This window comes from Sphingomonas pruni NBRC 15498, assembly GCF_001598455.1.
In the GTDB taxonomy this organism is placed as follows: Bacteria; Pseudomonadota; Alphaproteobacteria; order Sphingomonadales; family Sphingomonadaceae; genus Sphingomonas; species Sphingomonas pruni.
Genome location: NZ_BCYZ01000034.1, coordinates 1 through 46,307, shown reverse-complemented (window position 1 = coordinate 46,307; position 46,307 = coordinate 1). Strand labels below are relative to the sequence as shown.

Here is a 46,307-nt window from a genome sequence, read left to right as displayed (position 1 = left end):
GAAGCTGCAAAGACTCTAACCTGCTCGCAGCCGCCGCGCCCGCCGCCGCTTGAGCCACATCGTCAGATACATCCAGACGCCCGACCCGGCGAAGAACAGCAAGGCCAGCCCGCCCGCCAGATTGAGCGCGATCCCGACGGGACCGAGCGATTCACCCGAATGCAGCTTCTTGAACCAATGGTTCCAGCCACCCAGCGCGGTGCGCTTTTCCTCCTTGGGCATCTTGGCGCGATCGGCCTTGCCTGCGACCGCCGTCGCAGACTTTGCCGGTGGGCTGTCGAGGATGGCCGTGGCCTGGGTCACTGCCCCAGTGAAGGCTATGACGAACAGGATGAGCGCGAACCATGGGGCAAGCAGCTTGTGCCAGCGACGCATCTTTTGGATTCCCAGAGTGAAAGGTGACCGCGGCCGGATCGGGCGGCAGGCGGGTTTGACACCGGGGATGTGACAAGCGGGTGATGCCAAAATTCTAAGTTTGCAATGTTGGCGCTTTCGACCCCGTCGCGGGCTGCAGAGTCACGGAACCGTCATCGCGCACACCTAGCGGCCCCACATGACCACGGCGCCCCCGGGCACCACCGGTCCAACGGGTGACAACAGAGGAAGCATTGATGATCGCCAGATATCTGGTGCCGTCCGCGCTTGCGGCGGGCCTTGCCCTGTCGTGCGTCCAGGCGAGCCCGCTGCCGCCGCAAATGGCTGCGGCGCCTGCCGCCGCGACGCAGGACGCCACGCCGCCGCTGCTCGATCCGGCAGAGTTCGCGCCCGACCGCACCTTCGCGCCCCCGCCTCCGCACAATTCGCCGCTCGAAGCGCTCGAGCTGCAGCAGGTAAAGGCGTTACGTGCCGCCGCTTCGCCCGAGCGCCTCGCCCAGGCTGAGCGCGACGGCGAAACCGAGAATCCCACCGCGTTCGATCAGGCGGCGGGGCGCGACCTCGCTCGGCTTCCGGCCACCTATGCGCTGCTCACCCGGATCCAGCGCGAAACCAACCGCGTCGTCCACGTGGGCAAGGACTATTTCAAGCGGCTGCGGCCCTATGGCATCGACCCGCAGATGGCGCATTGCGGCAAGGGGAAGGTCGCCGACCGCAGCTATCCCAGCGGCCATGGCGGCATGGCCTGGTCGGTGGGCTGGGCGCTCACCCGGCTGATGCCCGACCGCGCCCCGGCGATCATCGCGCGGGCGCAGGATTATTCGCTCAGCCGCGAAATCTGCGGCGTCCACTTCCAGTCCGATCTGGAGGCCAGCCACGGCGTCGCGGTGATGATCGCCGACCGCCTGCTCGCCGATCCGCGCTTGGCCGACCAGGTCGCCGCCGCGCGCCGCGAACTCGCCCAACCGTAACCGATATTCTGCCGAACTGGGGACAATCCATGAACCGAACCGCTTTCCGTGCCACGCTGCTCGCCGCCGCCGCGACCAGTGCTTTCCTGCTTCCCGCCGCCGCGATCGCCGGGCCCGATGCCACGCCCGCGGCAAGCAAGGAGGCCGATGCCGGCGCGGCCAAGGATGCGTCGGTGCCCGTGACCGACGACCAGTCGACCAGCGCCAACCAGAAGGGGCAAGCCAACGACAAGCAGTCGCTGACCTCGTCCGACATCATCGTCACCGGATCGCGCACCGCCGAAAGCGCGCCGATCACCGCCTCGCTGACCACCACCCAGCCGCAATCGGCGGTCAGCCGCGATTATATCGACAATGCGACCGCAACCTCGGACTTCAACGAGTTGATCGCACTGACTCCCGGCGTGTCGATCTCGGGCGCCGGCAACGGCTATGGCTTTTCCGAGACCAAGGCGACGATCCGCGGGTTCAAGGACGGCGAATATAACGTCACCTATGACTCGATCCCGTTCGCCGACACCAACGATCCGACGCATCATTCGACCTCGTTCTTTCCGTCGAACACGATCGAGACGGTGGTGGTCGACCGCGGCCCCGGCAATGCCAGCCAGCTCGGCCAGGCGACCTATGGCGGCAATATCAATCTCTATTCGCGCGGCGTGAAGGACGAGATGGGGGGGCAGGTCGAGGGCATTCTGGGCAACTGGAACACCTTTGTCGGCCGGTTCGAGCTGCAATCGGGCAAGATCGACAGCCTGAACGGCACGCGCATCGTGCTGACCGGACAGTATCTGCGCTCCGACGGCGCGCTGACCTATTCGCCGGTCGGGTCGAAGAATCTGTACGGCAAGGCGGTGATCCCGATCGGCAGCGCCAACACGCTGACGATCATGAGCACCTGGAATCGGAATTATTATTATCAGTCAGACGTGAACAAGGGGGCGACCTGCGGCAGCGCGAGCACGCCGAACGGCAGCACCGTCGCGCTTGGCCCCGACGGCAAGCAGCTCACCCAGCTGACCGGTGCCAATTGCTCGGCGAGCTCCAACGTCGGCGTCTATGGCCGCAATTACGGCCTGTCGAACGACCCGACGCAAATGGATTATTGGAAATACAACCGCACCGACAAGACCACCGATTTCTCCTACCTGCGGCTCCAGAGCGACCTCGGCTCGGGATTCTCGATGGACAATCGTGCCTATATGTACGGGTACACCAACAATACCTGGTCGGGGAATAACGGCACCGTCATAACGGGGTTCACCGGCAGCGGCACGAGCGGCGATCCGTACAAGGCGGTCAAGGGCCCCGCGACCGACATCCTGGGTTATAGCAAGCTCAACAAATATCGTGTCTGGGGCTATATCGGCCAGCTCGACTACGACTTCTCGATGGGCAAGATCCGTGTCGGCGGGTGGTACGAGCATGCTGTGACCGACCGCCACACGGTCGATTTCGACCTCACCACCGGCGCGTACAGCTATAACGAGAAGGCCAATTTGGGCACGGCGGCGACGAGCGCGTATCCCTCAACCAACCTCGCCAATCTCGCCTATGTCCAGCATTCCAAGTGGAACCAGTTCCAGCTGTTCGGCGAATTCGAATTCCGCCCGATCGACAGCCTGTCGATCACCCCGGGCGTCAAATATGTGCATTTCGAACGTGGCATCGACGCCGCGGTGAACCAGAAGTCGCGCTTCCCGCTCGATACCAGCGCGACCTGGACCAAGACGCTGCCGTTCCTGACGGTCAACTGGCAGGCGATGAGCAACTGGTCGTTTTACGGTCAATATGCGCAAGGCATGTACGTGCCCGATCTGTCGAGCTTCTATTCGACCTCGGGCCAGCTTTCGACCGCGCTCGACGCGCTCAAGCCGCAGACCTCGACAAACTATCAGGTCGGAACCGTGTGGCACGGCAACAAGCTGTCGCTCGATGCCGACGCCTATATCATCAACATCAACAACAAGATCGGCAGCTGTACCGGCACCTTACCCGCCTGCGATTCGACGTTGCTGATCAATATCGGCCAAGTCCGCTACAAGGGTGTGGAGGGCCAGGTCAGCTACATGCCGGTCACCGGGCTGACCCTGTTCGCCAATGGATCGTACAATTACGCGCACAGCGTGAAGACCGGGGCGCAGATCGCGAAGGCGCCGTTCACCACCGCCGCGGCGGGATTCATCTATCGCAACGGCGGCTTCCGCCTGTCGTTCAACCAGAAATATACCGGCCCGCAATATGCCACCGAGTTCGATGGCAATCCGGACCTCCGCCTGTACCGCATCAAGCCCTACAGCATCGGCGACTTTGCGATCAGCCAGGAAATCAAGAACCTGCGCCTGGGCGTGACCGTCAACAACGTGTTCAACAGCCGCGCCGTGACCGCGATATCGAACGACAAGACAGGCGCTCCAACGACCAATGGGTTCCAGAACGGTTACGGCCTGAAAGACCAGTTCAGCTATCTGCCGCCGCGTTCGTTCCAGGTTTCGGCGCGGCTGAAATTCTGATCGGCGACGGGGCCTCGCTCCGCCCCCACGACGTCGCACGAACGCCGGGCACGCGCGGCCTTCGCGGCCGCGGCGTGCCCGGTCGTTGGCGCGGATCACGCCTTCTTGGCGCAACGGCAATCCTTGCCGCAGGTGCAGTCGGTGCAGGGGCAGGTGTCCGAGCAACGCTTGCTGGTGTCGGTCTGGTCGGTCATCGTCATTCTCCTCTTTTGGTGAGGAGCGCCGGATAGACTGCGGCAGGCGGCGGCGATTGAACGTAGCGGCTAAAGCGTCGTCACGCTCTATAGTCGCTCCAGCGTCGTCGCCGGCAGGCCGAAGGTGCGTTTGAACGTGCGGCTGAAATGCGCCGAATCGGAAAAGCCCGCCGCATGCGCCGCCTCGGTCAGCGATTTTCCCTGGGCATAGACCTCGATCGCGCGGACCAAGCGCAGCCACAATTGGTAGGTCTTGAACGCCAGCCCGGTCTGTTCGACGAACAAGTGCCGCAGCCGGCTGGGCGACAAATAGACGCCGGCGGCCGCGGCGGCGGCGTCCAGCGATCCGTCCATCCTCACGGTCGCCTCCTCGATCACCCGCCGCACGCGTGGATCGGGCAGCGGCGCCGGGCCGGCAGGGGCCAGAAGCTCCACCGCAGCCCGTCCAGCCGCCAGCAGGTCCTCGGCCGTCAGCCCGGCCTCGAACGTGGCGGCAAGCGGGGCAACCACCGGCGTGAGCGCCTCGGCATCGATGGAGGTCAGCGGCCCGTCGGTGAACAGCATCCGGTCGAGCGCGCGCCCGGCACGGCTCTCGGGCTCGACGAAGATGAAGGCCAGCAGGCCATCCGCCTCGAACCGGTGGGGCGCGTCTGCCGCCACCGCGATCGCCGGCGCGCACAGGGTCGTCGTCGCGTCCGCCAGCATCAGCGCGCCCGACAGCGACACGGTGATCTGGATGGCGTGATGCGCGTGGACGTGGCTGTCGCCGAACCCCGCCGGCGCCTCCAGCACCCACACGCTGACGCCCTGCGCTATCCCCAGCTTTGCCCGCCCCGCGACCATGCGCGCCACCCTAGCGGGGCTGGGGCCAAACGAAAACGGGCCGCCGCACCGTGCCTCCGGACTTTTCCGGACTGTGCCGGGCTGGTAAGGCAACGCATATCAAGGTTCGGTCAGTTGCCTGGGTACTCGTGGCTGTGGGGGCACGCGAGAGAGGCAGGCCGGTCAAGATCGGTCGGCGCGGGGTCGCATCCGTCGCTCACTGGGCGTCGCCAATTCGGGCGCGCCGACCGACACTTATTGGGTCCCGGTGGACCGTGACGGCCTGGGTCGTCGCGGAATGCCCGGCAGAGGGTGGGTTTCGATGGTCGATCGCCGCGCGTTCGTCGCGGGTTCATGCGTACTTGCCGCCGCCGGCCGTGCCGCGATCGGTCATGCCGCCACCTTTCCCGCTGCCCTTTCCGCCACTGCGGCCGATCCCGCGACCGACGCCGATTGGGCGGTTGCCGACGCGATCGTCGCGCGGATCCGGCCGCCGGTCTTCCCCGCTGCGATCTTCTCGATCCTCGATCACGGCGCCAGCGAAGGCGCGCCGGCGCACCTCGCGGTCCAGGCGGCGATCGACGCCTGCGCCGCGGCGGGTGGCGGCCGCGTGCTCGTGCCCGCCGGATTGTGGCGGATCAACGCCGCGATCCATCTCCGCTCGAACGTCGATCTCCATCTCGAGCGCGATGCCGTGCTCCGCTTCGGCAGACCGGGGGAGATCGCCCTGCCGATCGTCCTCACCCGCTGGGAAGGGACGGAGGTCTATAATTTCTCGCCGCTGATCTATGCGCGCGATTGCACCAATGTCGCGATCACCGGACCGGGCGTGTGCGACGGCCAGGGAGGACAGGGCTTCTTTCAATGGCGCCCGCACCAGGATCGCGACAAGGCGGCGCTGCGCGACATGGGAGAGGCGGGCACCCCCGTCGCCGATCGCCGCTTCGGCCCCGGCCATTTCCTGCGCCCGCCCTTCGTCCAGTTCTTCCGCTGTACCAACGTACTGATCGATGGTCCGAAATTCGTCGACTCGCCATTCTGGACGATCCATCCGGTCTATTCGACCAACGTCATCGTGCGGAACGTCACGGTGATCAGCCATCACCTCAATTCGGACGGCTGCGACCCGGATTCGTGCCAGGACGTGCTGATCGAACATTGCCGCTTCGACGTTTCCGACGATTGCATCGCGATCAAATCGGGCCGCGATCAGGACGGCTGGCGGGTCGGCCTGCCGACCCGCAACGTCGTCATCCGCGATTGCCAGATGTCGACCCATATCGCCGGCGCGATCGCGATCGGCAGCGAGATGTCGGGCGGCGCCTCCAATATCTTCGCCGAGCGGCTCGACGTCCACCACGCCAAGCAGGCTTTGTATTTCAAGGCCAATCTCGACCGCGGCGGCACGATCGCCCAGGTCCGGGTGCGCGACGTGAAGGTGCGCGACAGCGAGACGCTGATCGATTTCACCACCGCCTATCACCACAGCCGCGGCGGCAATTCGCCCCCCACCTACAGGCAATTCACCGTCGAGCGCGTCGATTGCCGCAATACCGGCCGCGCGCTGCGCATCGTCGGGGTGGAGGCGGCGCCGGTCCAGGACGTGCTGATCCGCAACGTGACGGTCGGCAAGGCGCGTCAGCGGAACGTGATCGCACACACCCGGGATCTGCGGCTGGACGGCGTGCGGGTGAATGGGCAGGTGCTCGTGGCGTAGGTTGCGAATCCAATACGCCCGTTGTTCTTGACCACGATAGAATATCAACCAGCAACCTGGTCCAAAGGTACGAATTTTTCGGGGTAGCTGCTATTCTATCCGCGGCTTAGGCCGACGAGATATGACCATGGCGGTGAAAGAGGGCTTTGGCGCCCTGACCGAGAAGGAAAAGCAGACCCTGCGCCTGATCGTCCGCGGTCACGACGCCAAATCGGTCGCGCGCAGCCTTGGCCTGTCGGTCCACACGATCAACGAACGCCTGCGCGACGCGCGCCGCAAGATGGCGGTGTCCAGCAGCCGCGAAGCCGCGCGCTTGTTGTTCGAATCCGAGGGTGGCGAGCCAGGCGCACCGATCCCCGATTTGTTGGGGGACGCAAGAATCGGGGGAGCCGCGAGCCGCGCTGGCGTGGATCAGGGAAGGGCGCCGGTCAGCGGCGCAGGGCGGATTGCCCGCCATCCCTGGATCGTCATCGGAGTGTTGCTCATGACCTTTGCTCTCGGACTATTGGCATTCGTCGCCTTGCCTCAGGCCGCGTCCGCGCCGCCGTCGACGCCCGTCGCCGCCGACGCCAAACCCAATGCGGAAGTCGTGGATGCGGCGCGGCAATGGCTGGTGCTGGTCGATCAGGGCCGCTGGGACGACAGTTACCGCGCGACCGGCAGCGCGTTCCGCAAGCTGAACACCGTGCAAGTCTGGACCGACATATCCGAAAAGGTGCGCACGCCGCTCGGCGCGTTGATTTCGCGGACGTTGCTCAGCGAGCAGAACTTGCCAGCGCCGCCTTATGGCTATGAAGTCGTGAAGTTCCGAGCCCGCTATGCCAACAAGGCCGACGCGGTGGAGACGGTAACGCTCGAGCGTGAAGACGGCGCGTGGCGCGTGGTGGGTGCGACGATCGAATGAGAGCGGAGGCGGCGCGTGACATTCGCGCCGCCGACCCACGCGCTTCAGACGAGCTGCAAGTCGACCGGCTTGGCCGCGGGAAACACCGTACCGACCCGGTCGCCGGCCAGGCCGAATTGCCGCGCCGCGAGGCCGCCGATCATCGACCGGTAATCGGTCAGCACGGGCAGGTCGCGGCCCTGGTTGAGTGTCGCTTGCGACAGCGCGACCTGGGCCCCGGCCATGCGCCCGCCATTCACGCCGCCGCCCATCACCCAATAGATGCTGCCATGGCCGTGATCGGTGCCCTTGTCGCCATTCTCGTGGAACGTGCGGCCGAATTCGGAGACGACCACCACCGTCGTGTTGCGCCAGGCATCGGGGCCGATCTCATCGGCGAAGCCGGCCAGGCCGCGCCCCAATTCGCCAATATGCGTCGCCAGATAGCCTTGCGCGCCGCCCTGATTGACGTGCGTATCCCACCCGCCGACATCGACGAAGGCGAGATTGAACTGGTCGCGCATCAGCCGCCCGATCCGCCGCGCCGACAGTTCGAAGCCCTTGGGGCTGACCGCGCCGCGGCTCGCTTCCTTCATTTCCTCGTCGACGGTCTTGAACACGGTGTCGCGCACCTGGAATCCTTCCGCGACCGAGCTGCCCAGGTCGTTCGCGCCGCTATGCTGCCCCTTGTACATTGCGGTGATCAGCGCGGCGTCCTTGGGCGGCACGGCGGGCTTCGATCCGACCGCCGCCAGGGCGATATTCGGGATCACCGGCCCGCCGCGAAAGCAGAGCGGCAGCTGGTCGGTGAACGAGATCGGCTTGTCCTGTTCCAGCGCCGCGGCGAGCCGCGCCATGAAGCCGGAATTGTAATTGCGATGCCCGCCGATCGGCTGGCCGAGCTCGATCGTGTCCTGGGTCTCGAAATGGCTGCGGCTCATATCGTCGGTGCCGACGAACGGCACGAACGCGATCTGCTTCTTCTGCCACAGCGGATAGATCGAGTCCTTGAGCGCCGGGTGCAGGCTCCAGTCGGCGTCGAGCGCGATCGGCGCATTGGGATCGGCCGGGTTGGGTTTGCCGAGCGCGATCGTCGGGCGAGAGGCGTGATAGAAATCGTTCCCCGTCGGCGCGATGATGTTGGCGGCGTCATAGGCCCCGCGCAGGAACACGACGAGCATCCGGCTGCCCGCTTGCGGCGCGGCAAACGCGCGCCCGGCGACGATCAGCGGCGCCAATGCGGCGGTACCGGCGATAAGGTCACGGCGATCGAGCAACATAGACGTTCTCCGTTCGCGTCAGCGATGCATGAATTCGGGCGATGACAGGAACAGCGCGTTCCATTCCTGCGGCGAGCTTGCCTGGGTCAACGCCGTCTTGGTCTGCCCACCCAGTGCCGGCGCGACGGCGCCGTAATAGGCGGCGGTCTGCAGCTTGGGCAGCGCCGGTATCGGAATGGCCGGCGGCGCGGTGGCGGCGGGCGGCGTGGCCGATGTCATCCCGGGCGCCATCATCGCCGGCGCCATTGGGCCGCCCATCCCCACGGCGGCCACGGCGGCGGGAGGAGCGGGGGGCTTGAACAGTCCGGCCGCGCCGCCCCCGATCTGCCGCGCGATCTCGAACCGAACCGACATCTGGCCGGGCCCGGTCCAGGCGGCCGAGGCCATCGGATAGCCGTCGGGCGTTTCGCGCGCATACAGGCCTTCGCCCATGCGGTTGAGCCAGCCGATGATCGGCTGCGCGTTCACGATCACCTTGTCGCCGTACATCAGGCGCACCGACGAAACCGCATAATGGACAGGGTCCTTGAACGCGGTACCGAGCGATTGCCGGAACTCGGGCGCGCGGATCATCGTGCGTAACACTTGGGCGATGTCGCCGTCGCTCTTTTGCCAGGTCGCGGTCATGCGATCGACGACGGGGGCGGGCGGCGTGTCGCCCATGAAATAGGTCGCGAGTTGCTCGGAGACATGGTGCGCGGTGGCCGGCGACCGCGCGATCAGATCGAGCGCTTCCTCGACTTCGCCAAAGCCGCTGCCTTTGATCGTATGACCAAGGAATTGCTTGTCGCCGAAATCGTGGCGGTTGGGATTGAACTCGAACAGCCCGGCGCGGACATAGAGCCCCTGGCGCTGCGGGCTGAGCTTGGGCGCATTGGGGCTGAGGTCGACCCCGACCCCCGTCAGGATTCGCGCCAGTTCCTGCACGTCCTTTTGCGTGTAGCCCGACCCGACGCCCATCGAGTGGAGTTCCATGATCTCGCGCGCGTAATTCTCGTTGATATGGTTCGCCGCGTTCTGATCGTTGTCGAGGTATCGCAACATCGCCGGATGCCTGAGCGTTGCTTCCAGCAAGTCGCGGAACTTGCCCAGCGAATGGTCGCGGATCGTGTCCTCGTAATCGCCGACCATCGCGCGGATATCGCGCTTCTGCGCCTGGACGTTGAAATGGTTGAACCAGAACCAGGTCAATTGTTCGCGCAATTGGTCGGGCGCGTAGAGGTCGCGCAGCAATGATCGCGTCGCCGCTTCATTGGCCAGCGCGTTCATGCCCTGCTGATACGCCTTGCGCGCGGCGTCGCGCTGGGCGGGATCGGGCAGCTTGTTGGCATAGCGGATCGCCGCATCCTGCTCGACGACCAAGGCCGCCAGCGGCTCGCGGCTGATCCGCATCGCCGCGATCCGGGCGGCCGCCTCTGGCGGCAGTGTGTCGTCGGGATGCTTGAGCTGGGCGTCGAGCCAATGGCCGCTACCGGCCTTGTCGCTCCCGGTATCCGCCGCGGACGCGCCCCAGGTCAGGCGGTTCACCCAGGCCGCCGACTCTTGCGCCGCCGGGGCAGCCAAAGCGGGCGTGGCGAGCACGCCGAACAACAGAACGGAGACGGAGCGAGCGCGCAAATCGGCCATCCTTCGGGAGACCTCTACGCCCCAGTTCCTGAACCGATCCTGTCGGGAAAGGAATAATCGCCGATTTATGATCGACTTGGCGCGGGCTTGGCCGGACGATCTTGCCCTATTTGCCAAACGCCGCCCGCACCGCATCGGCGATGCGATGGCCGCCCAGCGCGACGCGGCGTTCGCCGGTGGTGCGGCGCGCGTCGCTATAGCCCAGCGGGACCGGCAAAGCGGCGGCCGCCGCCACCGCGCCTTCATACGTTCCGCCCTTGTAAGCGACCGATCGCGCCAGCCCGAAACTCTCGTCCGCCCAGGACCGGAACGCCTCGGCATCGGCCTTGCCGGTCAATTCGCTCAGCGCCGATCGCGGCCAGGCGCGGTCGAGCCGCACGCGCACCGCCTCGACATTGGCGTCGTCATCCTCGTCCCCGCCGACGGTGTCGTCCCAATAAGCGTGCAAATTGGTCGCCGCCGCCCCCTCCGACGGCCGGACGAAGTCGGCTTCGCCCGCGCGGTCGCTCAACGGAAAGCGGGCGGAGATCAGGTGCCCGCCATGGAGCGGCTGCTGGATGTCGCCGGCCAGGTGGAACAGCCAGCACAAGGACACCGCGCGATCCGCCGCCGGCGCATAGCCGTCGCGCACGGTCGCCAGGTTGAGCCGATAGGCCTCGACCGCTTCCCCGGTGCTCATCGCCAGCAATGCCGGCGGGACCTTGGCGGGATCGGACTGGGACGGGACCAGCCGCAGCCAGTAATGCCAGCCGGGATGATCATAGGGCCCCTTGCGCGCATCGTCCGGCCAGCGCGCCATCAGCTCGAATAGCCGCCGCGTCCGCGCTTCGCCCGAAAACCCCGCCAGCGCACGATCGAACCGCGCCTTGTCCGGATGGTCCGCCATGATCGCCTCTATCTTCGCGATCAGCCCCGGATCGGTCCTGGCCAGATCGTCATAGGCGATGGCGCCGGTCACCATATGCCCCTGGTTCGACCAGGCGGAAGCGGTGGTGGCAGGGGCCAAAGCCGCGGCGAAGCACAAGGCGAAGGCGAGACGTTGGTTGATCCGCATGGTCGGCGATCCTCCCCGATATATTCTGCCCGCGACGTTGGCGCCGCGAGGGTTGTCTTACGTTAACGTAAGTTCGGGGAGGGGAGTCAAGTTGGTCGTCGGTCGCGATGAGAAAAGTTGCCGTCGTCCTGACCGCCACCGATACCGTCAGATCGACAATTTAGCGTCTCCCTCGATCACCCGCTGCTCGAGCTTCGGCGGAGTGCCCGGCTGCCACAGCCGCGCCTGGTGCGACACGCGGTACCGCAGCGGGCCGCCGTCGGGCGTCGTGGCGCGCGCGATCGGGCGGACGATGCAGACGAACTCGGTGTCGATCGTGTCGGGTCCGGCGCTGACCACGGCATAGCCGTGTCCGGCCATGTCGACGAATTCCAGATGCGGCGCGACGTCGGGATTGGTCAGCGCGCGCGCTTTCGCGATGTCGCCGCTCGCCGCATATTCCAATGCGCTGCGCACGCCGCGCTTGATCGTCAGGTTGATCGTATGCTCCGGCGCCCCGCCCGCCGGCTTGCGCACGTACAGCGGCAGGGTGGGGGATTCCTTGAAATATTCGGCCGCCTCGCCCAGGCCCGGCGCCGAAATCGATCCGGTGATGAAGCTGATCCCGACCGGCGCGAACCCCGCGGGCGGCAAGGCCGGTGCGGCATAGCCCGCCCAGAAGCTGTGGCGGTCGCCCGAGACGGTGACGAACCCCGACACCTTGTGGTCGCGCACCATGTCGTAGATTTCCGCGCGCTCGGCATAGGCGCTGCTGAAGTCGGGGTTGGCGAACGTGCCATACCCCTTGCCCGGCCAGGGCGCCTTGATCAGGCCGGCGGGCAGGTTCTGCGGGTCGGTCCGCATGTCGAGCGTGCCGTTGGTCGCGCCCCAGATCTTCCAGGTCGCGGTCGATCGCGTCAGCCGCTCCTTGAGCCACGCCTTCTGCTCGCGGCCGAGCACGGTATAGGCGGGCTCGTCCTTGCGGAAATTGGGGATGGTCTTGTCGCCGATCGCGATCGTCGCGGGGGGCTTGCCGCCGGCATAGTCCTTCCCGCCGTCGACGATCTCCATCCATTCCTGCGGCAGGACCGGATAGTCGCCCGAATCGAGCGCCGCCGCTTCGGGCCGGTCGGTCGGGTCGGCCGCCTTGTAGCTGTGAAAGTCGGTCAGGATCAGCTCGACGTGCCGGCCGTAACGCAGCGCGCGATAGGCGGTCATGCTGCCGACCGCGATGCGGTTATTGGCCTCGGTGCCGAAGCCGTGATCGTCGAACGTCTCGATCGGCGCCTTCGCCACCGCGGGCGGTCCGAACTGGTCGAGCCCGGCGCCCGACGCCTTGCGGACGCGCGACGGGATATATTCCCACCATGCCTGGTTGGCGGCGACGCGCAGCGGCTGCGCGGGTTCGACCTTGCCGCCATATTTGATGAAGCTCTGCCAGCCCTGCCACGAGAATTCGTGATTGTCGCCGATGCACACGAACGGGAAATAGGCCCGCGCGTCCTGGATGTCGGGATCGTCGATATGCGCGCGATAGACGTGGCGATAGCCGGCCAGGTTGGTCGGCACGTGGAAGTTGCTGACCTTGCGCGCATCGGGAATGCGGCCGAGGTCATAGACGGTGCGCGAATAGCGATGCGGCACCTCGTCGGGATATTCGACGACCTCGTAGATGAAGTCGCCCAGATGCAGCACGAAACCCAGCTTGCGGTCGGCGGGCGCGCGCTCATCCTCCCAGATCATTCGGCGATAGGCGTTCTGCGCGCCCTCGTTGACGCTGTTGCACGACACGAAGGCGAAGCGGACCGGGCGCGGATCGGTCGCGCGCGGGGCGGTGATCGTGCGCCCCACCCGGCTGCCCGCGCCGCTGTCGTCGGTGAAACGGTACCAATAGGTCGTCGCCGGCGACAGGCCGCCGACCAGCGCGCGGCCGGTCCAGTCGGCCGCCGCCAGCACCGGCACCCGCGCCGTCGCGACGACGCGGCGGAAGTCCGCATCCAGCGCGACTTCGACGGTCAGTGCGTGGCGATCGCCCCGGTCGAACGGCCGCCGGGTCCACAGCACCACGCTATGTTCGTCGGGATCGCCCGACGCGACGCCCTGGGGATAGAGCGCGCGATCCTCGCGCCACGCGACGCGCGACGGCGCGGCGGCCGATCGCGTCGCCCAGACGCCGACGATTCCGATACTTGCGGCGCTTGCCAGAAATTGTCGACGATCCATCTCACCCTCCGGGCTGGCATCAGCAGATAGTGTCGCGGCGGCGGTCGGCGGCCAGGCTCTCCTGTCGCGGCCGGTGGAAATCGGGCGTGCCCGCGTCCCCACAATGGCACCGGGACGCGGTCAATTCGCAGTGCTGTAATGATTTAATACACTGAGGCGCGCCGCGGTCAATCGGGCGGCCGAATGCGGCCACCGGCCCGCGTCCGCCATGATCTGGCCGCACGAAGGATTATATGGCGGGCATCGCGCCTCGATAGCGGGGGCCGCCATCGACAGGGGACCGCACCGTGCCTCGACCATTGGAGACGATCGGAAACGAGGCGGACGTGCGCCTGGCCGGCGAGCTTGCGGCGCAGGGCTTCGTGCGGCCGGCGCCGGGCGCGATCGACTGGTTGCCGGCGGCGGCGTCGGATCCGGAGTGGCAGGACTTCGCCCAATCGTGGAACCGGCTCGGGCTCGATCGCTACATGGCCGATGGCGGTCGCTATCGCCGGCGGCGCCACGCCGCTTTGGCGATGACCCCCGACGCGATCGTGCGAAAGCCGCACCAGCCGCATTATCAGAGCCGCGACTATAATCGGCTGAACGGCGACGTTCAGCGCTGGTTCGATCCGATCGAAGACGCCATCGTCGACAGCGCGATGATGCGACGGCTGCTCCGCGGCGCGACCGATTGCTTCGAGCGCGCCGGCGAGGGCGATGCGCCCCGCCTTTGGCATGTCGAGCTCCACCAGTTCCGGATCGAGGCCAATGCGCACGAGCCGGGGCGCCCGACCCCGGAGGGAATGCATCGCGACGGCGTCGACTGGGTGTTGGTGATGCTGATCGATCGGGTGAATGCCGACCAGGGCGTCACCGAAATCCGCATCGCCGGCCGGCCACAGATCGACCGCTTCACCCTGGCGGCACCGGGAGACGCCGTGCTGCTGGACGATCACCGCGTGCTGCACGGCGTGACGCCGATCCGGCCGATCGATCCGGACAGACCGGCATATCGCGATGTGTTTGTGGCGACGTGGAAGGAGGAGGGTGGGGGTTGAGGGTATGTTTCGGAGCGGGGTTTATGCCCGTCACTGTAATTGCGAGATTTAATCGCGCTGCAAAGCGAGGATTAGCGGGAGCAGAGTGAGAAGACGAAGGGATCTCCGCGGTTTAACCGGCTTGAATGCCGCATAGAATGCACGGTCAATAGACAGCAGCAAATCTTGAACGGCACCCGCGGTGTCTGAAACATGGCTTACGTCCGCGGCTTTGCGCCTTCGTCCTTTGCGCCCAAACTCCCCACCAGTCGCTGACTTCCGAATTTCCGCCACCAACTCGGCCTGGTTAAATTCTAACCCTGCTTCACGCAGTACAAGGGCGCGGCGTGACAGGCGTTCGACCGCTGACGTTAGATTTATTTCGGCCGCCGGCGCTTGGGATGGTGTGCAGGCCATCCAATAATGGAGCGTCGCCGTTTCGACTGTTGAACCGGCCTCGGCGACATCGCTAATACGTTCCCGGACTTCCTTTCGGAACTCCCGCCTCTCGGTCTGCCGAGCGACAATGTACCAACCGAGAATTGTGACAGCCGCCGTTCCAATGAACGAAAACCGAGCAATCCAGTCAGGCGTGTCCGCTGCGCTTGGGGTCAGTGCAGATATCCCTTTATCTCGCTAACCAGCGAGGGATCAGACGAATGAAGGTTTATCCGCCGCAGCAGATCTCCTGCGACGAAGCCGAGCCGCACCAAGCCGCCAAATGCCTCCTCGAGAAACGAGGAACCATATGGTCTAGTGCCATCAAGCTCGACAGTCACGGCCTGCTCGCCGGACAGAGCCGGCACAAGGAACTCAGTCCTGAAGCGCTCTCCCGAATTAGGGCCGTCGGAAACATACCGGCCCGCCGGGGCGCGTGAAAAATCTCTAGCTATGTTGATCACGTTCACGTCCATCCGCTATCGCTGCCTCGGTCGGCACTCGCCACCAAACGAGCGTTCCCATGAATCGTTCACGAAAACTCCGACTTATATCTTCGCGATCATTAGTGGTACCAACATAACCTCTGTTGCTGTGGATTCCAACGGTTCCGTTTTTCGAATTTTGCGTCGCTGACCAGATTTGAGGTAAGCCCTTGCCGCGGTGGCCGGCGCCAGTTCGGGATTTTCCGAGCTCCAATGCAGATTTAATTGCAACCACATCGGCTGCATCGCCCTCAAAAAGGCCAGCGATTGATCTAAGTAGTTTGCTGGACCAATTCAGTGGCAGCGACCTTGGAATCCCGATGCCGAGGTCGCAGACGATGACTGAGAGCATCCCGTCCTTTTCGTGGGTGAACATCCACCAACGGCGTTCGCCAAATTTCGCACAGCCGTCTTCTCGAGGCTCAGCGTAGGCATGGTGCAAACTGTTGACGATGGCCTCCGCCAGTCCCTTTTGCATGCCCTCCATCACTGCAGGCGCGATACGCCCCTCATGCTTGTCGAGAACGTCACCAGGCCGTTCGTCAATCCGGGTGCCTGTAGCATAACGCCAGTGTCTCACGCTCTCGTCGAATGATTCCGTGGCATGCTCGACCGGTGGTGCCTGCTTGATGAGTTCGAAAAGACCAATTTGATCAAAGGTCTGGCCAACAATTTTCCCTCTTTCTGTTTTTCGAGATGGCAGTCGGCATCGGATTGTGCGCCGCCCGCCCGTCATTCGTATCGCGCGATCCAACTCCGCCATAAGAGCAAGCATCCCCGTGGCATGTAGATGCGCAGTGTGGGAAAAATCGACGATCAGATCCTGCTTCTTGAGGATCAGTCGCCGTCTGATGTGGCCACAGAGTGCTAACGTTGGGCCGCGGTGAGCATCATCGTGTATCGCAACGCTCTGGGGTGCCAAAACAACGACAAAATTCGCTTCGTCTCTTGCGCGTGAGAGGTGCCAGCGGCGTTCCCCGTCACGTCGGATATGCTTCTTTTCGCGCTGGCGAACCCGACGCCGACTACGCTTACGAATTACCCCAACCGGAACTGTTCGACCATTAAGTCTTCGTAGGCGCGCCATAGTCCTCTGCTGTGAGAATCTGGCCGCATTCGCAAGCCCTTCAAGCCAAATTGGTGCGAAATGCTCAGTCTCGATAGATGAGACTAGTTTGCTAAACGATTTTCGCTAGGCGAGCGATGTGCAACTTCCATCAGAAATGGTCACGCTGCTTGACCGGAAGCATGTGGTGGCTTCGAGGTCTCCCGATGACCCTGAACTACGTCGTGGCCGTAATCCGGCTCTGACTGGCCAGCCATTTCACGCTCCGACAAAAACCGAAATTGGACTGCCGAGTTTCGGTCAAGACCGCTCCGCGCAATATCGACAATCTCTCCTGGACTCTGATGAACGACGGCTTTCGGGATCAGGGGCGCGGTAGTTCGATGATCTATTTCGGGGCGCAACGCGGCCATCGACAACCGCGGAGATAGGTCAGGTCAACACATGTTAAAGTGCTGAAATCAAAAACCCTCCCCGCTCACACGGGAAGGGCCTCTCGCATCACAACAATCGTTGAGCCTTAAGCGCCAGCCGGCGCCGGATTCCCGAACGGCCCCGACGGGCGCCGCGTCTTCGGGATCGAGGTCCCGCTGCTCGGCAGGGTCGAGCTCGTCGCGCCGGCGTCGGGCCGGTTGATGTCCTCGCCCGCGGCGATCGCCTTGATCTCTTCGCCGGTCAGCGTCTCATATTCGAGCAAGGCGCCCGCCACGCGGTGGAGCTGGTCGATATTCTCGCTCAGCACCTCGGTCGCGCGCTTGTGGCCGCCGTCGATCAGCGACTTGATCTCGCTGTCGATCATCAGCGCGGTCTCGTTCGACATGTTGTGCCGCTGGGTCTGCGAATAGCCCAGGAACGTCTCGCCCTGCTCTTCCTCATATTCCAGCGGGCCGAGCTTGTCGGACATGCCCCAGCGCATCACCATCGCGCGGGCGAGCTTGGTCGCCTGCTTGATGTCGCCCGACGCGCCCGACGAGACCTTGTCATAGCCGAAGATGATCTCCTCGGCCGCGCGCCCGCCCATCACGGTGGCGAGGTCGGCGTACATCTTGTCGCGATGATAGGAGTAATTGTCGCGCTCGGGCATCGACACGACCATGCCCAGGGCACCGCCGCGCGGGATGATCGTCGCCTTGTGGATCGGATCCGACGCCGGCTCATGGATGCGGACCAGAGCGTGACCGGCCTCATGATAGGCGGTCATCTTCTTTTCCTCGGGCGTCATGACGAGCGATTTCCACTCGGTGCCCATGATCACCCGGTCCTTGGCGAGCTCGAACTGCGCCATCGCGACCAGTCGCTTGCCCAGCCGCGCCGCCATCAATGCGGCTTCGTTGACCAGATTGGCCAGGTCGGCGCCCGACATGCCCGGCGTGCCGCGCGCGAGCGTGCGCGCATCGACGTCGGGGGCCAAAGGCACCTTCTTCATATGGACCTGGAGGATCTGCACGCGGCCCTCGATATCGGGCAGCGGCACCGTCACGCGGCGGTCGAACCGGCCCGGGCGCAGCAGCGCGGGGTCGAGCACGTCCGGCCGGTTGGTCGCGGCGATGATGATGATGCCTTCGTTCGCCTCGAACCCGTCCATCTCCACCAGCAACTGGTTGAGCGTCTGTTCGCGTTCGTCGTTACCATTGCCCAGCCCGGCGCCGCGATGGCGCCCGACCGCGTCGATTTCGTCGATGAAGACGATGCACGGCGCCGACTTCTTGGCCTGTTCGAACATGTCGCGCACGCGGCTGGCGCCGACGCCGACGAACATCTCGACAAAGTCCGAGCCGGAGATGGTGAAGAACGGCACGCCCGCCTCGCCCGCGATCGCGCGGGCCAGCAGCGTCTTGCCGGTACCGGGCGAGCCGACCAGCAACGCGCCCTTGGGAATCTTGCCGCCCAAACGGGCGAACTTGGTCGGGTCCTTCAGGAACTCGACGATCTCCTGCAATTCCTCGCGCGCCTCATCGATGCCGGCGACGTCGTCGAACGTCACCTTGCCCTGCTTCTCGGTCAGCATGCGGGCGCGGCTCTTGCCGAAGCCCATCGCGCCGGAGCCCGACGATTTCTGCATCTGGCGAATGACGAAGAACGCGATCGCCAGCATCAGCACGAACGGCAGCGACTGGACGAGCAGATATTGCCAGATCGAGGGCGTTTCCTCGGGCTTAGCGACGACCTCGACATTGTTGTCGATCAGGCGCTGGACCAATTGCGGATCGGGCACGCCGGCATTGGTGGTGAAGGTCGAATTGTCCTTCATCGTGCCCTTGATCGCGGTGCCGGCGATCTCGACCTTCTTGACCGATCCGTCCTTCACCTTGGCGACGAAGCCCGAATAGGACAATTGCTGGCCCGCCGGGGTCGTCGCGCGATCGCCGAGCATGGCCACCAGCACCGCCAGGGCAACCGCGATACCCACCCAGAGCAACAGGTTCCGGGCCCAGTTGTTGCCGCCGCCGTCCTGGCCGGGCTGCTTGTCGTTGTCGTTCATCGTCGCGAGATACCTTTCGTGCCCTTAAAGATAAGGCACCAAGCCTTAATGGCAATGGAACAACGTCGATCAGAGCAATCGACGCGGTGGGGCTTTGCGAAAACGCCACGCCGCGGGCGACAATGCCACCGCCGCCACGCCGCCCAGCATCGCAGTCTCGCCCGATTCCAGCGCCTTGACCATCCGTACCAATGCGGAGCCGCGGATTTCGGCCGCGGGGTCGATTTGGCGGATGCATTGCTCGACCAGCCGGCGGACCAGCTCGAAGGGCAGGTCGCGGGGGTCGAGCATCAGCGAATCACCGTCGGCCGCGATACGATCCGTCCCAAGCTGACGCACCATCCAGACGATCGCGTCCTCGGCATCGGCCAAGGCGGCGGCGCTCGCCGCGACTCGCGACGGGTCGATCCAGTCGATGGCGGCGAGTTGCTTGCGCAGCCGCGCGCGGTAGAACCGGTCGCTGACATTGCTCGGATCCTCGACCGCGACGATCCCCGCCGCCGCGACGATCGCGCCGAGCTCGGCGCGGCGCCAGCCGAGCAGCGGCCGGATCACCCGCCCGCTCCGCGCGCGTACCCCCGCCAGCCCGCCGACCCCGGCGCCGCGGTTGAGCCGCATGATCAATGTCTCGACCTGATCATCGGCATGGTGCGCGGTGGCGATCTGCGTCGCCCCGACCGCATCGGCATGCGCTTGCAGCAATTCGTAGCGCAGCGCCCGCGCGCGCGCCGACAGATTGGCGGTATGCCCCGTCCGCTCGGGCAGCTCGCCGCTGAGCACGGCATGATCGATGCCGCTCGCCGCGCAGAGATCGGCAACCCACGCCGCCTCGTCCGCCGCTTCGGGGCGCAATCCGTGGTCGACCGTCGCCGCGATGCAGCGCTCGCCAAGCAAGGCGTGGGTCAGCAGCAGCAAAGCCACGCTGTCGGGTCCGCCCGATACCGCGACCAGTACGCGGTCGTGCGCCGGGTCGCACAGCGCCGACAGGTCCGCGGAGAACCGCGCGAGCGTCGCCGGATCGATCGCGCGCGTCAGGTCAGGCGGCGCATCGGTTGGCGGCACGGCCCTTGTCCGCATCGGCCTTTTGCGCGGCGGTCAGCTTGGAGCCATAGACGTCGTTCAGCTCGGTATAGACGCGGCAGATGTCGGTCCGCGGCTTCTTGAGCACGGTCAGCGCCTTGGCCAGGTTGAGCAGACTGTCGGCGGCGCGCTCGCCATCGGGCAGCTTGGAATAATTCTCGTAATAGATTTGCGCGGCCAGATTGGGCTTGTTGTCGTCCATATAGATCGTGCCGAGCAAATTCTGCGCGCGGCTGACCAGGCGGTGGCCGGCATATTTGGTCCCAAAACCCTGCAATTGCGCCTCGGCCTCGGGATAGAATTGCGCCTGCCACAAGCGATAGGCGTAATTATAGGCGTACATCGCCTTGTCGACCGCGTCCTTGCCGGCGGGCTTGGGCACGGCGGCGACCGCCTTGGCGCGATCGGGGTCGCTGGCGGCGGTGGCGGGCTTGGGCGCGGGGCCGGCAGCGGGCTTGGTGCTCGACTTGACCGGGCCCGGCGCCGGGCCGTCGGTGACCGCGGCGGGATCGGCATCGCCGGCCGGGGCCGCGCCGCGATCCTCCAGCGCCTTTAGCCGCGCGTCGGTCGCGCGCTTATAGGCGGCGAAATCGGCCTCGAGCTGCTGCATCTTGTGCTCGTCCGTCTCCAGCCGCCCAGTGAAGCTCGACAATTCGGATTCGACCGAGGTCAGGCGCTGTTCGAGATCGGCGAGCGGCGCGCTGGCGGGGGTGCCCGGGGCAGTGACCGGCTGATTGTCGGGGCCGATCTCCGGCTGGATCAGCGGCCCGGATGTGCGCGACACGACGCGCTCGACCGTGTTCATCCGCTTTTCCAGCTGGCCCAGCCGCGCATCGACCGACCGGTCCTGCGCGTGCGCCGGTGCGGCGATCGCCAGGCCGGCCGCCGCCATCATGACCGTCGTCAACAAACTACGCATACTTGTCCCCAGAATGACCCGCTATGGTTAACCTAACGCGGAATATGTGCACGCGCTACTCCGTGCGCGGAGAGTTTCACGCTTCCCCGGCGAAGGCCGGGGCCCAGGATCGATGACTTGGAGAGGGCGTACCGCCGCCGCCAATCCATCGCGACTGGGCCCCGGCCTTCGCCGGGGAGGCGTATTCCTCATTACGCCGGCCTAAGGCGCCGATGTCGGCGCCGCGGCGGGCAAGGATACCGGATCGGGCGTCGCCACCGGGCGCGGCGTGGCCGATGTGGTGGGCTTGTCGCTCGGCTTGCGGAAGAAGTCGGGCACCTCGTTCGCTCCGGGGCGCTTGGCCGGCGTCGCGTTCGGCGTCGGAGCCGCGGCGGGCGGAGTCGGCGCAGCCGCAGGAGCGGCCGGAGCGGCGGCAGTCCCGCGCGCCTGCAGCGCCGCGGCGCTGATCGGCATGTCCTTGATCGGGCGCTTGCCGTCACCCAGCGCCGGCACCGCCGATCCGTTGATCGTCACCTGCAATTTGTCGGGCCGGCCGATATTGATCATCGGATTGGCCGCGTCGGACGGCAGCGAATATTGCTCGCCCGGCTGCATCGTCTTCTGGATCAGCGTCTTGCCGGTCGCGTCATAGACCCGCAGCCAGACCGCGTCGGTCGCGGTCAGCACGACCTGGCCGCCGGCGACCGGGGCGGGAGTCGCTTCGGGTGCAGCGGCGATGCTGGGCGACGCCTCGGGCGTGGCGAGCGGCGCGGGCTCCTCGCCAGTGCCGCGCAGCCAGGTCGTTCCGTACCAGATGCCGACGCCGACCAGCAGCACCAGGGCGATGATCGCGGCGATGCCGGCGATTCCGCTCGACGGCACGCGGCGCGGGTCGGTCGGCTCATATTCCTCGAACCGCGTCGTCGGCGACAGCGGCATTTGCGGACTCTGGCGCAGTTCGGCGGCGATCGCGCGATCGTCGAGCCCGACGGCACGCGCATAGGTCTTGGTGAAGCCGATGGCATAAGCCGGCGACGCCATGCCCTCCATGCGGTTATTCTCGATCGCCTCCAGGTGGCGCATCGGAACGCGCGTCCGGTTGGCGATATCGGCCAGGGTCAGCCCCTGCGCCTCGCGCGCCTCGCGCAGCTTGTCACCTACGGTCTTGGGGAATAGCGACGCCTGATCGGGAGCGCCCGCCGCTTCGTCCTCGTCCATCACCTTCTCCGGCGGGTAGGGGTTTGCGACCTGGGGATGGCCACCCGCCGATACCGGCTGTCGGCCAAAGCGGGTAAGACTGTCAACGGCGCGTTGGCGCGTTTCGCCCCCGGCTCAGGCCAATTCGACATGGTTTTCGGCCGCCCAGCCGGCCAGCGCGGCGCGCAGGCCGCGCGGCGGCTTGGCCAGCAATTCGTCCATGAAGCGCATCGCCTTGCCGCGATCGAGGCTGCGCACCATCGCCTTGATCGGCCCGACCGCCGCCGGGGTGATCGACAGCCGCTCGATTCCCAGCGCGATCAACGCCATCGCCTCCAATGGCCGCCCGCCCATCTCGCCGCACACCGTCAGCGCGACTCCCGCTTCGTTGCACGGCGCCACCACGCGCCTCAGGAACCGCAGAATCGACGGCGACAGCCAGTCATAACGCTCGGCCAGCTTGGGATTGGCGCGGTCGGCGGCGAACAGGAACTGGGTCAAATCGTTGGTGCCGACCGACAGGAACTGGATGTTGGGCAGCAACAGATCGAGCTGCTCGGCCAGCGCGGGCACTTCGAGCATCGCGCCATAGCGAATCTCGCTCGGCAGCCTTTTGCCGCGCTTGCCCAGCCATTCGCGCTGCGCCTCGAACAAGGCCTTGGCCTCGTCGAGCTCCCAGGCCTCGCTGACCATCGGAAACATGACGTTGAGCGTGCGGCCCCCAGCGGCCTCGATCAGCGCGCGCGCCTGGGCCTTCATCAGCCCGCCGCGTTCGAGCGCGAGCCGTAGCGCGCGCCAGCCCATCGCCGGATTCTCCTCATCTTCGTCATGATGGTTGAGATAGGGGAGGGCCTTGTCGCCGCCGATATCGACCGTGCGGAACACCACCGGCTTGTCGCCCGCTGCGTCGAGCACGTCCTTGTAAAGGCGCAATTGCCGTTCGCGCTGCGGCAAGGTTGCCGACACCAGGAACTGGAATTCGGTGCGGAACAGGCCGATCCCGTCGGCGCCGGTCACGTCGAGCGCGGCGACATCGTCGCGCAGCCCGGCATTGACCATCACCGTCAACCGCTCGCCGTCGAGCGTGACTGGCGCTTCCGATTTCAGCGCCGCGAACGCCGCGCGGCGTTTCTGGCGGACGAGGAGCTTGGCGTCGAACGCCTCTTCCATCGCTGCCGACGGCCGCACCAGCACCGACCCGGCCTCGGTCACGTCGAGCAGCAGCAGGTCGCCGTCGGCGATCGTCTGGCGGACGCCGCGCACGCGTCCCAGCACCGGGACGCCCATCGCGCGCGCGACGATCGTCACATGCGCGGTCAGCGAGCCTTCTTCGAGCACGACGCCTTTCAGCCGGCGCCGGTCATATTCGAGCAATTCGGCCGGGCCCAGATTGCGCGCGATCAGGATGGTATCCTGCCTCAGGCCCAATTGCGCCGCGGTGCCCATCTGCCCCGACACGATGCGGAGCAGGCGATTGGACAGATCCTCCAGGTCGTGCATCCGATCCTGGAGCAGGGGGTCGCCGATCTGGCGCATGCGCATCCGCGTGCGTTGCTGGACGCGCTCGATCGCCGCCTCGGCGGTCAGGCCGGAATCAATCGCCTCGTTGATCCGCCGCGACCAGCCCTCGTCATAGGCGAACATCTTGTAGGTCTCGAGGACCTCTTCATGCTCGCCGTCCAGCCCGAATTCGGCCTGTTGCGCCATGCGGTCGATCTGCTCGCGCATCTTGTCGAACGCGGCATAGACGCGGTGACGCTCGGCCTCGATATCCTCGGCGACGGTATGTTCGATGGTGATGCGCGGCTGGTGATAGACGGCATGGCCGATCGCCATCCCCTCGACCAGCTTGAGACCCTCCAGCCGCGTCGCCGCGGTCGATTGCGGGCGCGTCGCGGCGTCGCCGCGCTGGTCGATCAGCCCGGCATTGGCGATCAGCTCGCTGAGCACCATCGCGACGGTCTGCAGCGCCTCGATCTCGACATCGTCATATTTGCGCGGTTCGGCATGCTGTACCGCCAGCACCCCGACCGCTTGTTCGCGGCGGATGATCGGTACGCCGGCGAAGCTGTGGAACTCGTCCTCGCCGGTTTCGGGGCGATAGGCGAAATCGGGATGCGACGCCGCCTCGTCCAGGTTCAGCGTCTCGACATTCTTGGCGATCGTGCCGACCAGGCCTTCGCCCAGCGCGAGCTTGGTGACGTGCACCGCCGCCTGGTCCAACCCGCGCGTCGCATAGAGTTCGAGCAGCCCCTCGCGCAGCAGATAGATCGAGCAGACCTCGCTATCCAGCGCCTCGCCGATGATCCGCGCGACCGCGTCCAGCTTCGCCTGCGCGGACGATCGCGCCGCCATCACATCGTGCAGGCGGACCAGGATTTCTCTTGCGGACGCAGCGGCGGTTAGCGGCATGGCGAAAGCGCTAGCAGGTTGGCGGGGGCGGCGCCATGACCCGACATTCGAAGAATTTATACGGCATGGCCAAGTACAAGATCAGTCATGCCTGGCCTCGTCCCCGCCATGTGTGCAGCCGCCATCGCAAGACCTGCCGGCATAGATTGATCATCGCGGCGGAACCGGATGCGCCCGTCAAATGCTGTACCGCTAATATAAGTCAGGGGAACGGCATGGCTCTCAAGAAATTCTTCGAAAAACTGGGTCCCGGTCTGGTCACGGGAGCGGCCGACGACGATCCGAGCGGCATCGCCACCTATTCGCAGGCCGGCGCCGCCTTCGGTCCGGTGTTGTTGTGGACGATGGTGCTCACCTATCCGTTGATGAGCGCGGTGCAATTGATCAGCGCGCGCATCGGCCGGGTAACGGGACGGGGCCTTGCCTGGAATCTGCGCCGGGTCATGCCGCGATGGGTCGTCATGATCCTGGTCGGGCTGTTGTTCGTCGCCAATACGATCAATATCGGCGCCGATCTCGCCGCGATGGGCGACGCGGCCCAATTGGTTGCAGGCGGGGGCGGCCATCTCTTCACGATCGGCTTCGCGATTGTCTCGCTGCTGCTCCAGCTGTTCATTCCCTACCGCAAATATGCGTCCTTCCTGAAATGGCTGACGATGGTGCTGCTTGCTTACGTGGCGCTCATCTTCATCGTGAAGGTCGATTGGGCCGCGGCGCTGCACGGCATGGTCGTCCCGACGATCCCCGGGACCGCGGCGGTGACCATGATCGTCGCGATCTTCGGCACCACGATCAGCCCGTATCTGTTCTTCTGGCAGGCATCGCAGGAAGTCGAGGAGATCGACGTCGTCGAGGAGCGCGAGCCGCTCAAAAGGTCCCCGGAGCAGGCTGCGGACGCCGAGATCCGCATGCGCTACGACACGTTCGCCGGGATGGCGATTTCGAATCTCGTCGCCATCGCCATCATGCTGGGCACCGCCGCCACGCTCCACGCCTCGGGCAAGACCGACATCCAGACCGCGGCCGACGCGGCCAAGGCGCTGGAACCGATTGCCGGCCACTTCGCCTTCGCGCTGTTCAGCCTCGGCATCATCGGCACGGGCATGCTCGCGGTGCCGGTGCTCGCCGGATCGGCCGCTTATGCGATCGGCGAGACCGCCGGCTCGGAAACGGGGCTCGAGCTCCAGCCGCACCAGGCCAAATTATTCTATGCCGTGATCGGCGTCGCCATGGCGCTGGGCGTCGGCATCGACTGGTCGCCGATCAGCCCGATCAAGGCGCTGTTCTGGAGCGCGGTGATCAATGGCGTCGTTGCCGTGCCGATCCTGATCGGAACGATGCTGGTCGTGTCCCGGCGCTCGACCATGGGCGACTTTACGGCGTCGAAAACGTTGAAGCTGTTCGGCTGGGCGAGCACCGCCGTGATGGGCGCGGCGGTCATCGGAATGGTGGTCCTGCCGTCCAGCTAGCGAGTGGGGCAGAGGGAAGGAGGCAGCGATGTCTTGGTTGACCGCTCTGGTCGGACCCGATGACGGTAGTGCCGCGACATGGCAATTCTGCGTCCGAGCGTTGCTGTTGCTGCCCTATGGCATCCTCTGCATCCGTATCGCCGGCCGGCGGACCTTTTCGAACCTGACGCCGCTCGACATTTTCGTCGCGATCGTCGTTGGATCGAATATCAGCCGAACGATGACAGGCCGGGCACCGTTCCTGCCGACCCTGGCCGCGACGCTGCTGCTCGTCGTGCTGCATCGCATGCTGGCCATGGCGACGGTACATTCGAACCTGCTGGCACGGTTCATAAAGGGGCGTCCGGTCGAACTGGTTCGTGACGGCAAGATCGATCGCGCGGCGTTGCGCTCAAACCATCTCAGCGACGATGATCTGATCGAAGCGCTGCGGATGGAACAGACGGTGCGGGTGGAGGATGTCGCGCTCGCGACCTTCGAACGCGGTGGCAAGATCAGCGTGGTGCCAAAGTCGAAGGCGCGGGAGGCGTGATACGGATCGCGACTTATAACGTGAATGGCGTGAATGGGCGGCTTCCCGTCCTGCTGCGCTGGCTGTCCGAAGACCGGCCGGATGTGGTTTGCCTTCAGGAATTGAAGGCGCCGGACGACCGCTTCCCGGAATCGGCGCTGAAGGATTTGGGTTACAACGCGATCTGGCATGGCCAGAAAAGCTGGAACGGCGTCGCAATCCTCAGTCGGGTGGGCGAAATCCACGAAACCCGCCGCGGATTGCCCGGCGACCGCGCGGACGATCAAAGCCGTTATCTCGAAGCCGCGATCAACGGCGTCATCATCGCTTGCCTCTATCTGCCCAACGGCAATCCGCGGCCCGGACCCAAATTCGATTTCAAGCTTCGCTGGTTCGAGCGGCTGACACGGCATGCCCAGTCGCTGCGCGACGCGGGCGTGCCGGTTGTCATCGCCGGCGATTTCAACGTCATGCCGACCGAGCTCGACGTCTACAAACCCGAACGATGGCTGGACGACGCGCTGTTCGCGCCGGAGGTTAGGAAAGCCTATGCCGCCCTGCTGGAACAGGGCTGGACCGACGCGCTGCGGTCGCGCCATCCCGGCGAGCACATCTATACGTTCTGGAAATATTTCCGCGGGGCCTTCGAACGCGATGCCGGCCTGCGGATCGATCACATCCTGCTCAGTCCCGACCTGGCGCCGCGGCTGGTCGATGCGCGGGTCGAGAAGCGCGTGCGGGCCTGGGAGAAGACCAGCGACCATGCGCCCGTCTGGATCGAGCTCGCGGACCGATGAACGGACAATGCCGCGGGGTCAGGCCTTCGGCTTGGGCTTCGCGGCCGTCTTTTTCACCGGCGCGCGGCGCTGGGGCGCGGCGAACGTCGCGCTGTCCCAATAGCCGCGCTGGAGCGCGATGCGGCCGTCGATCACATGGAAGAAGCCGCAGCCGAGCCGGTCCTGCGGATCCTTCCATTCCAGGATCGCCCATTCGCCGTCCTCGAAGAGGTTGACCGGTACGCATTCCATCTGGGTGCCTGCGAATTCCTTCACGAACATCGCGTGGATCGCGTCGCGGCCTTTGACCGGGTGCAGGGCGACCTGATGGTTGGTGGCGTCGTCATGATAGAGCGCGGCGAGCGCATCGGGGTCGGCGGCATTGAAGGCCGCGATCCAGCGCCGCACCACGCCCTTGGGCGTAGCAATGGGAAGGCTCATCGGAAGTTGTCGGCGTAGCTCTGAAGTTTGAGCGTGCGCGTCGGCGCCGGCACGACGTGAAAGGCGAGCCCGACCTTTTCCGCATAGGCCTGCGCGGCCTCGGCCGTGGGAAAGGTCAGCCGGACCTGTTCGCGCGTATCGCCCGATCCGGCCCAGCCGGTGAGCGGATCGGCGCGCTTGGCCTCGGCGGGCTCGAATTCGAGAATCCAGCGATCGGTCCGGTAACGTCCGGACTGCATCGCGTTCTTGGGACGCTGATAGATACGGGCGGTAGGCATGGCGTTTCCCTTATCCTGACTTTCCGAACCTTGCATCGGCTTTTTTGGTCCTCAGCGTCGGGTTGGCGGCGGCCGGATCGTCGGGCCAGGGATGTTTGGGATAGCGCCCGCGCATTTCCTTGGCGACCGCGGCCCAACTGCCCGCCCAGAAACCGGGCAGATCGCGCGTGGTCTGGATCGGACGTCCGGCCGGCGAGGTCAGGCTCAGCACGAGCGGCACACCATTGGCGACGGTCGGGTGCGTGGCGAGCCCGAACAAGGCCTGGGGGCGAAGCTCGACGGTCGGGCCGGCCTCGGCGGCATAGTCGATCGCATGGCTCGATCCCGCCGGCGTCTCGATCCGCGCGGGGGCGATACGGTCGAGCGCGCGCATCGCGTCCCAGCCGGCCAGATTGCGCAGCGCCTCGGCGAGATCGGCGTCGCTCAATTGCGACAGACGGCGCTTGCCGTCGAGCAGGGGGGCGAGCCAGTCGTCAAGGCGGGCGGCGAGCGTCTCGTCGTCGAGCGCCCAGTCCCAGCCGTGCGCGGTGGCGAAGGCCGCGCGCTGGCGCAGCGCGGTCGACGCCTCTCCCCAAGGCAGCAGATGCAGGCCATGGTTGCGGACGCCGTCAACCAGAGCGGCGGCGATCGCGACCGGATCGGCATTGCTATCGGGTCCGCGCGACAAAGCGATCGCGCCGAGGCGGCGTTCGCGCCCTGCCTCGACGCCGCCGGTCGCAGGATCGAACGCGAAGGTGCGGCGGGTTTCGATATGGTCCGCGAACAGCGTCTCCACGGTCGCCTGGTCGATCGCCGCCGCCGACAGGATGCGCGCGCCGGCGGCGATGCCCTGCGTCTCGGCGACCGCGAGCCATTGCGCGGTGGCGAGCGGATCGGTCGCGTCGAGCTTGAATCCACGCCCACCGACCGAAGCCCAGCGCTCGCCGGAGGAGTCGCGGCGGCGGGAGACGCGATCGGGGAAGGCGAGAGCGATGGCGATGGCTGTCTCTTCTCCCCTCCCGCTTGCGGGAGGGGCAGGGGGAGGGCGTGTTGCGTCCTTCCCACGGTTGTCGACATGCCCTCCCCTAACCCCTCCCGCGAGCGGGAGGGGAATATTGGCCCACCGTTCGGCCAACTTACGCGCGCTCTCCGCACGCCGCCCTCGCTCCGTTCGGAACCTGCGGGCTCGCGTTTCCAGATCGGTCCCCGGGCCACCTAACCCGCGTTCTCCCAGCAGGACCGCAACCTCCGCCGCTTCCTTCGCCAGCCCTATCTCCCCCGCCCGCACCAGCATGTGCGCGAGCCGCGGCGGCATCGGCAGTTTGGCGATCGCGCGACCATGCGGCGTTGGGCGGCCGTCGGTATCGAGGGCGTCGAGGATGGCGAGGCGGGCGCGTCCCTCCGCCACCGCGGCTTCGGGGGGTGGGTCGAGCCAGGCCAGCGTGCGTGGATCGGCGACTCCCCAGATCGCGCAATCGAGCACCAGACCCGACAGATCGGCTTCGAGGATTTCGGGCGGATCGAAGCGCGGTAGCCCGGCGGTCGCGGCTTCTTCCCACAAGCGATAGGCCACGCCCGGCCCTTGCCGGGCCGCGCGGCCGGCGCGCTGGGTCGCGGCGGCCTGGCTGGCGCGTTCGGTGACCAACCGCGTCATCCCTGCGGCACGATCGTAGCGCGGGCGGCGGGCGAGCCCCGAATCGACCACCACGCGGATGCCGTCGAGCGTCAGGCTGGTCTCGGCGATACTCGTCGCCAGCACGAGCTTGCGCATCGCGTCGGGCTCGGCAGCGATCGCGGCGCGCTGGTCGGCCGGCGCGATCGTGCCGTGGAGGCGATGGAGGCGCACCCCGGGCAGGTCGCCGAGCCGGTCGGCGGCGCGCTCGATTTCGGCGACACCGGGCAGGAAGGCGAGCACGCCGCCTTGCTCCCCGCGCAGCGCCAGCCGGATCGCTGCGGCGACCTCATCCTCGATCCGCGCCTCGCCGCGCCGGCCGAGATAACGCAGGTCGAGCGGATAGCTGCGTCCTTCGCTCTCGATCACCGGCGCGTCGCCCAGCAACGCCGCGAAGCGCGCGCCGTCCAGCGTCGCGGACATGGCGATAAGGCGAAGGTCGGGGCGCAGCGATCCCTGCGCGTCGAGCGCCAGGGCCAGGCCGAAATCGCTGTCGAGATTGCGTTCGTGGACCTCGTCGAACAGCACCGCCGCGATTCCGGCGAGTTCGGGATCGGCCTGGATTCGCGCGACGAAGATGCCCTCGGTCACCACGGTCACACGCGTCGCGGCCGATCGCTTGCTGTCCATCCGCGTCGCATAACCGAACGTCCTGCCGACCGGTTCGCCCGCCAGCGCCGCCATCCGCTCGGCCGCCGCGCGTGCCGCGATACGTCGGGGGCTGAGCAGCAGGATCTCGCCGCTGCACCAACTCTGGCCGAGCAGGGCGGGTGCGACCGCGGTCGTCTTGCCCGCGCCTGGCGGCGCCACCAGCACGGCATTGGCGCTGGATTCAAGCGCGGCGAGCAGCTGCGGAAGAACCGTTTCGACAGGAAGCTTTATGGGCTGCATCGGCAATCGTGACGCTGTGGCAGAAACTTTCCGGCGATGACAGCCCGGCGTCCTAGTATCTCCTGCCTTTGGGGTGCTAGGCAGCCAGGATGCACGGGCCGCACGACCATAATCACGCTCACGGCGACGACCATGGCCACAAGCATGACCATGGTCATAAGCACGGCCACGGCCACAAGCATGGTCATGGCCACGGACATGGCGGGCATAGTCACGGCCCGCTGACGTTCGACCGCGCCTTCGCGATCGGCATCACCCTCAACATCCTGTTCGTCGTCGTCGAATTCGGTCTGGGTTTCATTGCCCATTCGGTCGCTTTGATGGCGGATGCCGGGCACAATCTGTCCGACGTGTTCGGGCTATGCGTCGCCTGGGGCGGTGCCACGCTGGCGCGGCGCGGGCCATCGAAGCGCTTCACCTACGGGCTCAAGGCCTCGACCATCCTGGCCGCCTTGATCAACGCATTGCTACTGCTGATGGCGATGGGCGCGATCGTGTTCGAGGCGGTGACGCGGATCGGCGATCCCGCGCCGGTCAAGGGCGCGGTGGTGGTGGTGGTCGCCGCGGCCGGCATCCTGGTCAACGCTGCCTCGGCCTGGCTGTTCGTTCGCGGGCAGAAATCGGACATCAATCTGCGTGGCGCCTATCTGCACATGGCGGCCGACGCGACCGTCTCGGCCGGGGTGATGCTGGCCGGCGTGGTGATCTGGTTCACCGGCCTGGAATGGATCGATCCAGTCGTGTCGATCGTCGTCTCGGCGATCATCTTCTGGCAAACCTGGGGCTTGCTGCGCGAAACGATCGAAATGTCGCTGAACGCCGTCCCGCGCGGAATCGACTATGACGAGGTCAAGGCGGCGCTGGCTGCGATGCCCGGCGTCAGCGCGACCCACGACCTCCATATCTGGCCGATGTCGACCACCGAAACGGTGCTGACCGCGCATCTGGTGATGACCGAGGAACGGGGGCCAGAGTTCCTTGGAGACGCAGCGAAGATGCTCCATGATCGCTTCGGCATCGCGCACACCACGATCCAGATCGAACACGGTGCCGATTGCGGGACCGATTGCTGATTCGCGCCGTTTCAGCGTCGCTGAAACAAACTAAGGCCGCGCCGGCTTCGAGCGCACCGGAATCTTTAGATAGGACACGCCATTGGCCTCTGCCTCGGGGAAGCGGCCGGCGCGGATGTTCACCTGGATCGACGGCAGCAGAAGCCGCGGGACGGCCAGTGTCGCGTCGCGCGCTTCGCGCATGGCGACGAATTCGTCTTCCCTGATGCCGTCGCGCATATGGACATTGTGACGCCGCTGATCGCCGACCGTGGTCTCCCAGCGATACTTGTCCCGGCCCGGCGCCTTGTAATCGTGGCACAGGAACAGGCGCGTATCGTCGGGTAGAGTCAGCAGCTTGCGGATCGAGCGATAGAGTGTGCGCGCGTCGCCGCCGGGAAAATCGGCGCGCGCGGTGCCGTAATCGGGCATGAACAACGTATCGCCGACGAACACCGCGTCGCCGATGCGATAGGCGACATCCGCCGGGGTGTGCCCCGGGAGGTGCATCACTTCCACTTCCAGCGTGCCCAGCGCGAAACGCTCGCCGTCGTCGAACAATCGGTCGAAATCGGATCCGTCGGTCGCCAGCGTGTCCATGGCGAAGACGGGGCGGAAGATCCGCTGGACGTCGCGGATGTGCGAGCCGATCCCAATCCATGCCCCGGTCGCCAGCTTGATCAGCGGCGCTCCCGAGAGGTGATCGGCGTGGGCATGGGTTTCGAGGATCATCTCGATCCGCCAGCCAGCGTTGCGCGCGGCATCGAGGATAGTGTCGACCGACCGCGCGTCAGTCTCGCCGCTTGCGGGATCGAAGTCGAGGACCGGGTCTATCACCGCTGCGGCGCGCGTCGCCGGATCGCCGACCAGGTAACTTACCGTATTGGTCGGTTCGTCGAAGAACGCCTCGATGAAAGGGCTGGACATGATGACCTCCTGAATGTCTTGAATATATATTAGATCATCCTAATATTTCAATGACTGATAGGAGGCGGGAATGCCGGGACCTCAACGCTGGAGTTTTGCCATGACCGCTGCCGCATCCGGACCGGCCGATCCCCGGTTGCCGTCGTGACCGTCGCGACCATTGTCGCCGCGCTCGTCTCCGGCGGGTTGATCGGCATCGTGCTCGGGCTGGTCGGCGGCGGTGGTTCGATCCTGGCCGTCCCGTTGCTGGTCTATGTCGTCGGCATGAAGTCGCCGCATGCCGCGATCGGAACCGCCGCGGTCGCTGTTGCCGCCAACGCGCTGGTCAGCATGATCGGCCACGCCCGCGCTGGCACGGTCAAATGGCGATGCGCCGGCGTCTTCGCGACGGCCGGCGTCGTCGGCGCGGCGCTGGGCGCCGCCTTGGGCAAGGCGGTCGACGGCCATCGTCTTCTGTTCTTGTTCGGATTATTGATGATCGGCGTGGGCCTGTCGATGCTGCGCGGGCGTCGGTCCATGGAGGCGCCCGACGTGCGACTGACGCGCGACAGCGCCGGCCATTTGTTGCCTCGGTTGGTCCCGACGGGGCTGGGAGTCGGGCTGGCGGCCGGGTTCTTCGGCATCGGCGGCGGATTCCTGATCGTTCCCGGCCTGATCGCCGCGACGGGGATGTCGATGGCGAGCGCGGTCGGTACGTCGTTGGTGGCCGTCGCCGCGCTCGGCCTGACGACTGCATCCTCCTATGCGCTATCCGGTCTCGTCCAATGGGACGTCGCAGCATTGCTCATCACGGGTGGCGTCGGCGGGGCGGCGATCGGCATCCTGCTCGGGCGCCGGCTGGCGGCGCGCAAGGGTCTGCTTGAGAAGCTGTTCGCCGCCGGCGTGATCGCGATCGGTGCCTATATTGTGCTGATCGGCTCTTGATTTAGCCGGGCCCCATATCGAAACGGGCCCGAGCAATTCTGTATTCCGTCGGTAATGCCCGCCCCATTGCGGCCCGATCGCGGATCCGGGCGGCGCCGAACGCTCCGAGGAGGGATCAGCCCGGTTGCTTGACCGGCGTGCCCTTCGCAGAGGGATTGGAAGCGTTGAGCTTGGGCGGCTCCGGCTTCTTGGGTTTACGGATTTCCTTGTTGCTCTTGCGTTGGCCTTTAGCCACGTCATTTCTCCTCGAAGGGCTTCACAACATGATGCCGGACTGTCGATCGAACCGATCGGCCGGTCAGCGAACCGCTGGGTCCTAGCGGACGACCCGCGCCCAATGCTGACGCGTCACGGTGCCGGCCAGGATCTTGTTGCCGAACACGCGGCGCATCGCCTCGGCATCGTCGCCGTTCATCATCACGACGCGGGTCCCGCCGCTGGGAAGCGATTCGATCGCGCTGATCTTGGTCTGATGCTTCGTGCAGAGAGTTTCGACCGCACCTCGATCGAGCGAGACGTTGATCGCGCGGCCGGGGCCAGGGTTGCTCCAACTGTCATGGCCATTGGTAGCGGGAATGGTCGGCATCATCGGCTTGCTCCTTGAATTAGCGGGAGCACGAACCTCTCTCAGTCGCGCCGGTGCTGAGGGCGGAGAGCGCGATATAAAGCCTTTAGTCCTCGTGGTGACTAAAAGCCATGTAATTCGTCTCAAAAACGCTCCCGGTGCGAATTGATGCGAGCCGAATCACAAAGTGTGCTATTAGAAATCATCACCTGATCGATTTCGCAGGCATCTTGTGACCGTGAGCACCTTCGCTTTCGCCTGCTAAAGAGAGGTGCCCTTTGGACACGAATTATCTTCTACGGCGCGAGCAAATCTCGCTAATGATGGCTCGTAAAGCGGGCTGCTCCTCGTCGCGGCTGGCGCACGCCGGGCTCGCGCGAGCCTATGGCGCGCTGCTCGCAGCCGGGACGTTTCCGCACCGCAATTTCAACCTCGCTCCGGCCGACGATCTGGACCCGAGCGAATCGCCCGATCGTGGCCGCGCCGACGCGTGAACGATCGGTCCGCGGAGCAGCTGTCGACGGTTGAGCGCGCCTTTGAGTTGGCGCGGTCTGGCAGTTGCGGCACGGTCGACGATATCCGGCGGGCGCTGACGGTCGACCGATATCCGTCGGTTCAAGCGCATCTGGCGGGCCCATCGATCCGCCGCGCCTTGCTCGCCTTGTGCAAGGCGGCCAACGCCGCGAACGACCCCGACACCTTCTGACAAAGACGCGTCCGCTTCAGGCGTACGACGTTTCGTTCAATAGGCTCTTGCCACCGCGAATTCGACCGCTTCGGTCATCGCGTCGCGCGCCTGGCCCGGGGAGAAGCCGGCAATCGCATCGATCGCACGCTGACCGTAATGACGTGCGCGCGCCAGCGTGTCGTCGATCGCGCGCGTCGCGCGAACCAACTCGACGGCATGTGCGAAATCCTCGTCCGACGCGCGATGACCCAGGATTGCGTCTTTCCAGAACTTGCGGTCCTCCTGGTTGCCGCGCGCATAGGCCAGGATGACCGGCAAGGTGACCTTGCCTTCGCGGAAATCGTCGCCGGTATCCTTGCCCATCGTGCCGGCGTCGGACACGTAATCGATCGCATCGTCGACCAGCTGGAACGCGACGCCGAGGTTGCGGCCGAACGCGTCGAGCGCCTGCTCCTCGCTCTCCGGCCGCTCGGCGACGACCGCCGCGATGCGGCAGGCGGCGGCGAACAGAGCGGCGGTCTTGGCGCCGATGATGTCGAGATAGCGTTCCTCGCCCAGGTCGACGCGGCGCGCCGCGGTGAGTTGGTCGACTTCGCCTTCGGCGATCACTGCGCTGGCGTTGCTCAGGATCTTCAGGACTTTCAGGCTGCCGTCCTCGACCATCAGCTCGAACGAGCGGCTGAACAGGAAGTCGCCGACCAGAATCGACGCGGGATTGCCCCAGATCAGGTTCGCGGTGCGCTTGCCGCGGCGCAAATCGCTGCCGTCGACCACGTCGTCGTGGAGCAGAGTCGCAGTGTGGATGAACTCGACCGTCGCGGCCAGGCGGTGGTGGCGGTTGCCGGTATAGCCGAGCAGCCGCGCGCTCGCGAGCGTCAGCATCGGGCGCATGCGCTTGCCGCCGCCGGCGATCAGGTGACCGGCAAGCTCGGGAATCAGCGGGATGTCCGACTGCATGCGGTCGAGGATCACCGCGTTGACCAGGTTCATGTCCGACGCGACCAGCTGCATCATCGGCTCGAGGCTGGGCTGCGGCCGGGTCGGATCGAGGCGATGGATCGTTGCGCTCATCTTGGCGGCGGCTCTGGCCGAGAGGGACGCGGAAGGCAAGCACGGGTTGCGCATCCTGGCCTGCATGCGCAGAAGGCCGCCACGAATCGAGGGGAGCCGCCAGATGAGCGACGACGTGCTGGACGCCTATCGCAGCAGCATCGATAATATCGATGCCGCGCTGATCCACATGCTCGCCGAGCGGTTCAAGGTGACCCAGGCGGTCGGCCGCTACAAGGCGCAGGCGGGGCTGCCGCCGGCCGATCCCGGCCGCGAGGAGCGCCAGATCGCCCGGTTGCGGCAGCTGGCGGAGGAAGCGCGTCTCGATCCCGAATTCTCGGAGAAGTTCCTGCGCTTCATCATCGACGAAGTGATCCGCCATCACGAACGGCTGCGCGACGAGGCTTGAGGCTGGGGCCTAAGACGCGATCTAGTCCGAAACGGCGAAAAGGCGTATAAGCGCCAAGCGGCGCGACCCCATGCCGGAAACAGAGCAAAGGCGCGCCTGGGGAGAGGTGCGATGCATGGCTTCCACGCATCGGAAAGCCAGTGCAGCTATGGTCTGGCGATGCATCTGGTCAGTTTTGCGCTGGCCGGGCTTATCTTGGGCGTCGTGCTGCTGATCGGTTAGCCCGATCGTTCAGGCGGCCAGTTCCTCGCCGGGCAGTATCTCGGTATCGATCTGCGCCTGCGCCGGAGCAGCGTAGCGCGGGCCGCGGATATTGCCGTCAAAAACAGCGTCGACCGCCTTCACCAGATCGTCGGAAACGCTAATCGTCGCGGCGCCGAGATTCTCCTCGAGATGCGCCGGACTGCGCGTGCCGGGAATAGCGATGATATGCGGCCCACGCGCCAGCACCCAACCGAGTGCGAGTTGCGCCGAAGTCATGCCGGCATCGGCCGCCAACGCGTCGAACCTCGCGACGACTTCCAGATTGTGGCGCAGATTGTCGCCGAGAAAGCGCGGCATATGGAGGCGGATATCGCCTGGTTCGTAGGCGTCATCGCGCACGCCCCGCGCCAGCATGCCCCGCGCCACCGGTGAAAAGGCGACGAAAGCGATGCCGAGTTCGCGGCAGGTGTCGAGCACCGCGACTTCCGGGTTGCGGACCATAGCCGAATATTCGCTCTGCACCGCCGCGATGGGGTGTACCGCATGGGCGCGTCGGATCGTGGCGGCGCTCATCTCCGACAGGCCGATCGCACCGATCTTGCCCGCCTCGACCGCGCGCTCGAGTTCGCCGACCGACTCCTCGATCGGCACCTTCTTGTCGAGCCGATGGAGGTAATAGAGATCGATATGATCGGTTCCGAGCCGGTCGAGCGCCCCGTCGAGCGTGCGGCGGATCGCTTCGGGGCGGCCGTCAAGCACACGCTTGCCGTCGACCATGTCGAGCACACATTTCGAGGCCAGCGTGAATTCGGCGCGGCGGTGCATCACCGCTCTGCCGATCAGCCGCTCATTGGCGCCCACGCCGTAGAGCGCCGCGGTATCGAGCAAGGTTACGCCGAGATCGAGCGCGCGGTTGAGCAACGCCGCCCCCTCTTCATCGCTCGGCTGCACACCATAAGCATGGCTGAGATTCATGCAGCCCAGCCCAATCGCCGAGACGGAGAAGGGGCCGATCTGTCGGGTCGGTAGCGTCATGCCGATTCGCTTTCTGGGAGGAGAAGGTCGTCGGTCACTATCGCCGCGGCGCCGCGCTGGCGAGGTTCTCTCACGCGAAAGACGAGCAGCAGGATCGCGATGCACAGGAAGCCGAACGACAGCCACAGGACCGGCGGGTAGCCGAGCTTCCATGCCATCAGCCCACCGAGCAGCGGCCCGATCGCCGAGATCGTGCCCTCGATCGTCGTCGACAGAGCGAGCCGCATCGCGACATCGGCGCGCTCGCCGAATTCGAGCACCATCGTCTGCTGGCTCATCTGATAGCCGCAATTGCCGGCGCCGAGGCAGCAGAAGGCGGCGAACACCGCCCAGGGATGGTGGACCGTCAGCAGCAAGGCGATACCACCCGCCCAAAAGGCGGCGGCGAGGGTGAAGGTCGAGCGATAGCCGGTGCGGTCGCCAAGATGCCCCCAGGCGAGGTTCGACACCGTGTCGGCGCCGAGATAGGCGAGCGACAATTCGCCGATGACGATCCCCGACAGTCCGAGCTGGCTGCCGGCATAGAGGATATAGAACGGCCCCCCGATCCGCGCGCAGACGCAGCACGCCTCGGCCAGGATGAACCAACGATAGCCGCGATCCTCGAGCAGGGTCGGGAAAGTCTTCACGCGGTCGACGAAGCGCATCGGCGAGCGCACGACCGGCGGGATCGGCTCGACCATGCGCAGCTGCAGCACGGTGAGCCCCAGGCTGGTCAGCACGAAGGCGAGGAAGAAAGTAGTGGCATAACCATTGCCCAGCACGTCATTCTGGATCAGCCAGCGTCCCGCGACATAGGACAAGGCTGCCGCGATCAGCCCACCGGTGATGTTGCGATAGGCCTGCAACCGCCCGCGGCGATGGATCGGGATCACTTTCGCCATCAGCATCTGGAAGGCGACGCGCTGGGTGCCGTTGAACGCGCCGAGGAGGAAGAACAGCCCGAGCGTGACGAGCAGGAGCGCCTCGCCGGTGAGGAACCAGCCCGCCAGCGCCAGCCCCAGGATCATCACCCGCATCATCGTGCCGGCGCGGATCGAATAGGGCAGGATGCGCTGCTTGGTCTCGAATCGCGACGCCGCGAAGATCGGCGAGATGATCGCGCCGAACTGGAGCAGCGATGTCCCGAGCCCGACCAGCGCGTCCGAGCCGGTCAGGCGGTGGATATAGGTCGGGATGAAGGTCGGCGCGTAGATCAGCCGGAACCCGGTCATGCCGAGCATGCCGTGGATGAAATGCGCGGTGTAATTGCGGCGAAGATTGGCCTCGACGAACGCGGCGTATTCGGCTTCGCGTTGGGCGAGGGGGCGGGAGTCTGCCGCTACTTCCGTCATGCCGGCCTTGTGCCGGCATCCACCGGGAGGCAGGCACGACCCCTAAATGGAGAGGACTCAGCCTGCGGCACGGCGGCCCCCGGCACAAGGCCGGGGTGACGGAGGAAGAGGGGCATGGTCGCTACGCCACTTCAGGCGCGAACATCGGGACCGGCGGACCGCCTTCGGTCGGCGTGAACTGCACCGTCACCCGCTGGCCGATCGTCAGCCGGTCATGATCCTCGGCCGCGATATTGGTCAGCGCTGCCGGCCCCTCGTCGAGCGTCACCCACGCCAGCGTGTACGGCGTGCCGGCCCCACGTCGCATCGTCGACAGCGAGTAGATCGCGCCCTTGCCGGCGCTCTCGACCCAGCGGGTCTCGGCAAGGCAGAAGGGGCACAAGGCGCGCGGGTAATAATGCGGCTGGCCACAGGCGTCGCACTGGCCGATCAGCAATTTCCCCTCGGCGGCGGCGTCGAAGAAGCGCTGATTCTCGACATTGGGCTGCGGCGCCGGGATCTTGCGGGTCTCACTCATCATTGCCGCTCCAGGATCAGGGTGGCGGCACCATGCCGCGCGCCGAGCGCACCGCCGATGCCGGTGGCGACGGCGAGGCCGCAATCGGGCACTTGCACCGCGGAATGCGCCTCGCCGCGCAATTGCCGGACAGCCTCGATCACCTTGGTGATGCCGCCGCGATTGGTTGGATGGTTGTTGCACAGGCCGCCGCCATCGGTGTTGAACGGCAGCTTGCCCGACCCCGAGATGAGGTTGCCATCGGCGACGAAACGTCCGCCTTCGCCTTTCTTGCAGAAGCCGAGATCCTCGAGTTGGATCAGCACGGTGATGGTGAAGCTGTCGTAGATCGAGGCATATTGGATGTCGGCCGGGGTCACGCCCGCTTCGGCGAACGCCGCCGGCCCCGACACGGCCGCCGCCGACGTCGTCAGGTCGAGGTTCATCCCGCCGCGCGGCCCCTTCACATGCTCGCCGGCACCGCGCACCGCGACCAGGGGCCGTTTGAGCGACTTGGCGACCTCGGGCGAAACGACCAGCAACGCGCCGCCGCCGTCCGACACCACGCAGCAATCGAGCCGATGCAGCGGGTCCGAGATCATCGGCGAGTTGATCACGTCCTCGACCGTGACGACGTCGCGCAGCATCGCGTGCGAATTGTATTGGGCGTGATGTGACGCCGCGACCTTGACCCAGGCAAGCTGTTCGGACGTGGTGCCATATTCATGCATGTGCCGCGCGGCGCACATGCCATAGCTGTTGTGCGTCGATTGCCCGACCCAGCCCTCGAACGCCGCCTCGGGCGCATTGCCCAGCTGGCGTGCGAACGGCTCCGAGCGCGGCCGGCCGGCGAGCGTGATCAGCGCGACCGAGCACTTGCCGGCGGCGATCGCCTGGGCGGCGTGGCTGACGTGCAGGATGTAGGACGAGCCGCCGGTCTCGGTCGAATCGACATGACGGACGTTGAGGCCGAGATAATCGACCATCGACATGCCGCCAAAGCCCGGCGCGTCGCCCGCGCAGAAATAGCCGTCGACATCCTTCAGGCTCAGCCCGGCATCGGCGAGCGCCCCGGCGGCGCATTCGGCATGGAGCTGCGGCGTCGATTTGTCGGGCGCGAGCCGGGTGGGATGTTCGTACGCGCCCGAAATATAGGCCTTGTTCCTGATACTCACGCCGCCCCCTGTTTCTCGTCCGATGCCGCGCCAAATGACGCCAGCGCCCGATCCTTGACCGCCTTGTAATCGAGTTTGCCGTTCGGCGCCCGGGCGACGCTGTCAACCACCAGCACGTGGCGCGGCGCCTTGTAGATCGCCAGCTGCCCCTTCACATGGTCGCGCAACTCGGCCTCGTCCGCCGCTGCTCCCGGATGCGGTTCGACCAGCGCGACGATGCGCTCGCCGAACCGCGGGTCGGGCACCCCGGTCACCGCCGCGTCGCGCACCGTTGGATGGCGCTTGAGCGCTTCCTCGACTTCCTCCGGAAACACCTTCTCGCCGCCGGTATTGATGCATTGGGAGCCGCGGCCGAGGATGCGGACAATGCCGTCGGCATCGACCGTCGCCCAGTCGCCGGGCATCGACCAGCGCCTGCCCTCATAGGTCGGGAAGGTCGACGCGGTCTTGGCCGGGTCCTTGTAATAACCGAGCGGAATATGCCCGCCGACCGCGAGCCGCCCGCTCTCGCCCGAGCCCGGCTCGACCCGCCGCCCGTCTTCGGTGAAGATCGCGCAATCGGGGCCAAGCGCGAAGCTCGCGGTGGCGGTCTCGCCGCTGGCATTGGTGGTGGAGATGCCCATGCCGAACGCCTCGGACGACGAATAGGAATCCATCAGATGGACCTGCGGCATGTGGCGGATCAGGCCGAGCTTGTTCTCGCGGTTCCACATCGCGCCCGACGAGCCGATCACGAATACCGAGGAGAGGTTCCAGCGGCCCGGATTGGCATCGAGCGCCTCGAGCAACGGCTGAGCGAAGGGCTGGCCAACGATCGTGATCCGTGTCGCGCGCCAGTGTTCGACCGCATCCCACATCGCTTCGGGGTCGAACTTGCCATGCGGCAGCAAGATCACGGTGCCGCCGAAGCCGAGCGCGCCGAATGCGGCGATCAGTCCGGTCGCGTGCATCAGCGGCGGCGCGATCAGCGCGCGCGGCTTGATCGGGGTAGCGCGCGCGCGCGGCCCGGCATCCTTGGGCTTATCAAGCGGCGGGATGCCGAGCAGAGGATTGGCGCCATAGCCGCCCTTGGCGAACAAATCGCCTTGCTGCCACATCACTGCCTTGGGCATGCCGGTGGTGCCGCCGGTGAAGATCAGCAGCAGATCCTCGTCATGACGCCCCCAAGGGGCGACGACCGGGCGATCGTTGGGGACGGCGGCAGCGAGCGTCGCGAAACCCTGCGCCCAATCCGGCACCGCCTCACCAGCGCCCGCGACCGCGATCCAGCTCTTCACGCCCGGCATCTGTCCGCGCACGCGGTCGAGCAGCGGGGCGAAACCCGCTTCGAACACCACCGCCTCGGCGTCGCCATTGTCGAGCAGGTAGCGGACTTCTTCCGGCCCGTAGCGATAGTTGACGTTGAACGGCGCCAGTCCCGCCTTGAACGCCGCGAAACAGGCGATGAGATATTCGGGGCAATTGGTCGTGTAGATCGCGACCTTGGCCTGATGCCCCAGCCCGGCAGCGAGCAAGTGCGCGGCGAGCGCATCGGCGGCGGCATCGAAGTCGGCGAAGCTGACGACGCAGTCGCCCTGGACGATTGCGGGTTCGTCGGGAATCGCCGCCGCGACCGATTCCCAGACATTGGCATAGCCCCAGGCGCTCACCGCTCGGAACCTCGGGTACGGAAGGCTTGCATCCGACTCTCCCAGTTGCCGCGCGATTCTTTCGCTGACGCTACGGCCTCTTGGAACGCGATTGGAAGATCGGGTATGGAGCGTCAAGAGGCCGTGATGAAATAATCGCCGTTCCGGTCGCGGTAGAAATTTCCGAGCGCCCGGAGCGTGGCTCGACACCTCGGAAGTGCGGACGGTGCCTTACAGCGACCGTCCGATCAGCTCCTTCATGATCTCGTTCGTCCCGCCGTAGATCCGCGACACGCGTGCCGCGCGCCACATCCGCGCGATCGGATATTCGTTCATATAGCCGGCGCCGCCATGCAGCTGGAGGCATTTGTCCATGACCTCCCATTGTAGCTCGGTGTGCCATAGCTTGGCCGCCGCGCCCTCGGTCGGGGTCAGCTCGCCTTTCAAGTGCCGCTGGATCGCCCAGTCGAGATGCGCCCAGCCGACCTGCAACTTGGCGGCAAGGTCGGCGAGCACGAAGCGCGTGTTCTGGAAATCGAACACCATCCCGGCGAACGCCTTCCTCGTCTTGGTGAACTCGACCGTCTCGTCGAACGCCTTTTGCGCCGATGCCTGGGTGCCGATCGCGATCGACAGGCGTTCCTGCGGGAGCTGGCTCATCAAATAGATGAAGCCCTTGCCTTCCTCACCCAGGCAATTGGTCATCGGCACGCGGACGTCCTCGAAGAACAATTCCGACGTGTCGGCAGCGTCCTGACCGATCTTGTCGAGCTTGCGTCCGCGCTTGAATCCCTCGCGATCGGCCTCGACCAGGATGATCGACATGCCCTTATAGGCGGGCTTGGCGTCGGGATCGGTCTTGGCAACGACCAGCACCAGGTCGGCGTTCTGGCCGTTGGTGATATAGGTCTTGCTGCCATTGACGACATAATGATTGCCGTCCTTCTTCGCTGAGGTGCGGATCGCCTGCAGGTCGCTGCCGGTGCCCGGCTCGGTCATCGCGATCGCGGTGATCGTCTCGCCAGAGACGAGTCGCGGCAGCCACTGCTTCTTCTGTTCTTCCGAACCATAGGTTTCAAGATAGCCGCTGACGATGTCGGATTGCAGCGAGAAGCCGGCGGGGACGCCGATATACGACATCTCCTCGTCGACGATGGCATTATAGCCGAAATCGAGGCCGAGCCCGCCATATTCCTCGGGCACGGTCGGACACAGCATCCCGATCTCGCCCGCCTTGCGCCAGAAGTCCTTGGGGACCAGCCGGTTGTGCTCCCATTCGTTGACGTGCGGCACGCCTTCCTTCTGCAGGAACGAGCGGACGGTTTGGCGGAACGCCTCATGATCCTCGTTATAGGCGAAACGGCCGGGAACACTGTCGGGGGTCATCATCCTCTCCTTAGGTCCTTGATTGAAACCTTTCGGCCAACGTGCGGGCAGTTTACGCAACCGTCAACCCGTTCGGCGCCGTCCCGGCTTTCGCGCGGCCCCGAATTGGGTCTAAGGCGGGGGTAACGTTTTCAGGAGAGCGCATGAAACTCGCCAGCCTCAAGCACGGCCGTGACGGCAAACTCGTCGTCGTGTCGACCGACCTCGCCTGGTATGCCGACGCCGGGCATATCGCGCCCACACTGCAAGCCGCGCTCGACGATTGGGATCGACTCTCGCCCGATCTCCGCAATCTGCAGACCGACCTAGACCATGAGGTAATTCCGCGCGAGCGCTTCCACGAACATGACGCGGCGTCGCCGCTGCCGCGCGCCTATCAATGGGCCGACGGCTCGGCCTATGTGAACCATGTCGCATTGGTTCGACAGGCACGAAACGCCGAGATGCCCGAAAGCTTCTGGCACGATCCGCTGATGTATCAGGGCGGCTCGGACGGTTTTCTCGGTCCGCGCGACCCGATCCCGCTCGCCGACGAAAGCTGGGGTTGCGATCTCGAGGGCGAGGTTGTGGTCGTGACGGGCGACGTGCCGATGGGCGCGACGCGCGAGCGGGCGCTCGATGCGATCGTGCTCGTCGGCCTGACCAACGACGTCAGCCTGCGCAACCTCATTCCGGGCGAACTCGCCAAGGGATTCGGCTTCTTCCAGTCCAAGCCGGCCAGCGCCTTCTCGCCGGTGTTCGTGACCCCCGATTCGCTCGGCGACTGGTGGAAGGACGGAAGGCTCCATCGCAAGCTGATGGTCGATCTGAACGGCGAACCGTTCGGCCGCGCGGAAGCGGCGGAGGACATGACCTTCGACTTCGGGACGCTCGTTGCGCACGCGGCGAAGACGCGGAAGCTCGGGGCGGGGACGATCATCGGCTCGGGCACCGTCTCCAACCGCGATGCGGATGGCGGCCCCGGCAAGCCGATCGCCGATGGCGGCGTCGGCTATTCGTGCCTGGCCGAGATTCGCACGGTCGAGACGATTCGCGACGGCGCGGCCAAGACGCCCTTCCTCAGGAAAGGCGACACCGTCCGCATCTGGGCCGAGGACGATCGCCATCATCCGATCTTCGGCGTGATCGAACAGACGGTGGAATAGATACTCCCATACCGTCACCCCAGCGAAAGCTGGGGTCTCACGCTTATCGCGATTCTCTTGAGACCCCAGCTTTCGCTGGGGTGACGATAGTTGAGCTGAGATGACGGGCTTTATCCGCTCGTCACAGCCTGGTTGCCGGGCGGTATGCCGACCCTCTCCACGCAAGACTCGCCAAGTCCGTTGAAATTTTATAACAACGGCGCAAAGGCCGCGCCGAAGCGTTGTGGCGCTTGAGTCGAACCTGGAGAGAGCATGGCCAGCGAGCATCCGCGCGCCAATTTGAAGCCCCTGTCGCTGCACGTGCCGGAACCGAAATTCCGCCCGGGCGACACGGTCGATTTCGGCGAAGTCGACGTCCCTCCCGCCGGTTCTATCCGGCGGCCGGACACCGCCGACAAGGCACAGACCTTCACCGACCTCGCCTATACGATGATCCGCGTCCTCGACGAGGATAACCGCGCGGTCGGACCGTGGGATCCCAAATTATCGCCCGATGCGATGCGCCGCATGCTCCGCAACATGGCCTTGGTCCGCGCCTTCGACGAGCGCATGTTCCGCGCTCAGCGCCAGGGCAAGACCAGCTTCTACATGAAGAGCCTGGGCGAGGAAGCGGTGTCGATCGGCGCTGCCGCCGCGCTGGCCGACGACGACATGTGTTTTCCGAGCTACCGCCAGCAGGGCATCCTGATCTCGCGCGGTTGCCCGTTGGTCGACATGATGAACCAGATCTATTCGAACACCGGCGACAAGCTGCAGGGCAAGCAGCTGCCGATCATGTATTCCGAACGCCGCTTCAGTTTCTTCTCGATCTCGGGCAATCTCACCACCCAATATCCGCAAGCGGTCGGTTGGGCGATGGCCTCGGCCTCGCGCGGCGACACGCGGATCGCGTCGACCTGGTGCGGCGAGGGCTCGACCGCCGAAGGCGACTTCCACTCGGCGCTGACCTTCGCGACCGTCTATCGCGCGCCGGTCATCTTCAACGTCGTAAACAACCAATGGGCGATCAGCTCGTTCTCCGGCTTCGCCGGGGCGGAAGCGACGACCTTCGCCGCGCGCGCCATCGGCTATGGCATTGCCGGCCTGAGGGTCGACGGCAACGACGCGCTGGCGGTCTATGCGGCGATGTCCTGGGCGGCCGAGCGCGCGCGGACCAACCAGGGCCCGACCCTGATCGAGCACTTCACTTATCGCGCCGAGGGCCATTCGACCTCGGACGACCCGACGCAATATCGCTCCGCGGGCGAGCCGACGGCCTGGCCGCTCGGCGACCCGGTGACTCGGCTCAAGGACCATCTGATCGCGATCGGCGAATGGGACGAGGAGCGCCATGTCGCGCAGGACAAGGAACTCGCCGAGATGGTGCGCGACGCGCAGAAGGAAGCCGAAAAGAACGGCATCCTCGGCCACGGCCTGCACCAGCCGCTCGACAGCCTGTTCGACGGCGTGTTCGAGGAAATGCCCTGGCATCTGAGGGAACAGCAGCAGCAGATGCTGAGCGAAGAAGAAGCATCGGGGCGGCCATGGGCACGGAAGTGAAGCAAATTTCCCTCTCCCC

General features: G+C 65.7%; 40 protein-coding genes. 15 read left to right on the top strand and 25 right to left on the bottom strand.

Going from position 1 to position 46,307, the window contains the following annotated elements; genetic code table 11:
• Positions 1 to 15: 15 nt before the first annotated feature.
• Positions 16 to 375, bottom strand: a complete 360-nt coding sequence (locus SPR01S_RS11805) for a PepSY domain-containing protein (RefSeq protein ID WP_066589840.1) — start codon at positions 373 to 375, stop codon at positions 16 to 18.
• Between the two features lie 236 nt (positions 376 to 611).
• Here SPR01S_RS11805 and SPR01S_RS11800 point away from each other — a divergent pair, with 236 nt between their 5' ends.
• A complete protein-coding gene (locus SPR01S_RS11800; RefSeq protein WP_066589837.1) occupies positions 612 to 1,346 on the top strand; it encodes a phosphatase PAP2 family protein in 735 nt (244 codons plus the stop codon).
• A 29-nt stretch (positions 1,347 to 1,375) separates the two neighbouring features.
• The gene (locus SPR01S_RS11795; protein WP_066589835.1) at positions 1,376 to 3,859 is read left to right on the top strand and encodes a TonB-dependent receptor; all 2,484 of its coding nucleotides are present in this window, start codon (positions 1,376 to 1,378) and stop codon (positions 3,857 to 3,859) included.
• A 281-nt stretch (positions 3,860 to 4,140) separates the two neighbouring features.
• Here SPR01S_RS11795 and SPR01S_RS11790 read toward each other — a convergent pair whose 3' ends face one another.
• Complete coding sequence (locus SPR01S_RS11790) at positions 4,141 to 4,896, bottom strand: AraC family transcriptional regulator (RefSeq protein WP_066589834.1); 756 nt, start codon at positions 4,894 to 4,896, stop codon at positions 4,141 to 4,143.
• Between the two features lie 301 nt (positions 4,897 to 5,197).
• On the opposite strand from SPR01S_RS11790, the gene SPR01S_RS11785 reads away from it, so the two are divergent.
• Both SPR01S_RS11785 and SPR01S_RS11780 read left to right on the top strand, forming a co-directional pair.
• Positions 5,198 to 6,592 (top strand): glycoside hydrolase family 28 protein, encoded by a 1,395-nt coding sequence (locus SPR01S_RS11785; protein WP_157082188.1) that lies wholly within the window; start codon positions 5,198 to 5,200, stop codon positions 6,590 to 6,592.
• A gap of 121 nt (positions 6,593 to 6,713) precedes the next feature.
• Complete coding sequence (locus tag SPR01S_RS11780; RefSeq protein WP_066589833.1) at positions 6,714 to 7,496, top strand: helix-turn-helix domain-containing protein; 783 nt, start codon at positions 6,714 to 6,716, stop codon at positions 7,494 to 7,496.
• A 44-nt stretch (positions 7,497 to 7,540) separates the two neighbouring features.
• Here SPR01S_RS11780 and SPR01S_RS11775 read toward each other — a convergent pair whose 3' ends face one another.
• The 4 genes from SPR01S_RS11775 to SPR01S_RS11760 form a co-directional block, all read right to left on the bottom strand.
• Positions 7,541 to 8,755, bottom strand: coding sequence for a DUF1501 domain-containing protein (locus SPR01S_RS11775; protein ID WP_066589832.1), 1,215 nt, complete (start codon positions 8,753 to 8,755; stop codon positions 7,541 to 7,543).
• 18 nt (positions 8,756 to 8,773) lie between these two features.
• Positions 8,774 to 10,381 (bottom strand): DUF1800 domain-containing protein, encoded by a 1,608-nt coding sequence (locus tag SPR01S_RS11770; RefSeq protein WP_066589831.1) that lies wholly within the window; start codon positions 10,379 to 10,381, stop codon positions 8,774 to 8,776.
• Positions 10,382 to 10,487: 106 nt separating this feature from the next.
• Positions 10,488 to 11,435, bottom strand: a complete 948-nt coding sequence (locus SPR01S_RS11765; RefSeq protein WP_066589829.1) for a S1/P1 nuclease — start codon at positions 11,433 to 11,435, stop codon at positions 10,488 to 10,490.
• Between the two features lie 147 nt (positions 11,436 to 11,582).
• Positions 11,583 to 13,637 carry an alkaline phosphatase D family protein gene (locus tag SPR01S_RS11760; protein ID WP_066589827.1) on the bottom strand — a complete coding sequence of 685 codons (2,055 nt, stop codon included), beginning with the start codon at positions 13,635 to 13,637 and terminating at the stop codon, positions 11,583 to 11,585.
• Positions 13,638 to 13,924: 287 nt separating this feature from the next.
• On the opposite strand from SPR01S_RS11760, the gene SPR01S_RS11755 reads away from it, so the two are divergent.
• Positions 13,925 to 14,677 (top strand): 2OG-Fe dioxygenase family protein, encoded by a 753-nt coding sequence (locus SPR01S_RS11755; RefSeq protein ID WP_157082186.1) that lies wholly within the window; start codon positions 13,925 to 13,927, stop codon positions 14,675 to 14,677.
• Between the two features lie 590 nt (positions 14,678 to 15,267).
• On the opposite strand, the gene SPR01S_RS22200 is transcribed toward SPR01S_RS11755, so the two are convergent.
• The 7 genes from SPR01S_RS22200 to ptsP all read right to left on the bottom strand — a co-directional run bounded on the left by SPR01S_RS22200 (position 15,268) and on the right by ptsP (position 24,714).
• Complete coding sequence (locus tag SPR01S_RS22200; protein ID WP_066589826.1) at positions 15,268 to 15,570, bottom strand: STAS-like domain-containing protein; 303 nt, start codon at positions 15,568 to 15,570, stop codon at positions 15,268 to 15,270.
• Positions 15,542 to 16,666 carry a hypothetical protein gene (locus SPR01S_RS21575; protein ID WP_157082184.1) on the bottom strand — a complete coding sequence of 375 codons (1,125 nt, stop codon included), beginning with the start codon at positions 16,664 to 16,666 and terminating at the stop codon, positions 15,542 to 15,544. Before SPR01S_RS21575 ends, SPR01S_RS22200 begins: the two co-directional genes overlap by 29 nt.
• 499 nt (positions 16,667 to 17,165) lie before the next feature.
• Positions 17,166 to 19,127 carry an ATP-dependent zinc metalloprotease FtsH gene (gene ftsH / locus SPR01S_RS11740; RefSeq protein ID WP_066589820.1) on the bottom strand — a complete coding sequence of 654 codons (1,962 nt, stop codon included), beginning with the start codon at positions 19,125 to 19,127 and terminating at the stop codon, positions 17,166 to 17,168.
• Positions 19,128 to 19,196: 69 nt separating this feature from the next.
• Positions 19,197 to 20,189 (bottom strand): tRNA lysidine(34) synthetase TilS, encoded by a 993-nt coding sequence (gene tilS / locus SPR01S_RS11735; RefSeq protein WP_245661968.1) that lies wholly within the window; start codon positions 20,187 to 20,189, stop codon positions 19,197 to 19,199.
• Positions 20,164 to 21,126, bottom strand: coding sequence for a tetratricopeptide repeat protein (locus SPR01S_RS11730; protein ID WP_157082182.1), 963 nt, complete (start codon positions 21,124 to 21,126; stop codon positions 20,164 to 20,166). Before SPR01S_RS11730 ends, tilS begins: the two co-directional genes overlap by 26 nt.
• Positions 21,127 to 21,327: 201 nt before the next feature.
• A complete protein-coding gene (locus tag SPR01S_RS11725) occupies positions 21,328 to 22,323 on the bottom strand; it encodes a helix-turn-helix domain-containing protein (protein WP_084251131.1) in 996 nt (331 codons plus the stop codon).
• Between the two features lie 114 nt (positions 22,324 to 22,437).
• Positions 22,438 to 24,714 (bottom strand): phosphoenolpyruvate--protein phosphotransferase, encoded by a 2,277-nt coding sequence (gene ptsP, locus SPR01S_RS11720; RefSeq protein ID WP_066589814.1) that lies wholly within the window; start codon positions 24,712 to 24,714, stop codon positions 22,438 to 22,440.
• Between the two features lie 215 nt (positions 24,715 to 24,929).
• Between ptsP and SPR01S_RS11715 the strand changes: the two genes are divergently transcribed.
• Genes SPR01S_RS11715 through xth form a run of 3 tightly spaced genes read left to right on the top strand, consistent with a single transcriptional unit; the run spans position 24,930 to position 27,491 of the window.
• Positions 24,930 to 26,183, top strand: a complete 1,254-nt coding sequence (locus tag SPR01S_RS11715) for an NRAMP family divalent metal transporter (protein WP_066589813.1) — start codon at positions 24,930 to 24,932, stop codon at positions 26,181 to 26,183.
• A 28-nt stretch (positions 26,184 to 26,211) separates the two neighbouring features.
• A complete protein-coding gene (locus tag SPR01S_RS11710; RefSeq protein WP_066589811.1) occupies positions 26,212 to 26,715 on the top strand; it encodes a DUF421 domain-containing protein in 504 nt (167 codons plus the stop codon).
• Entirely contained in the window at positions 26,715 to 27,491 is a 777-nt protein-coding gene (gene xth / locus SPR01S_RS11705) for an exodeoxyribonuclease III (RefSeq protein ID WP_066589845.1), read from the top strand. Before SPR01S_RS11710 ends, xth begins: the two co-directional genes overlap by 1 nt.
• Before the next feature lie 18 nt (positions 27,492 to 27,509).
• On the opposite strand, the gene SPR01S_RS11700 is transcribed toward xth, so the two are convergent.
• The 3 genes from SPR01S_RS11700 to hrpB are packed head-to-tail and all read right to left on the bottom strand — an operon-like array spanning position 27,510 to position 30,731.
• Positions 27,510 to 27,911, bottom strand: coding sequence for a nuclear transport factor 2 family protein (locus SPR01S_RS11700; RefSeq protein ID WP_066589810.1), 402 nt, complete (start codon positions 27,909 to 27,911; stop codon positions 27,510 to 27,512).
• A complete protein-coding gene (locus SPR01S_RS11695) occupies positions 27,908 to 28,189 on the bottom strand; it encodes an ETC complex I subunit (protein ID WP_066589808.1) in 282 nt (93 codons plus the stop codon). Before SPR01S_RS11695 ends, SPR01S_RS11700 begins: the two co-directional genes overlap by 4 nt.
• A 10-nt stretch (positions 28,190 to 28,199) precedes the next feature.
• Positions 28,200 to 30,731 carry an ATP-dependent helicase HrpB gene (gene hrpB, locus SPR01S_RS11690; RefSeq protein ID WP_066589806.1) on the bottom strand — a complete coding sequence of 844 codons (2,532 nt, stop codon included), beginning with the start codon at positions 30,729 to 30,731 and terminating at the stop codon, positions 28,200 to 28,202.
• A gap of 89 nt (positions 30,732 to 30,820) precedes the next feature.
• Between hrpB and SPR01S_RS11685 the strand changes: the two genes are divergently transcribed.
• Positions 30,821 to 31,804 (top strand): cation diffusion facilitator family transporter, encoded by a 984-nt coding sequence (locus SPR01S_RS11685; RefSeq protein ID WP_066589805.1) that lies wholly within the window; start codon positions 30,821 to 30,823, stop codon positions 31,802 to 31,804.
• Positions 31,805 to 31,834: 30 nt separating this feature from the next.
• Here SPR01S_RS11685 and SPR01S_RS11680 read toward each other — a convergent pair whose 3' ends face one another.
• Positions 31,835 to 32,710 (bottom strand): MBL fold metallo-hydrolase, encoded by an 876-nt coding sequence (locus SPR01S_RS11680; protein WP_066589804.1) that lies wholly within the window; start codon positions 32,708 to 32,710, stop codon positions 31,835 to 31,837.
• Between the two features lie 144 nt (positions 32,711 to 32,854).
• Between SPR01S_RS11680 and SPR01S_RS11675 the strand changes: the two genes are divergently transcribed.
• Complete coding sequence (locus SPR01S_RS11675) at positions 32,855 to 33,634, top strand: sulfite exporter TauE/SafE family protein (protein ID WP_066589803.1); 780 nt, start codon at positions 32,855 to 32,857, stop codon at positions 33,632 to 33,634.
• Between the two features lie 316 nt (positions 33,635 to 33,950).
• On the opposite strand, the gene SPR01S_RS11670 is transcribed toward SPR01S_RS11675, so the two are convergent.
• The gene (locus SPR01S_RS11670) at positions 33,951 to 34,223 is read right to left on the bottom strand and encodes a hypothetical protein (protein WP_066589800.1); all 273 of its coding nucleotides are present in this window, start codon (positions 34,221 to 34,223) and stop codon (positions 33,951 to 33,953) included.
• Between the two features lie 299 nt (positions 34,224 to 34,522).
• Here SPR01S_RS11670 and SPR01S_RS21570 point away from each other — a divergent pair, with 299 nt between their 5' ends.
• Positions 34,523 to 34,693, top strand: coding sequence for a hypothetical protein (locus SPR01S_RS21570; protein ID WP_157082180.1), 171 nt, complete (start codon positions 34,523 to 34,525; stop codon positions 34,691 to 34,693).
• Positions 34,690 to 34,905, top strand: a complete 216-nt coding sequence (locus tag SPR01S_RS11665) for a hypothetical protein (protein WP_066589798.1) — start codon at positions 34,690 to 34,692, stop codon at positions 34,903 to 34,905. Before SPR01S_RS21570 ends, SPR01S_RS11665 begins: the two co-directional genes overlap by 4 nt.
• Before the next feature lie 36 nt (positions 34,906 to 34,941).
• Here SPR01S_RS11665 and SPR01S_RS11660 read toward each other — a convergent pair whose 3' ends face one another.
• Positions 34,942 to 35,958 carry a polyprenyl synthetase family protein gene (locus SPR01S_RS11660; RefSeq protein WP_066589797.1) on the bottom strand — a complete coding sequence of 339 codons (1,017 nt, stop codon included), beginning with the start codon at positions 35,956 to 35,958 and terminating at the stop codon, positions 34,942 to 34,944.
• Between the two features lie 103 nt (positions 35,959 to 36,061).
• Between SPR01S_RS11660 and SPR01S_RS11655 the strand changes: the two genes are divergently transcribed.
• Entirely contained in the window at positions 36,062 to 36,346 is a 285-nt protein-coding gene (locus SPR01S_RS11655) for a chorismate mutase (RefSeq protein WP_066589796.1), read from the top strand.
• A gap of 231 nt (positions 36,347 to 36,577) precedes the next feature.
• Here SPR01S_RS11655 and SPR01S_RS11650 read toward each other — a convergent pair whose 3' ends face one another.
• The 6 genes from SPR01S_RS11650 to SPR01S_RS11625 all read right to left on the bottom strand — a co-directional run bounded on the left by SPR01S_RS11650 (position 36,578) and on the right by SPR01S_RS11625 (position 43,604).
• On the bottom strand, positions 36,578 to 37,585 hold the full coding sequence (locus SPR01S_RS11650; protein WP_066589795.1) for an aldo/keto reductase: 1,008 nt from the start codon (positions 37,583 to 37,585) through the stop codon (positions 36,578 to 36,580).
• A complete protein-coding gene (locus SPR01S_RS11645) occupies positions 37,582 to 38,919 on the bottom strand; it encodes an MFS transporter (RefSeq protein ID WP_066589793.1) in 1,338 nt (445 codons plus the stop codon). Before SPR01S_RS11645 ends, SPR01S_RS11650 begins: the two co-directional genes overlap by 4 nt.
• 121 nt (positions 38,920 to 39,040) lie before the next feature.
• Positions 39,041 to 39,439, bottom strand: a complete 399-nt coding sequence (locus tag SPR01S_RS11640) for a Zn-ribbon domain-containing OB-fold protein (protein WP_218016748.1) — start codon at positions 39,437 to 39,439, stop codon at positions 39,041 to 39,043.
• The gene (locus SPR01S_RS11635; protein ID WP_066589791.1) at positions 39,436 to 40,590 is read right to left on the bottom strand and encodes a thiolase family protein; all 1,155 of its coding nucleotides are present in this window, start codon (positions 40,588 to 40,590) and stop codon (positions 39,436 to 39,438) included. The genes SPR01S_RS11640 and SPR01S_RS11635 overlap by 4 nt, the downstream gene beginning before the upstream one ends.
• A complete protein-coding gene (locus SPR01S_RS11630; RefSeq protein WP_066589790.1) occupies positions 40,587 to 42,239 on the bottom strand; it encodes an AMP-binding protein in 1,653 nt (550 codons plus the stop codon). The genes SPR01S_RS11635 and SPR01S_RS11630 overlap by 4 nt, the downstream gene beginning before the upstream one ends.
• Before the next feature lie 210 nt (positions 42,240 to 42,449).
• Entirely contained in the window at positions 42,450 to 43,604 is a 1,155-nt protein-coding gene (locus tag SPR01S_RS11625) for an acyl-CoA dehydrogenase family protein (RefSeq protein WP_066589843.1), read from the bottom strand.
• 143 nt (positions 43,605 to 43,747) lie between these two features.
• Between SPR01S_RS11625 and SPR01S_RS11620 the strand changes: the two genes are divergently transcribed.
• Positions 43,748 to 44,749, top strand: coding sequence for a fumarylacetoacetate hydrolase family protein (locus SPR01S_RS11620; protein WP_066589788.1), 1,002 nt, complete (start codon positions 43,748 to 43,750; stop codon positions 44,747 to 44,749).
• 252 nt (positions 44,750 to 45,001) lie between these two features.
• Positions 45,002 to 46,288, top strand: coding sequence for a 3-methyl-2-oxobutanoate dehydrogenase (2-methylpropanoyl-transferring) subunit alpha (locus SPR01S_RS11615; RefSeq protein ID WP_066589786.1), 1,287 nt, complete (start codon positions 45,002 to 45,004; stop codon positions 46,286 to 46,288).
• Positions 46,289 to 46,307: the final 19 nt, after the last annotated feature.

Bases quoted from the DNA above. Each gene is read 5' to 3' on its own strand.
- SPR01S_RS11790 (WP_066589834.1), bottom strand. From the start codon at position 4,896: ATGGTCGCGGGGCGGGCAAAGCTGGGGATAGCGCAGGGCGTCAGCGTG.
- SPR01S_RS11670 (WP_066589800.1), bottom strand. From the start codon at position 34,223: ATGATGCCGACCATTCCCGCTACCAATGGCCATGACAGTTGGAGCAAC.
- SPR01S_RS11645 (WP_066589793.1), bottom strand. From the start codon at position 38,919: ATGACGGAAGTAGCGGCAGACTCCCGCCCCCTCGCCCAACGCGAAGCC.
- SPR01S_RS21570 (WP_157082180.1), top strand. From the start codon at position 34,523: ATGGCTCGTAAAGCGGGCTGCTCCTCGTCGCGGCTGGCGCACGCCGGG.
- SPR01S_RS11700 (WP_066589810.1), bottom strand. From the start codon at position 27,911: ATGAGCCTTCCCATTGCTACGCCCAAGGGCGTGGTGCGGCGCTGGATC.
- SPR01S_RS11765 (WP_066589829.1), bottom strand. From the start codon at position 11,435: ATGCGGATCAACCAACGTCTCGCCTTCGCCTTGTGCTTCGCCGCGGCT.
- hrpB (WP_066589806.1), bottom strand. From the start codon at position 30,731: ATGCAGCCCATAAAGCTTCCTGTCGAAACGGTTCTTCCGCAGCTGCTC.
- SPR01S_RS11770 (WP_066589831.1), bottom strand. From the start codon at position 10,381: ATGGCCGATTTGCGCGCTCGCTCCGTCTCCGTTCTGTTGTTCGGCGTG.
- SPR01S_RS11795 (WP_066589835.1), top strand. From the start codon at position 1,376: ATGAACCGAACCGCTTTCCGTGCCACGCTGCTCGCCGCCGCCGCGACC.
- SPR01S_RS11780 (WP_066589833.1), top strand. From the start codon at position 6,714: ATGACCATGGCGGTGAAAGAGGGCTTTGGCGCCCTGACCGAGAAGGAA.
- SPR01S_RS11760 (WP_066589827.1), bottom strand. From the start codon at position 13,637: ATGGATCGTCGACAATTTCTGGCAAGCGCCGCAAGTATCGGAATCGTC.
- SPR01S_RS11625 (WP_066589843.1), bottom strand. From the start codon at position 43,604: ATGACCCCCGACAGTGTTCCCGGCCGTTTCGCCTATAACGAGGATCAT.
- SPR01S_RS11640 (WP_218016748.1), bottom strand. From the start codon at position 39,439: ATGATGAGTGAGACCCGCAAGATCCCGGCGCCGCAGCCCAATGTCGAG.
- SPR01S_RS11650 (WP_066589795.1), bottom strand. From the start codon at position 37,585: ATGACGCTACCGACCCGACAGATCGGCCCCTTCTCCGTCTCGGCGATT.
- SPR01S_RS21575 (WP_157082184.1), bottom strand. From the start codon at position 16,666: ATGGCGCGCCTACGAAGACTTAATGGTCGAACAGTTCCGGTTGGGGTA.
- SPR01S_RS11685 (WP_066589805.1), top strand. From the start codon at position 30,821: ATGCACGGGCCGCACGACCATAATCACGCTCACGGCGACGACCATGGC.
- SPR01S_RS11660 (WP_066589797.1), bottom strand. From the start codon at position 35,958: ATGAGCGCAACGATCCATCGCCTCGATCCGACCCGGCCGCAGCCCAGC.
- SPR01S_RS11785 (WP_157082188.1), top strand. From the start codon at position 5,198: ATGGTCGATCGCCGCGCGTTCGTCGCGGGTTCATGCGTACTTGCCGCC.
- SPR01S_RS11615 (WP_066589786.1), top strand. From the start codon at position 45,002: ATGGCCAGCGAGCATCCGCGCGCCAATTTGAAGCCCCTGTCGCTGCAC.
- SPR01S_RS11800 (WP_066589837.1), top strand. From the start codon at position 612: ATGATCGCCAGATATCTGGTGCCGTCCGCGCTTGCGGCGGGCCTTGCC.
- SPR01S_RS11620 (WP_066589788.1), top strand. From the start codon at position 43,748: ATGAAACTCGCCAGCCTCAAGCACGGCCGTGACGGCAAACTCGTCGTC.
- SPR01S_RS11775 (WP_066589832.1), bottom strand. From the start codon at position 8,755: ATGTTGCTCGATCGCCGTGACCTTATCGCCGGTACCGCCGCATTGGCG.
- SPR01S_RS11695 (WP_066589808.1), bottom strand. From the start codon at position 28,189: ATGCCTACCGCCCGTATCTATCAGCGTCCCAAGAACGCGATGCAGTCC.
- SPR01S_RS11680 (WP_066589804.1), bottom strand. From the start codon at position 32,710: ATGTCCAGCCCTTTCATCGAGGCGTTCTTCGACGAACCGACCAATACG.
- SPR01S_RS11730 (WP_157082182.1), bottom strand. From the start codon at position 21,126: ATGCGTAGTTTGTTGACGACGGTCATGATGGCGGCGGCCGGCCTGGCG.
- SPR01S_RS11805 (WP_066589840.1), bottom strand. From the start codon at position 375: ATGCGTCGCTGGCACAAGCTGCTTGCCCCATGGTTCGCGCTCATCCTG.
- ptsP (WP_066589814.1), bottom strand. From the start codon at position 24,714: ATGCCGCTAACCGCCGCTGCGTCCGCAAGAGAAATCCTGGTCCGCCTG.
- SPR01S_RS11655 (WP_066589796.1), top strand. From the start codon at position 36,062: ATGAGCGACGACGTGCTGGACGCCTATCGCAGCAGCATCGATAATATC.
- SPR01S_RS22200 (WP_066589826.1), bottom strand. From the start codon at position 15,570: ATGGACGTGAACGTGATCAACATAGCTAGAGATTTTTCACGCGCCCCG.
- SPR01S_RS11725 (WP_084251131.1), bottom strand. From the start codon at position 22,323: ATGGACGAGGACGAAGCGGCGGGCGCTCCCGATCAGGCGTCGCTATTC.
- ftsH (WP_066589820.1), bottom strand. From the start codon at position 19,127: ATGAACGACAACGACAAGCAGCCCGGCCAGGACGGCGGCGGCAACAAC.
- SPR01S_RS11715 (WP_066589813.1), top strand. From the start codon at position 24,930: ATGGCTCTCAAGAAATTCTTCGAAAAACTGGGTCCCGGTCTGGTCACG.
- SPR01S_RS11710 (WP_066589811.1), top strand. From the start codon at position 26,212: ATGTCTTGGTTGACCGCTCTGGTCGGACCCGATGACGGTAGTGCCGCG.